Here is a 57392-nt window from a genome sequence, read left to right on the forward strand (position 1 = left end):
AACTGCCAGAAGGCGTAGAGATGGTAATGCCAGGTGACAACATCAACATGGTAGTTAACCTGATTGCGCCAATCGCAATGGACGAAGGTCTGCGTTTCGCAATCCGTGAAGGCGGCCGTACTGTAGGTGCTGGTGTTGTTGCTAAAGTGATCGCATAATTCATTTAATGTGTTCATTTGGAAGGGCATCGACAGATGCCCTTTTTATACGTTGTCTTAGGACTAAGTTTTAGCGGGAGTTTTAAAACATTTGTCTTAAGAAGAACCTATCTCATCAATAGTTGTTCATTAATAATTGTCTAATGGCAAGATAAATCGTCATTTGATTGCTATTCTTAATTATTGGTGAGATAGGCTCTGATACAACGGATGGGCTTAAAGATCATAATGATACGAAAGTCCTACTGAATTATGGCGCCGAGTCAGATACAATTACAATTATCTTTGGGTTCGGTCTGATTTGTTTTGCTCTTGCGAGGCAAGCTGGCTATCTATTTTCATCATAGTTACTTACATAGAGTTACAGGTTGGTTTATGAGTGCGAATAGCGATGCTCAAGAAAGCGGGCGTGGTCTTGATATAGCAAAATGGCTATTGGTAGCAGTGCTGCTGGTGGTTGCTATTGTGGGTAATTATTATTACCGAGAGTATAACCTGCCTCTGCGCGCGATAGCCGTTGTTGCTATTGTTGCCCTTGCAGGAGCAGCTGCATTGTGGACTGTAAAAGGTAAAGCTGCATTAGCATTTGCCCGTGAAGCCCGCATTGAAATGCGGAAAGTCATTTGGCCAACTCGCCAGGAAGCGCTGCATACAACGCTGATTGTTGCGGCTGTGACGGCTGTCATGTCCCTGATTTTGTGGGGATTGGATGGTATTCTGGTGCGTTTAGTTTCATTTATTACAGGCCTGAGGTTTTAAAAAATGTCTGAATCCCCAAAAAAGCGTTGGTATGTCATACAGGCATTTTCTGGGTTTGAAGGTCGTGTCGCTCAATCTCTGCGTGAGCATATCAAATTACAGGATATGGAAGATTCTTTCGGCGAAGTTATGGTGCCGACAGAAGAAGTTGTTGAGATCCGTAGTGGCCAACGCCGTAAAAGCGAACGTAAGTTCTTCCCTGGCTATGTCTTGGTACAGATGGTAATGAACGATGCAACTTGGCATTTGGTTCGTAGTGTACCTCGCGTAATGGGTTTTATCGGCGGCACGTCTGACCGTCCGGCACCAATTAGCGATAAAGAAGTTGATGCAATTATGAATCGTCTTCAGCAAGTTGGTGATAAGCCACGGCCAAAAACGTTGTTCGAACCCGGCGAAATGGTTCGTGTCAGCGATGGCCCGTTTGCAGACTTCAATGGTGTAGTAGAAGAAGTCGATTACGAGAAGAGCCGCTTGAAAGTTTCGGTTTCTATCTTCGGTCGTGCTACACCAGTCGAGCTGGATTTCAGTCAGGTAGAGAAAGTCTGATTTGATGCTTAAATAAGCGGGCTCGCTTGCAAAGGGTGTGAAATTAGCATACAATTTCGCGCCTTTTGTTTTTATCCGGGCATTATTTTTAGATGATGCTTTCTGGATAAACAAGGTAATGTTTTAAGTGGCCTGGTCTTTTGACGGGGCCTAAATCGTCAGGGGAGCCTCATTTTGAGGCGATAAGACCCACATAGAGGAAATATAGATGGCTAAGAAAGTACAAGCCTACGTTAAGCTGCAAGTTGCAGCTGGTATGGCTAACCCAAGCCCACCAGTTGGTCCAGCTCTGGGTCAACAGGGTGTTAACATCATGGAATTCTGTAAAGCGTTCAATGCTAAAACTGAAAGCATTGAAAAAGGCCTGCCAATTCCAGTTGTTATTACTGTTTACGCAGACCGTTCTTTCACTTTCGTTACCAAAACCCCACCAGCGGCTGTTCTGCTGAAGAAAGCAGCAGGCATCAAATCTGGTTCCGGCAAACCGAACAAAGACAAAGTTGGTAAAGTAACCAGCGCTCAAATTCGTGAAATTGCTGAAACTAAAGCTGCGGACATGACTGGTGCTGACGTTGACGCGATGATGCGTTCAATCGAAGGTACTGCTCGTTCCATGGGCCTGGTAGTGGAGGGTTAATCAATGGCTAAACTGACCAAGCGCATGCGCACTATCCGTGAAAAAGTTGATGCAACTAAACAATACGAAATCAACGAAGCTGTTGCTCTGCTGAAAGAACTGGCTACTGCTAAGTTTGTAGAAAGCGTTGACGTAGCTGTTAATCTTGGCATCGATGCGCGTAAATCTGACCAGAACGTTCGTGGCGCAACTGTACTGCCACACGGTACTGGCCGTTCAGTACGCGTTGCTGTATTTACCCAGGGCGCAAACGCTGAAGCGGCTAAAGCTGCTGGCGCTGAACTGGTAGGTATGGAAGATCTGGCTGAGATGATTAAGAAAGGCGAGATGGACTTCGACGTAGTTATCGCATCTCCAGATGCAATGCGCGTTGTTGGCCAACTGGGCCAAATCCTGGGCCCACGTGGTCTGATGCCAAACCCGAAAGTGGGTACTGTAACTCCTAACGTTGCTGAAGCTGTACAAAACGCTAAAGCAGGTCAGGTTCGTTACCGTAACGACAAGAACGGTATCATCCACACTACCATCGGTAAAGTTGACTTTGAAGCTGACAAACTGAGAGAAAACCTGGAAGCTCTGCTGGTTGCGCTGAAAAAAGCCAAGCCATCTTCTGCTAAAGGCGTTTACATCAAGAAAGTTAGCCTGTCCACTACCATGGGTGCAGGTGTTGCGATCGACCAGTCTGCTCTGAACGCTTCAGTTTAATTATTTAAGCTGAGAATAACGCTTTACCTTAGCGTCAGATTTGTCTAAAATCTGACGCTTAAAATTTGCCTGATAGAGTGTGTAATGACACACAGCTTTTGAAAAATAAGGCAATATCGGCAAATAACAAGTTTTCGGTTGGAGCTTGGCCCTAATCCAAGCCCCGTCCAAGACCGCAGGCGTAAGTACGTAGAAATTACTTACTTAATATCCTGCGTAGACGGTGACAGAGCCAAATGAAATTTATTTTCTGGATTCTGCTCACCGTGTTTTAGCGCTCAGGCACATCCTGTGCCTTGAGTGAAGTGAGTTCCGGGTTTTCCCGGTTAATCCAGGAGCAAGAAGCTAATGGCACTAAATCTTCAAGACAAACAAGCGATTGTTGCTGAAGTCAGCGAAGTAGCCAAAGGCGCGCTGTCTGCGGTTGTTGCGGATTCTCGCGGCGTTACCGTAGATAAAATGACTGAACTGCGTAAAGCAGGTCGCGAAGCTGGCGTTTACATGCGTGTTGTTCGTAACACCCTGATGCGTCGTGCTGTTGAAGGTACTGATTACGAGTGCCTGAAAGAAGCGTTTGTTGGTCCAACCTTGATTGCTTTTTCTAACGAACATCCGGGCGCCGCTGCTCGTCTGTTCAAAGATTTCGCGAAAGCGAACCCAGCATTCGAGATTAAAGCAGCAGCCTTTGAAGGTGAGTTTATCCCAGGAAGCAATATCGATCGCCTGGCAACACTCCCAACTTACGAAGAAGCAATCGCACGCCTGATGTCAACCATGAAAGAAGCCGCTGCAGGCAAACTGGTTCGTACATTGGCTGCACTACGCGATCAGAAAGAAGCCGCTTAATTGTCGATTTCCTTCGTTGCTTTTTAACGTATAAACTTTTTCTGAATTTTAGGAACACATTGTTATGTCTATCACTAAAGAACAAATTCTGGACGCAGTTGCAGAAATGTCTGTAATGGACGTTGTTGAACTGATCAGCATGATGGAAGAGAAATTCGGCGTTTCTGCTGCTGCAGCTGTTGCTGTAGTTGGTGGTGCTGCTGAAGCAGTTGAAGAAAAAACTGAATTCGACGTAATCCTGACTGGCGCTGGCGCTAACAAAGTTGCTGTAATCAAAGCAGTACGTGGCGCAACTGGCCTGGGTCTGAAAGAAGCTAAAGACCTGGTTGAAAGCGCACCAGCAGCACTGAAAGAAGGCATCAGCAAAGACGACGCTGAAGCTCTGAAAAAATCTCTGGAAGAAGCAGGTGCTTCTGTTGAGATCAAGTAAGATCAGTTTGAAGTTCGCAGCCTGATTTTTTAAGGCTGGCGGCTGGCGGTTTTTTAATCGCCAGCCTTTTTGCGCTGTAGGGGGTTAGTAGCATTTCACACTGTTTGGCTGCTAATTAACCCAAAATACTTCTTCCTATTGACGACTTAATATACTGCGTTCTCAGCTACGATCCACTCGGGTAGCTCGGTAGTAAGGTAACGCAATGAAATGATTTGAGAGTGATAGTAATGAGTATTACGGAAAATATTCTATTTTCTGTTCGAAAAAAATAGTGTTGCAGAGTGCTGTCCTTAAGGGCGGACAGAGTGGGTCACTTATCAGCGAGCTGAGGAACCCTATGGTTTACTCCTATACCGAGAAAAAACGTATTCGTAAGGATTTTGGTAAACGTCCACAAGTTTTGGATGTTCCATACCTTCTTTCTATCCAACTTGACTCGTTCCAGAAGTTTATCGAGCAAGATCCTGAAGGCCAGAATGGACTGGAAGCGGCCTTCCGTTCTGTGTTCCCAATTCAGAGTTACAGCGGCAATTCTGAGCTGCAATATGTAAGCTACCGTCTTGGCGAACCTGTTTTTGATGTTAAAGAATGTCAGATCCGTGGTGTGACTTTCTCCGCACCGCTGCGCGTTAAACTGCGTCTGGTGATCTATGAGCGCGAAGCGCCAGAAGGCACAGTCAAAGACATCAAAGAACAAGAAGTCTACATGGGTGAAATTCCACTCATGACTGATAACGGTACTTTCGTTATCAACGGTACTGAGCGCGTTATCGTATCTCAGTTGCATCGTAGCCCAGGCGTTTTCTTTGACAGCGATAAGGGTAAAACCCATTCATCCGGTAAGGTACTGTATAACGCACGTATCATCCCTTACCGTGGTTCATGGCTGGACTTCGAATTTGATCCAAAAGATAACCTGTTTGTGCGTATCGACCGCCGCCGTAAACTGCCGGCTTCGATTATTCTGCGCGCGATGGATTATTCTACTGAAGACATCCTGAATCTGTTCTTCAACAAAACCGTTTTCGAAATTCGCGATAACAAATTGCAGATGACGCTGGTTCCAGAACGTCTGCGTGGCGAGACGGCTTCATTTGATATTGAAGCGAACGGCAAGATCTATGTTGAAAAAGGCCGTCGTATTACTGCTCGTCATATCCGCCAGTTAGAAAAAGATCAGGTAGACCGCATTGAGGTGCCTGTCGAATATATCGCGGGTAAAGTTGTAGCAAAAGATTACATCGACCAGAACACAGGTGAAATCATCTGTGCGGCTAACATGGAACTCTCTTTGGATTTACTGGCGCGTCTGAGTCAGTCTGGTCACAAATCTATTGAGACCCTGTTTACCAACGATCTGGATCACGGTGCATACATTTCCGAAACTCTGCGTATTGACCCAACCAACGATCGCCTGAGCGCACTGGTTGAAATCTATCGCATGATGCGTCCGGGTGAACCACCAACACGCGAAGCCGCAGAAAACCTGTTTGAGAACCTGTTCTTCTCTGAAGATCGTTATGATCTGTCTGCGGTTGGTCGTATGAAGTTCAACCGTTCTTTGGATCGCGATGAGATTGAAGGTTCCGGTATCCTGAGCAAAGAAGACATCATTGATGTGATGAAGAAGCTCATTGATATCCGTAACGGTAAAGGTGAAGTCGATGATATCGACCACTTGGGCAACCGTCGTATCCGCTCTGTCGGTGAAATGGCTGAAAACCAGTTCCGCGTAGGTTTGGTTCGTGTAGAGCGCGCCGTGAAAGAACGTCTGTCTCTGGGCGATCTGGACACTCTGATGCCACAGGACATGATCAACGCCAAGCCAATTTCTGCGGCGGTGAAAGAGTTCTTTGGTTCCAGCCAGCTATCCCAGTTCATGGACCAGAACAACCCACTGTCTGAAATTACCCACAAACGCCGTATTTCTGCGTTGGGTCCAGGTGGTTTGACTCGTGAACGTGCAGGCTTTGAAGTTCGAGACGTACATCCGACTCACTACGGTCGTGTATGTCCAATCGAAACGCCTGAAGGTCCAAACATCGGTTTGATTAACTCATTGTCCGTTTATGCGCGTACCAATGAGTATGGTTTCCTTGAAACCCCTTACCGCTTGGTTCGTGATGGTGTAGTGACTGATGAAATCCACTACCTGTCTGCGATCGAAGAAGGTAACTACGTTATTGCACAGGCTAACACCGTATTGGATGAAGAAGGCCACTTCGTTGAAGAATTGGTAACTTGCCGTCATTACGATGAATCCAGCTTGTTCAACCGTGATCAGGTTCAGTACATGGACGTTTCGACACAACAGATCGTGTCCGTCGGTGCTTCCCTGATCCCATTCCTTGAACACGATGACGCCAACCGTGCATTGATGGGTGCGAACATGCAACGTCAGGCGGTTCCAACACTGCGTGCTGACAAGCCGCTGGTCGGAACAGGTATGGAGCGCGCGGTAGCGGTTGACTCCGGTGTAACTTCTGTTGCTAAACGCGGTGGTATGGTTCAGTACGTTGACGCATCTCGTATCGTTATCAAGGTTAACGAAGATGAAATGTACGCGGGTGAAGCGGGCATTGATATCTATAACCTGACCAAATATACCCGTTCTAACCAGAACACCTGTATCAATCAGATGCCATGTGTTTCTCTGGGCGAATTGGTAGAGCGTGGTGACGTACTGGCTGATGGTCCATCCACCGACTTGGGTGAATTGGCGCTGGGTCAGAACATGCGCGTGGCGTTCATGCCATGGAATGGTTATAACTTCGAGGACTCCATCCTCGTATCTGAACGTGTTGTTCAGGAAGACCGTTTCACAACGATTCACATTCAAGAACTGGCTTGTGTGTCCCGTGACACCAAACTGGGGCCTGAAGAGATTACGGCTGACATCCCTAACGTGGGTGAAGCTGCGCTGTCTAAGCTGGACGAATCCGGTATCGTTTATATCGGTGCAGAAGTGAAAGGCGGCGATATTCTGGTTGGTAAAGTGACGCCAAAAGGCGAAACTCAGCTAACTCCAGAAGAAAAACTGCTGCGTGCGATCTTCGGTGAGAAAGCGTCTGATGTTAAAGACTCTTCTCTGCGCGTACCAAACGGCGTTTCCGGTACTGTTATCGACGTACAGGTCTTTACCCGTGATGGCGTAGAAAAAGACAAGCGTGCGTTAGAAATCGAAGAGATGCAGTTGCGTGAGGCGAAGAAAGACCTGACAGAAGAACTGCAAATTTTCGAAGCTGGCTTGTTCGCTCGTATCCATTCTGTACTGGTTGCAGGTGGTATTGAAGCAGAAAAACTCAGCAAACTGCCTCGTGAACGTTGGTTAGAACTGGGTCTGGCTGATGAAGAAAAACAAAATCAGTTGGAGCAGTTGGCAGAACAGTATGACGAACTGAAAGCAGAGTTCGAGAAAAAACTGGATGCTAAACGTCGTAAGATCACACAAGGTGACGATCTGGCACCGGGCGTGCTGAAAATTGTCAAAGTGTATTTGGCAGTGAAACGTCAAATCCAGCCTGGTGACAAGATGGCAGGTCGTCACGGTAACAAGGGTGTTATCTCTAAGATCAACCCGATCGAAGACATGCCTTACGATGAAAACGGCACTCCTGTTGACATCGTACTGAACCCGCTGGGCGTACCATCACGTATGAACATCGGTCAGATTCTGGAAACTCACTTGGGTATGGCGGCGAAAGGCATTGGTGACAAGATCAATGCAATGCTGAAACAACAGCAAGAAGTTGCCAAACTGCGTGAGTTTATCCAGAAAGCTTATGATCTGGGTGATGATACTCGTCAGAAAGTTGACTTGAATACCTTCTCTGACGAAGAAGTGATGCGTCTGGCAGAAAACCTGAGAAAAGGTATGCCAATCGCAACACCAGTCTTTGACGGTGCTAAAGAAACCGAAATCAAAGAGCTGCTGAAATTGGGTGGCTTGCCGACTTCCGGTCAGATCACACTGTTCGACGGCCGTACTGGTGAACAATTCGAGCGTCAAGTAACCGTTGGTTACATGTACATGCTGAAATTGAACCACTTGGTTGATGACAAGATGCACGCCCGTTCTACCGGTTCTTACAGTCTGGTTACTCAGCAGCCGCTGGGTGGTAAGGCACAGTTCGGTGGTCAGCGCTTCGGGGAGATGGAAGTGTGGGCATTGGAAGCATACGGTGCTGCGTACACCCTGCAAGAAATGCTCACCGTTAAATCCGACGATGTTAACGGTCGTACCAAGATGTATAAAAACATCGTGGACGGTAACCACCAGATGGAACCAGGCATGCCGGAATCTTTCAACGTATTGCTGAAAGAAATCCGTTCGTTGGGTATCAACATCGAGCTGGAAGACGAATAAATTGTTTTCCCGCTGGTACTGCCCGGTCGTATGTTGAAGCATAAAAATGTTGAAGCATAAAAATACCGGGCGGTTTACCAGCCAGTGGTTACACTGGTCATAGGGGGGAGTGGCATGGGCCACTCACCTAACAGGTCTAACTCCGACAGGAGCTATTTCGTGAAAGACTTATTGAAGTTTCTGAAAGCGCAAACCAAGACCGAAGAGTTTGATGCGATCAAAATTGCTCTGGCCTCTCCAGATATGATCCGTTCGTGGTCATTCGGGGAAGTAAAAAAGCCAGAAACTATTAACTACCGTACGTTCAAGCCTGAACGTGACGGTCTTTTCTGTGCACGTATTTTCGGGCCGGTAAAAGACTATGAATGCTTGTGTGGTAAGTACAAGCGTTTGAAACACCGTGGTGTGATTTGTGAGAAATGTGGCGTTGAAGTCACCCAGACTAAGGTTCGTCGTGATCGTATGGGTCACATTGAACTGGCATCTCCAACTGCCCACATCTGGTTCCTGAAATCTCTGCCATCCCGCATCGGTTTGTTGCTGGATATGCCTTTGCGCGATATTGAACGCGTACTGTACTTCGAATCCTATGTGGTTGTTGAAGGCGGTATGACCAGCCTTGAGCGCAGCCAGATTCTGACTGAAGAGCAGTACCTGGATGCCTTGGAAGAGTTCGGTGATGAATTTGACGCAAAAATGGGTGCAGAAGCCATCCAGGCTTTGCTGAAAAACATCGATCTGGAAAACGAATGTGAAACCTTGCGCGAAGAGCTGAATGAAACCAACTCTGAAACAAAACGCAAGAAGCTGACCAAGCGTATTAAACTGCTGGAAGCGTTCATTCAGTCTGGCAACAAACCAGAGTGGATGGTTCTGACCGTTCTGCCAGTTCTGCCACCGGATTTGCGTCCACTGGTTCCACTGGATGGCGGCCGTTTCGCAACTTCAGACCTGAACGATTTGTATCGTCGCGTTATTAACCGTAACAACCGTCTGAAACGCCTGCTGGATCTGGCTGCGCCAGACATCATCGTACGTAACGAAAAACGTATGTTGCAGGAAGCGGTTGATGCCTTGCTGGACAACGGTCGTCGCGGTCGTGCGATTACGGGTTCTAATAAGCGTCCTCTGAAATCCCTGGCAGACATGATCAAGGGTAAACAGGGTCGTTTCCGTCAGAACCTGCTGGGTAAACGTGTTGACTACTCAGGCCGTTCTGTAATTACCGTAGGTCCATACCTGCGTTTGCATCAGTGTGGTCTTCCTAAGAAGATGGCACTGGAGCTGTTCAAGCCATTCATCTACGGCAAACTGGAATTGCGTGGTCTGGCGACGACTATCAAAGCCGCCAAGAAAATGGTTGAGCGTGAAGAAGCCGTCGTATGGGATATCCTGGATGAAGTGATTCGTGAGCACCCTGTTCTGCTGAACCGTGCACCGACCCTTCACCGTTTGGGTATTCAGGCATTTGAACCTGTTCTGATCGAAGGTAAAGCGATCCAGTTGCACCCACTCGTGTGTGCGGCTTATAACGCCGACTTCGATGGTGACCAGATGGCTGTTCACGTACCGTTGACACTGGAAGCCCAGTTGGAAGCGCGTGCGCTGATGATGTCTACCAACAACATCCTGTCTCCGGCAAGCGGTGAACCAATCATCGTTCCATCTCAGGACGTTGTATTGGGTCTGTACTACATGACTCGTGACTGTGTTAACGCGAAAGGCGAAGGCATGGTTCTGAGCGGCCCTAAAGAAGCAGAGCGTGTTTACCGCGCAGGTCTGGCTTCTTTGCACGCTCGCGTCAAAGTTCGTATCACTGAAGAAGTGAAAGATGGCGAAGGTAATATCACCGTTAATACAGGGTTGGTTGATACAACTATCGGTCGTGCCATCCTGTGGATGATCGTACCGAGAGGTCTGCCATACTCACTGATTAACCAGGCGCTGGGTAAAAAAGCAATCTCCAGAATGCTGAATACCTGTTACCGCGTACTGGGCCTGAAACCAACGGTTATCTTGGCTGACCAGACCATGTATACCGGCTTTGCTTACGCTGCTCGTTCAGGGGTATCCGTCGGTATCGACGACATGGTTATTCCTGAGAAGAAAGAAGGCATCATCGCGGAAGCGGAAGCGGAAGTGGCTGAAATTCAGGAACAGTTCCAATCAGGTCTGGTAACCGCTGGCGAACGCTATAACAAGGTTATCGATATTTGGGCCGCGGCGAACGAACGTGTTGCCAAGGCGATGATGGAAAACTTGTCTACTGAAACTGTTATTAACCGTAACGGTGAAGAAGAACAGCAAGTTTCTTTCAACAACATCTTTATGATGGCCGACTCTGGTGCGCGTGGTTCTGCTGCTCAGATCCGTCAGTTGGCGGGTATGCGTGGCTTGATGGCAACACCAGATGGCTCCATCATCGAAACCCCGATTACCGCGAACTTCCGTGAAGGTCTGAACGTACTCCAGTACTTCATCTCAACCCACGGTGCTCGTAAAGGTCTTGCGGATACCGCATTGAAGACCGCGAACTCCGGTTACCTGACTCGTCGTCTGGTTGACGTTGCCCAAGACTTGGTTGTGACTGAAGACGACTGTGGTACTCACAACGGTATCCTGATGACTCCGGTTATCGAAGGTGGCGATGTTAAAGAACCACTGCGTGAGCGCGTATTGGGTCGTGTGACGGCTGAAGACGTTCTGAAGCCGGGCACAGCGGACATTCTGGTTGCACGTAATACACTGCTGAATGAAAAATGGTGTGATCTGTTAGAAGAAAACTCCGTTGACAGCGTGAAAGTACGTTCCGTAGTAAGCTGTGAAACTGACTTTGGTGTTTGTGCGAACTGTTACGGTCGCGACCTTGCTCGTGGTCATCGCATCAACAAAGGTGAAGCAGTTGGTGTTATCGCGGCACAGTCAATCGGTGAGCCGGGTACACAGTTGACGATGCGTACGTTCCACATCGGTGGTGCGGCATCTCGTGCGGCAGCAGAATCCAGCATTCAGGTACGTAACAAAGGTCACTTAAAACTGACCAACGCTAAATTCGTGACTAACTCAGCGGGCAAACTGGTTATTACTTCCCGTAATACCGAATTGCGCCTGATCGACGATTTCGGCCGTACTAAAGAAAGCTATAAAGTTCCTTACGGCTCGGTATTGGCTAAAGGTGATGGTGAGACAGTAATCGGCGGCGAAACCGTTGCGAACTGGGATCCACATACCATGCCAGTTGTGAGTGAAGTATCCGGTATCATTCAGTTCTACGACATGGTTGATGGCCAGACCATTACCCGTCAGACGGACGAATTGACCGGCCTGTCTTCACTGGTGGTTCTGGATAGTGCAGAGCGTACTGGTAGCGGTAAAGACCTTCGTCCGGCACTGAAAATCGTTGATGCTCAGGGTAACGATGTTCTGATCTCAGGTACAGATATGCCTGCTCAGTACTTCCTGCCGGGTAAAGCGATTGTTCAGCTGGAAGATGGCATGTCCATCTCTGCGGGTGATACGTTAGCGCGTATTCCTCAAGAATCCGGCGGTACGAAAGATATCACCGGTGGTCTGCCACGCGTTGCGGACCTGTTCGAAGCTCGTCGTCCGAAAGAACCTGCTATTCTGGCAGAAATCAGTGGTATCGTTTCCTTCGGTAAAGAAACTAAAGGTAAACGTCGTCTGGTTATCAGCCCACTGGACGGTGGCGATGCTTACGAAGAGATGATCCCTAAATGGCGTCAGCTCAACGTATTCGAAGGTGAGGTTGTTGAACGCGGTGACGTGATCTCCGATGGTCCAGAATCTCCACATGACATTCTGCGCCTGCGTGGTGTTCACGCGGTTGCTCGTTACATCACTAACGAAGTACAGGAAGTTTACCGTCTGCAAGGCGTTAAGATTAACGATAAACACATCGAAGTTATCGTTCGTCAGATGTTGCGTAAAGTTACCATCGCGAACTCAGGTAGTTCTGAATTCCTCGAAGGCGAACAGGTTGAATACGCGCGCGTTAAGGTCGCGAACCGTAAGCTGGAATTGGATGGTAAAGTACCAGCGACTTTCCACCGTGATCTGTTGGGTATCACCAAGGCATCACTGGCAACAGAATCCTTCATCTCTGCGGCGTCGTTCCAGGAAACAACGCGCGTACTGACTGAAGCAGCCGTTGCAGGTAAACGTGATGAACTGCGTGGCCTGAAAGAGAACGTTATCGTTGGTCGTCTGATCCCTGCTGGTACAGGTTATGCTTACCATCAGGATCGTATCCGCCGTCGTCAAGAAAACGAAGTGGTTGAAGCACCACAAGTTAGCGTTGACGAAGCCACTGCAAACCTTGCTGAATTGTTGAATGCAGGTTTCGGTAGCAGCAGCAATAACGACTAATATCGTGATGCGTAGCTTACATAGGTATAGCTAATCGTGAAATGCCCTCTCTTGGTAGAGGGCATTTTTTATTGGATGGAAAATTAAAATGAGACGAATCGTTCATGTTAGTGCAATGGTTTTCTTGCCACTTTTATTAAGTTTTTCCTATCCTGCTTTCGCGCAGCACCATGACTCGCCTGACTATCACTATATGGAGTCGACCAGAGACAGTGATATTTATGCTTGGGTTGGTGAACACGTTATCAAGGCTGGCGTATTAAAGAAAAGGCAAAGCCTGAAGGTGTTTGAAGAAGAAGGGGAAGATAAAGATTATTATGCGTTTCATTTTGGTAATGGCACCGGCTATATTGCCAAAGCACATTTAAAGAAAATAAAAAAATCGGCGTTTCCCACAGATCCCTTCAATATTCTCCATAAAAAAGTTACCCAAAATTTAGTGGTTTTTAAAGAAGCCAAAATCTATAGCACACCTGAAATTGATCGCGAACCAGTTGGTGTTTTGATGGCGAACCTTCGTTACCCGATTGTAAGTAAGTTACATGATCCTTCACATCATACTTGGTATGAAATTAATCTGGGTGATCGATTAGGTTACATTAGTGATCAGGATGCAGAATTGGATAATGGCATTCCCTTATTAACCTATCATCATATTTTGCAGGATAAAGAGAATAAACGTTTTCTCCATACATCAACAACGACATCTCTGACAGCCTTTCGTAAGCAGATGGCTTATTTGAAACAAGCAGGTTACACCACAATTTCATTATATGAATTGGAAGGTTATATAAATGGCACAATTAATTTGCCAGCAAAAGTGGTTGGTTTGACTTTTGATGATGGCTTGAAGTCTGTGTATCGTTATGCTTACCCAATTTTGAAAGAAAACAAACAGAAAGCGACATTTTTTATTATTTCATCTCGCATTAAACGTTACCCGCAGAAATGGAACCCTAATAGTCTGCAATTTACCAGCCTCTCTGAATTATATACCATGCAGGATGTGTTTGATTTTCAATCCCATACTCACTTTTTGCATCGCTTGGGGAAAAATAAGCAACCCATATTATTCAGCCGGTCATATCGTACTATTTTGTATGATTTCGAACGTTCCAGACGAGCCTTGTCACAGTTTAACCCCCATGTACTTTATCTCTCGTATCCTTTTGGTGGATATAACCCGACAGCGATGAAAGCGGCTGAACAAGCCGGGTTTCATTTGGCGGTTACCACGATACAAGGCAAAGTAAAGCTAGGTGATAACCCATTTTCCCTGAAACGTTTATATATACTAAGGACAGATCCGATTGAAAAAATGGCAAAAATGATTGCTAATAATCCGAAATCAATGCCTTTGCAACCGATTGATAATCGTATGTAAGATGTAAAATATTTATTCGATAAAAAGCTAAGAGCTATTTCACAATGTTATGATTTATTTGGGTTTATTGTGACCTTTTAACCTAATATAAATGTTTTTTTACAAGGAAAGATGCTGATGGATATATTGGCAGATGTATTAGCAACAATACTGGAAATATTTTATAAAACCATAAAATATACTATTAAGTTTATTGCATGGTTATTTAATATTGCAATGAAGGATATTGTTATTTCGTTGCTGTCTATAGGTGTTTTATTCTGTTTGTTATTTTCAGTAATAATACCCAAGATTATGTTTATTATCTTATTATTAGGGCTGGTTATTGGTTTTGTCTATAAGTTTCGCGGAAAAATAAAAAATTTTCTTGATAAGAAAAGGAGTTAAAGAGAATTTTAATTAAATATCATACAGTAACGAGTGATAACAAAAGCCTGTTAAGAAATAATGGCAGGGTTATAGCTTATTGAGTTTGAGAACTAGATATCACTATAACCCTTTCATGAGTTAAATTTATCCTTTATTTTTTATCAACTTAATAAAAGTTTCTCGTGCGGTTGGCGAACCCAGGCGTTCCGCTTCATCCAACAGTTTCAACGCCTTATCAATATCGCCATGATTAATAGCTCTCTTGATGGCATCATTGAAATACTGTTCTGTATCGCTCAGTACAGGTTTAGCTACGGGTGCAGTAGATTGCGGCACAGTCACAGGGGTTGTTCTTACCGGTGATGTGGATATTTCTTGTGTAGAGCCTACAGTAACGGGTTTTGGTGCTGGTGTAGAAAATACCTGACCAATCAGAATATTGCCGGCATCACGTTCTGACTTCACTTTTAACGTTAAAGTTCCTGTTTCCGTATGGCGAGCGATCGGATCCGGAATATCCGGCACTGCGTTACCTACTCCTTGTGCATAGGCTTTAGCAGGATCGACCATTTGTGTAGAGGACTTCAAATCAGCAAGAGTTGTATAAATCAGTAAATAAATTCGCTGTTGTCCCAATGCAGGCGTCAGTTTTAATACACCTTGAAGCCTGTCAACGGACATAATGCCCGGTTGTTGATAGTGAAAATAGTGGCTTGGATAAAAAGCAGCAGGATTCAGTTGTTCATCAAGTACCAGAACATTTGGTGAGTATACCTGATTGTCCTTTATCAGACTGTTTAACGTGATCTCCAATGAGCCTTGATTAGCAGGCAAAGCAAATGCCGCTATCGCCCCGCGGATATCCTCATTATTAAGTTGTTGTGACGTACCACTGAGAATAACGGTTTGTGTGTCATGAGTATTAATAGGTTGCCATTGTAACTTGTGTAAGGCTGACAGAGACAAACTTGGTGCAATAGCGTTGGATGTTTCTATTCCTGAACTTGCTTTATTAGTGATTACAGTATTTGATGCAGCATAACTCCCAACAGGAATCATGCTGTAGAATAACGTACTGAGACAAAGTACGAGTAATTTTGTTTTCATCACCACCAAGCCTCAAACTGAGCACCAAACGTAAATTCATCGCTGTTACCACGGCTGAATCGGTGCGCTGGTGTATCACGATAAGCTACGCCGTCTCTATAACCCCATTTCTCATCCCATTTGGTGTAGGTAGCGAATAAACGAATGGCAGGGCGTGACCAGATACTATCACCGGCTTGCCACTGTTGGGCCAGTGTAATTTTATACTGATTATTGCTCTTGCTGGTTCGTTGGGATTTTACATTGTCATAGCCAACTTCCATCAAGGTACTCATTACTGGTGTCCATTTGTACATCGGGCGGACACCTACCGTGTACCATGTATCGCCATTGTTATTGTCGAGATCAATATCTTGATACATGGCGACGTACATCAGATCCCAGTTTTTTGCAATACTGATAGCACCATGATTCAGAACGCGCAGCATATGCCCGTCATTGTTGACATTAGCGCCTTCAGCACGCCCATTCCTGCTGGAAGTCAGAGCGTCAGTTGCATACTGTAAGACAAATTTGTTGAAACCACCGAGCACACTTTGGGTATGTTCAGCCGTCAGCATTACACCGTCTTTGGATGCCTTGTGATCAAGCTTATATCCCTTGCGTGCATTAGCGCGTCCATAATTAATGCCAAGCTCCAATGTGCCGCCATCATTGACGGGTAATTTAGCGAGTCTTATATCGAAAACATCATTTGAGGTTGAGATTTTTTTCTTTTCACCGGCAACCCAGCCATGTGAGCCACCAGATTCTGTATTGCGGGTTACAGCGAAGGAAAGGTTACCGAAACCAAGATCAATATTCTCCAACCCTGCGCCGGGGCCAGAAATATCCCAGTAATAGAAGTCGATCATATGAACATCATGGCGTTGGTAGAAACGTTTACCTGCCCACAATGTTGAACCGGGCAACCAGTCAATGATATTGGTTGCCTTTACGTTTGCTTCACGGAAAGCAGGATTGGTTGCCTCCCAGTCTTTTTCTTGAGATACGGAGTAAGCTAAGTTGGTATCAAAGTAGAAACTCTTGTCACCTTCTTTCCATAATTCCTGACCTAGCTTAAGTTCCGCATAGGTTTCACATTCATTGCCGAGACGGTACTTACTCTGAGCGCCTGTGACTGGGGCGCATTTTTGATCGCCACCGCTACCTGTCCAGCCAATTCCTGAACGGGCATAACCGTGGAAATCTACCGCAGCAGCCTGCATGGATAACAAACCAGTGAGCATGGCCAATGAGAGAGGCAATATACGCATAATGATTCTCCTGTTATTTTTGATAACCGCGGATCTAGATTCCGGGTTCTTTATGTAAACGTTGGCATGCAGTTCCATCTTCGCGGAAAAGATGGCAACGGTGGGGAGCTAACCCGATAGTGAAGTCCGCTCCTTCTTGCACGAGAACAATATCAGGCTGGCGGTAAACTAAGTTTTGGTGAATGGCAGGTATGCGGATGTGAATTTGGGTTTCGTTGCCCAGTTGTTCCACTATCTGTACTGTCCCCTCTAACGTAACATCAGCAACATCATTAGGCAAAAGGTGTTCGGGGCGAATTCCCAAAGAGACATTACTACCAACAGTGAGCCCTTTACTTTCAACGGGCAACCAAACGAGTTGACCATTAGGCAGGATAATTTGTACCTGATCGACGGCAATAGCTGAGACTTTGACAGGTAGGAAATTCATTTTCGGTGAACCAATAAAGCCTGCAACAAAGCGATTGGCAGGATAGTGATAAATTTCAAGAGGTTTGCCGACCTGAGCAATGTTTCCACCATCCAGCACAACAATTTTATCCGCCAGAGTCATAGCTTCAGTCTGATCATGGGTTACATAAATCATCGTGCGTTGCAGGCGCTTGTGCAGACGTGAAATCTCAATTCTCATCTGTACACGTAAGGCCGCATCCAGATTAGAAAGAGGCTCATCCAGCAGAAAAATATTTGGCTCTGCGACAAGTGTTCTCCCAATAGCGACCCGTTGGCGTTGCCCACCGGATAGGGCCTTAGGGCGACGATCGAGCAAATGAGCAAGCTGGAGGGTTTCTGCAACTTGTTGCACCCGTTTTTGAATATCACTTTTTTTGACTCCAGCCAGCTTCATGCCGAATGACATGTTGTCAGCAACAGAGAGATGGGGATATAGCGCATAAGATTGAAAAACCATGCCGACACTGCGCTTCGCTGGTGGAACATCATTCATCCGTTTTCCCGCCATCAGCAAATCACCGGATGTGATGTCTTCCAAGCCCGCGATCATCCTCAGTAACGTCGATTTTCCACACCCTGATGGGCCGACAAATACGACAAACTCTCCTTCCTGAATATCAAGATTGAGATCTCTGGAGATGACTGTTTCACCATATGATTTAGATACATTGCGGAATGTGACGCTAGACATTTGTTCCCTCCCTCGGATTGGCAAGATTGTGTACAAAATAACAGGTGTAAGAATCCTCCATTCCCGAGTTTTTTATGGGGGAGGAATCAGGATGATGAGATTAATGCGGTTAGGGGATGAAGAAGCCAATTGTCAGATAAGATGTGATTCAAATCGCAAAAAATAATGCCTTATTGGTGTTAACGTTATGATTTTAATTATTTTTGTAACCAAGCTCACACTCATTCTGATTGAGGCGTAGAGCAGGGGAGGATGAGTCTTTTTTCTATTAATTGCACACTGAGAACCATTTTTTAGCCATGTAGCAAAGAAATGAGTAATGAAGAAACTCATCTGAACTGACAAATGATAAAAGGGCGGAATGATGATCAAAAAAAATTTTAAAATGGGTACCCGCACCCTTATGCTGTCTGTTTTAACGACATGGGTATTGTCTGCCCCTGCTTTTGCAAAGTTTGAGGAAGGCAAGCTGGTGATTTGGATCAATGGTGATAAAGGCTACAATGGACTGGCTCAGGTCGGTGAAAAATTTGCAAAGGAAACGGGAATTCCTGTCGTTGTTGAGCACCCTGACAAGCTGGAAGAGAAATATACCCAAATAGCGGCTACAGGAGGCGGGCCGGATATCATTTTTTGGGCACATGATCGTTTCGGCGGTTATGCCCAATCAGGTTTAGTCGCTGAAATTACCCCTGACAGCGCTTTCATCAATAAGCTATTCCCTTTTACTTGGGATGCTGTTCGTTATGATGGAAAACTGATGGGATATCCTGTCGCAGTTGAAGCGCTTTCTCTTATCTACAATAAAGATTTAATCAAATCTCCGCCTAAAACATGGGAAGAAATTCCTGCATTGGATAATGAACTGAAAAAGCAAAATAAAAGCGCAATTATGTTCAATTTGCAGGAACCTTATTTCACCTGGCCACTGATTGCCGCAGATGGTGGTTACGCTTTCAAGGCAGAAAACGGTACTTATAACGTTAAAGATAGCGGAGTGAATAACGCAGGCTCTAAAGCAGGAATGCAGTTTTTGGTCGATTTAGTCAAAAACAAACATCTCAGTGCTGACATTGATTATTCGATTGCTGAAGCCAACTTTAATAAAGGCAAAACAGCAATGACAATCAACGGCCCGTGGGCATGGTCAAATATAGATAAAAACAAGATTAACTATGGCGTTACGTTATTGCCGACGTTCAAAGGAAAACCGTCTAAACCATTTGTGGGTATTTTAACGGCAGGGATTAATGCGGCCAGCCCCAATAAAGAATTGGCGAAGGAGTTTTTGGAGAACTATTTGCTTACGAACGAAGGCTTAACAATGATAGATAAAGATAAGCCGTTGGGAGCCGTGGCTTTGAAATCTTATCAGGAGATCCTTGCGAAAGATCCACGTATTGCTGCCACGATGGAAAATGCTCAGAAAGGCGAAATTATGCCTAATATCTCTCAAATGAGTAGCTTCTGGTACGCCATGCGTAGCGCAATTCTTAACAGTATTAATGGTCGTCAGACAATCGATGCCGCGCTTAATGATGCTGAATCAAGAATGACAAAATAAACAAATAACAGGCTCCTGATTTGAAAGGAGCCTGAGTACCCATTGGATAGACCCTTAATTACGGGAATTGAATTACGGGAACTTTATCTCGAGTAATCGTAACAGGAAGTGCAAGATGTCAGCGACATTAGAAAAAACAGTATGGTGGCAGCATCCTGCCTTGAAATGGTTTGCTGTAGGTTTGTGCCTGCTTTTTACCGGTTATCTGGTTGTATTGATGTATGCGCAGGGAGAATACCTGTTTGCTATGTTGACATTGATATTACTGGGGAGCGGTATTTATGTTTTTGCCAATCGCAAAGCATATGTTTGGCGCTATACCTACCCAGGAATTGCCGGAATAGGGTTGTTTATACTGTTTCCGCTTATTTGCACGATTGCCATTGCTTTCACAAACTATAGCAGTACCAACCAATTGACTTTTGAACGTGCCCAGACTGTCTTGATGAGTCGTCAATATCAGGCGGGGCAATCCTTTAATTTCAAACTCTACCCTGCATCTGATCAGTGGGTTTTGGCGCTGAGCGTTCCAGACAGCACTCAACCACTGGTATCAATGCCTTTTTCTTTTTCTGAGACGGAAGACATTACCTTGCCTCTACGTGAACAAGAAAAAAGTTTTGAAGGTGATGCCGCAACATTACGCACGATTACCCAACATCGCCAAGCCTTGGGCCGATTGGTCGCGGTTCTTCCTGATGGTGGTCAGTTACGGATGAGTTCATTGCGTCAGTTTTCCGCTATACATTCTCTTTATTCCCTTGAAGAAGATGGCGTTACATTGACCAATAAACAAACCGGAGTGCAATACCGGCCGAATATGGAGACAGGGTTTTATCAATCCGTTAATGCTGAAAGTGGTTGGGGACAGGAAACATTAAGCCCGGGGTTTACAGTTTCTATTGGCTGGAAAAATTTCCTGCGGGTGATACAGGATGAAGGGATTCAAAAACCTTTTTTGTCTATTTTTGTCTGGACGGTGATCTTCTCGCTGCTGACGGTAGTATTAACAGTTGCATTAGGAATGATCCTCGCGTGTATTGTGCAGTGGGAAGCCCTTAAAGGACGGGCGATTTATCGTGTACTCCTTATTTTGCCTTATGCCGTTCCTTCTTTTATCTCCATTTTGATTTTTAAGGGATTGTTTAACCAGAGTTTCGGTGAAATTAATCTAGTGCTTAACGGCCTGTTTGGCCTTAAACCAGATTGGTTTACAGATCCAACCTTGGCCCGAACGATGTTGATTATCGTAAATACCTGGTTGGGCTATCCCTATATGATGATTCTTTGCATGGGGCTGCTTAAGGCTATTCCTGATGACCTTTATGAAGCATCAGCCATTGATGGTGCAGGGACATGGCAGAACTTCACCAGAATAACCTTCCCGTTGTTGATTAAGCCGCTGACACCGTTAATGATTGCCAGCTTTGCTTTTAACTTTAATAACTTTGTCCTGATTCAATTGTTAACCAATGGCAGACCTGACCATATTGGTACAACGACTCCTGCGGGTTATACCGATCTTTTGGTGAGTTATACCTACCGCATTGCGTTTGAAGGTGGCGGCGGACAGGATTTTGGTCTGGCAGCAGCGATTGCGACGTTAATTTTCCTGTTAGTGGGGGCATTAGCCATCATCAATTTGAAAACCACCCGCATTAAATTTGATTGAGGAGAGCAAGAATATGGCGATGGTACAACCCAAATCGCAACGTTGGCGGGTATGGGCAACGCATGTGTTTATGCTGGCTTTTATTGCCTTGATTTTATTTCCTCTGTTGATGGTGATTGCTATTTCTTTGCGTCCGGGGAATTTTGCTACTGGTAGCCTGATCCCAGACACCATTTCTTGGGAACACTGGAAACTGGCATTTGGTTATAGTGTGGAATCTCCTGATGGAAGAGTGATACCTCCGCCATTTCCGGTTATGCAGTGGCTTTGGAATTCAGTAAAAGTTGCATCCATTACTGCGATCGGAATTGTTGCACTGTCAACAACCTGTGCTTATGCGTTTGCCCGCATGCGTTTTCGTGGCAAAAGTACTTTGCTGAAAAGTATGCTGATTTTTCAGATGTTCCCTGCGGTGCTCTCATTAGTCGCGTTATATGCTTTGTTTGATCGGCTAGGGGAATATATTCCTTTCCTTGGGCTCAATACCCACGGTGGCGTGATTTTTGCCTATATGGGAGGGATTGCTCTGCATGTATGGACGATCAAAGGTTATTTTGAAACGATAGATCGTTCGCTTGAAGAGTCTGCCATGCTGGATGGGGCGACAACGTGGCAAGTTTTCCGTTTGATATTGTTACCACTTTCTGTACCGATATTAGCTGTTGTGTTTATCCTGTCTTTTATTGGTGTGATTACCGAAGTGCCAGTTGCATCCCTGCTATTACGGGATGTAGATAATTACACGTTGGCAGTGGGCATGCAGCAATATCTTCACCCACAAAACTATCTTTGGGGAGACTTTGCCGCTGCGGCTGTACTTTCAGCTATTCCTATTACAGTAGTTTTCTTGGTTGCTCAACGTTGGTTGGTCGGTGGGTTGACATCGGGAGGCGTGAAAGGCTGAAATAAACCGGCAACGATGGGATAACGATCGTTGCCGGTTTAGTCGGTTATGAAGCTTGTTTTCTGGCTTCCCTTACTGTTTGCAATAATTGCTTGATATGCACATCCGTAAACATAGTTTCCAATGTGACAGTGAGTTTGCGTCGCCAGTTGGGATATTCCTCAGTTGTACCGGGAATATTGACGGGGTTTTCCATATCTAGCCAGTCTTCAGGTTGTAACCCTAATAAGGCGCAATTGCTATGAGCGATATAGTGATGTACGGCGTAATTGATAGAAGCAGACATGGGGTGTTCGGCTTGCCCTTGTAATGCAGTTTGCTGTGATGATGGTGGGTTATCCGTTATAAGCAATGTTTCTGATAAATAGCCGTGTTGATTTAAACTTGCCAATAATGCCTGCTTGCAACGTTTACGTTCAGTATATAACTCAGCAAGAAGTGCTTTATCAGGGTACAAACCAATGTTTTCTCCTAAAGAGAGATCTCCGTTTTGCCAAAATCCACGTAAGGTAGGTAAATCATGAGTGGTAATGGTTGCCATGGCTTGCACAGGATATTCATCAGGAGAACGGTATTCACCTTGCTCGTTGCGTTCAAAGTAAAACACTTTATATGAATAAACGCCCCGATCGCGTAACTTATCTACAATCTCTTCCGGGACAATACCCAAATCTTCACCAATCACCAGACAATGATGACGCTGGCTTTCCAGTGCCAGTATCGCCAGAAGGTCATCGACCGGATAATGGACATAGACGCCTTTATCAGCAGTTTCTCCCTGGGGGATCCACCAGAGTCTGAGTAAAGACATCACATGATCGATACGCAATGCACCGCAATGGCGCATATTGCTACGTAGTAACTCAATGAACGGTTGATAGGACTGAGCTTTTAATACATGGGGATTCATTGGCGGAAGCCCCCAATTTTGCCCCAGTGGTCCCAGAATGTCAGGTGGTGCTCCTACCGATGCCTGAGTACAATAAATGTTGCGGTTACACCATGTTTCAGAGCCTCCTTGTGCTACACCCACAGCGAGATCACGGTAAATGCCAATCGGCATGTGATTGGATTGACTGGTTGTAAAGCACTCAGCAAGTTGAATATCAGCTATCCATTGTAACCAAAGGAAAAACTCGATTTCTTGAGGGTGTGAATGACAAAACTCTTTCACTGCCTCACTGTCGAATTCACGATATTTTTCCGGCCATACCGGCCAGCCCCAGTAAGTATTATTTTCTCCATATAGTTTATGGTGAAGTGCATCATAAGCTGCTTGAGAGTAAAGATTTTTGCCACCTTTGGTTACAAATTGTTGGAAGGCAATTTTCTGGGGATCATTACCGGTTCGGTTTTTAAATTGTGGATAAGCGAGACGTAGGGCAGCCATTTTTAGTGCCATGACAGTCGTGTAATCAACCCACTCTGTCTGACGGGCTTGCTGGAGTTTGAGCTGTGTTTCTGGTGAGTGCCACCACGCTTGAGCTTTGGCACTATCCTTAAAATCCTCTACCTGATGCACTGCAATATAGATGATATTGAGCCAGTGACGGGAGGATGGGCTGTAAGGGCTGGCATTTTCAGGCATGGCAGGATAGATGGCATGAAGAGGATTCAGGCCGACAAAAGCACCTCCACGCAATGCCAATTCTTGCAACATGTATTTCAAATCGCCAAAGTCACCGATTCCCCAGTTATTTTCTGAGCGCAGGGTATAAAGCTGAACGCAAGCGCCCCAAAGTTTTTCTCCATGTATCAGCGCCTGTGGTTCGTAACAACGTTCAGGAGCAACAATAAGTTGCATAGTTTGTTGCTGAGGACTGGCTTCTTGTTCCACTTTTGGTATCAGCGTCAGAGTGTGATATCCCAAAGGGAGGTTGCTTGGTAAAGTGAGTTGATGCTGACAGCGACCATGAAATACTTCCCCTTGTTCAGTGGTTATCTGCCATTGGTAACTGTTTAGCTCTTTTAGCGGCAGAGTTATATCCTGACCTTGAATAATCACTTTAACCTGAGGTGAAGAAGGATCCTGTAAGTAAGAAACCGGTCTATCGACCGGTGTATTTTTACTCATGGCTTCCAATATCCGATGCCGGGTTTCAGCCGGGATCGCCTGTGGTTTTCCATAGGCATTAATATATTCGCTGGTAATGCCGGCTTCAGTTGCTAAATCATCTAGCCATTTGTTTTCCATGCTAAATCCCTATTTGGTTTGCCAGATGCGCTGTTGGTAATCCCGAATAGTTCGATCAGAACTAAATTTGCTCATTCGAGCGGTGTTGAGCACAGCACTGCGTGTCCAACGTTGAGAGTCACGATACAGGGAATCAATTTGCTTATGGGCATGGCAATAGGAGGCAAAATCAGCCAGCACTAAATAAGGGTCACCAGCATCAATCAGGCTACGTAACATGAGATCAAATGCGTGCGTATCTCCGTGGCTGAATTCGCCATTAGCAAGGGAATCTAATATGCCTTTCAGATGATGATCTTGTTGAAGAATATCGTGTGGATTGTAGCCACTATTCCGCAAGGCTTTTGCCTCTTCCACGGTTTTACCGAAGATAAAGATATTGTCGTCCCCGACCTGTTCGGCGATTTCGACATTGGCGCCATCCAGTGTTCCGATGGTAAGTGCACCGTTTAAGGCCAGTTTCATGTTGCCTGTTCCAGAGGCTTCTTTGCCCGCAGTGGAGATTTGCTCTGATACGTCAGCGGCAGGGATCATCAGTTCCGCTACGGAAACGTTGTAGTCAGGGATGAAAGCAATCTTGATGCGATCGCGGACAATCGGATCATGATTGATCTTTTCCGCCGCATGATTAATGGCTGAAATGATGTTTTTCGCCAGATAGTAACCAGGAGCAGCTTTGGCACCGAACAAGAAAACACGGGGGTGGATATCCAAAGCCGGATTTTCCTGAATTTGTCGGTAAAGTGACAGGACATGGAGCAGGTTCAAATGCTGACGCTTGTATTCATGCAGGCGTTTTATCTGCACATCGAAAATGGCATGCGGATCAAGTTTGAGCCCCATGACCTTATTCACATAGTTGGACAAGCGAATTTTATTTTCCTGTTTGATGGTGCGGTAAGCTGCGCAAAATGTGGCGTCATCAGCATAAGGTTCGAGTTGTTTGAGAGCATCAAGATCATTAACCCATTCTTGGTTTAATGTCTGACTGATTAATGAAGAAAGTGCCGGGTTGCACTGTTTTAACCAACGACGAGGAGTTACCCCATTGGTGACGTTGTGGAATTTTGTTGGCCACAATTGATGATATTCAGGGAATAAATCAGACACGATCAAAGATGAATGCAGTGCTGCGACACCATTGACGGCAAAACAGGCGACAACGCAGAGATTAGCCATTCTTACCTGATTATCATGGATAACCGCCAGTTTTTCCCAGACTTGTTGGTTACCAGGCCAGGTTTGCTCCACGGTTTCTTTAAAGCGTCGGTTGATTTCTTGAATGATGCGGTGGTGGCGTGGCAGGAGTTCAATAACCAGTTTTTCATCCCAACGTTCCAAGCCTTCCGGCAGAAGTGTATGGTTAGTATAGGCGAACGTTTGCCCCGTAATTTTCCATGCTGTTTCCCAATCTAACTGGTATTCATCCAGCAGAAGACGCATCATTTCAGGAATAGCGATAGTTGGGTGAGTATCGTTAAGCTGGATAACTTCGTAACGTGCCAGTTCTTCTATTTTACGCCCTGCTTGTTGGTGACGGCGCAGAATATCTGCCACGGCACAGGCACATTGGAAGTATTGTTGCATCAGGCGCAGGCGCTTGCCGGCCTGATGATTATCGTTCGGATAGAGCACCTTGGTTAAGCTGGCGGCTTCAATGCCTTGCTGTTCGGCAAGCAGAAATTGCCCATCATTGAAAAGTGACAGATCAAAGGGACTATCGTATGTTGCCTGCCATAAGCGCAGTGGTTGAGTAATGCCATTGCCATATCCAATGACCGGTAAATCCCACGCTTCGCCAATCAGGGTAAATGCAGGACTCCACGTTTCATGACCGTCGGCAGTTGTCACGATTTCGCCACCAAAACTAACATCAACTTTTAGTTGGGCGTTATGGTGGAACCACGGGTAAGATTCTCGTTCCCAATTATCGGGGGCTTCGATCTGTTGCCCTTGTTCAAAGGATTGGCGGAACAGGCCGTATTGGTAATTCAAGCCATATCCTGTGGCGGGTTGATTGATCGTTGCCATGGAATCCAGAAAACAAGCTGCCAACCGCCCCAACCCGCCGTTACCCAATGCAGGGTCGGTTTCTTCTTCCAGCAAATCCGTTAAAACGATGCCTTCTTCTGCCAGATAAGCCTGTACATCGTTATACCACCCCAGATTCAATAAGTTATTAGCCGTCAGGCGGCCTATCAGAAACTCCATCGAAATATAATTCACATGGCGTTGCTTACTTTGAGACGGATTACTTTGAGATGAATTGCCATGGTTTTTCTGGGAAGAAAGAGGAAGTAATTCAGAAAGTGCGGCACTCACGGCGAGCCACCATTGATGTGGGGTCATCTCTTGCGAGGAGGTAAGACCAAAGCGTTGCCATTGGCGTGTGAGAGCCGCTTGGAATGTGGCTTTATTTAGCTTGGTTTTTTCACCTGATTCGAACTGTTGCATGGCGTCGTCATCCTGTCACTGAATAAGGAAAATGTAGAGATTATTTAGCGGAATATGCTGAATGCTCATGGCATGGGAAACATCATCCCGTGAAAATATTCGCGGGGAGGAGTGCAAGGGCGTAGCCATTTCTTTCGAATCTTTTCGCAATTTCATAGAGAAATAGAAAGGTTGTAGTGAAAGAATGTGACAAGGTGCAATTTAACACAATGAAATCAAACAACTTGTTTGCAAAAGATGGGCGTTTCTCTAAATTTGGTTGGCATTGATGTATGTTAAGGGCGTAAGTCAGCCAATTGCATCAAACGGAATTCTGGTATCAGTTTTATTCATTGCTTGTGTGGGGAGAAAATTAATGCTTATCCCATCGAAACTCAGTCGTCCACTTCGCCTGAATAATATGGTTATGCGGGAGCGTCTGTTAGAAAAGCTCAATGAGGCACAAGATTATCGCTTGGTGTTGATAACCAGTCCGGCAGGGTATGGTAAAACCACCCTTATGTCGCAATGGGCTGCCGGACGGGATAATCTGGGCTGGTATTCTCTCGATGACAGCGACAATCAGCCAGAGCGTTTTGCCAGCTATTTGATAGCGGCTATTCAGCAGGCAACGCAAGGACATTGTGCGAAAAGTGAGGTGTTGGCTCAGAAGCATCAGTATGCCAATTTATCCGCACTGTTTGCTCAACTTTTTATTGAACTCAGTGAATGGCAGCAGCCAATTTTTCTGGTGATTGATGATTACCATCTTATAGAGAATGATCTTATTCACGAAGCAATGCGCTTTTTTCTCCGCCACCAGCCAGAGCATTTGACGCTGATAATTTTATCGCGCCATTTGCCTTCATTGGGCGTGGCAAATTTACGTGTGCGTGAACAGCTATTAGAGATTGATAGTCAGCAACTAGCTTTCGATTATCAGGAAACTCAGCAATTTTTTGCCAAACGGCTGGCGAATCCATTGGATGCTGATAATTGCAAACAGTTGTGCAATGACGTTGCAGGATGGGCGACAGCATTGCAGCTTATTGCGCTTTCTGCCCGCCAATCGGGCAACACGGCTGAAATGTCAGCGAAGCGGCTTTCGGGGATTAATGCCAGCCATCTTGCGGATTATCTCGTGGATGAAGTTTTAAATCGTGTAGATCAATCAACGCGGGATTTTTTGCTGCATAGTTCTATCTTGCGTTCCATGAATGATGGTTTGATTGTTTGCCTGACGGGAGAAGAAAACGGCCAGCAGCGTCTTGAAGATATTGAGCGTCAGGGGCTGTTTATTCAGCGAATGGATGATTCCGGCGAATGGTTCTGTTTTCATCCTTTGTTTGCATCATTTTTGCGCCAGCGCTGCCAATGGGAAATGGCGGCGAAATTGCCTGAATTACACCGAGCGGCAGTGAAAGGATGGTTGATGCAGGGATATCCGGGGGAAGCGATTCACCATGCCCTTGCCGCAGGGGATAGTGTGTTGTTGCGGGATATTTTACTGCAACATGCCTGGGATCTCTTTAACCACAGCAAACTGTCTTTGCTGGAAGAGTGCATGAATGCACTGCCGTATGAACAATTATTGGAAAGCCCGCGTTTGGTACTGTTGCAAGCGTGGTTGGCACAAAGTCAGCACCGCCACTATGAGGTGAATGCGTTATTGAATCAGGCGGAGCAATCGCTTAAGCAGAAACAAATAGTCATTGAACCGGAGTTGCTGGCGGAATTTGATGCTTTGCGCGCTCAAGTGGCAATTAACGACGGGCGGCCAGCCGATGCAAATGCCCTGGCTGAAAAGGCACTGGCAACCCTGCTGCCGGATAATCAATATGGTCGTATTGTGGCTATGTCGGTGAAAGGTGAAGTATTGCATTGCAACGGGCAACTGGTTAGCGCGCTGGCTCTGATGAAGCAAACGGAGCAACTTGCCCGCCTTAGCCATGTTTACCACTATGCTTTATGGGCGTTGCTGCAACAAAGTGAGATTTTACTGGCTCAGGGTTATTTACAGGCTGCTTATGATATCCAAACCCATGCTTTTGATTTAATTCGTGAGCAGCATTTGGAACAATTGCCGATGCATGAATTTCTACTGAGAATTCGCTCGCAGCTTTTGTGGTGTTGGGCACGCATTGATGAATCGGAAGAAGCGGCCCGCCAAGGATTGGAAGTATTATCCAATTTCCAGCCACAGCAGCAATTACAATGCCTGACGCAATTGGCGAAATGTTCTTTGATTCGTGGCGATATTGATAATGCCCGCCGTTATCTATCCCGTTGTGAGAATTTGCTGAGTAATGGTCAGTATCACCGTGATTGGCGGACGAATACTGACAAACTGCGCGTTATTATCTGGCAGAGTGTGGAAGACAGCAATTCGATGACTCAGTGGCTGGTGCAGGCGGAACGGCCTGAAAGTTTCTGTAATCACTTCAATCAAAATCAATGGCGCAATATTGCCCGCGCACAAATTCTGCTTGGGCAGTATGCGGAAGCCGAATCTGTCTTAAAGACACTGAATGAATACGCGAGAGAGTTGGCGCTGGTCAGTGACCTGAACAGAAATCTCCTGCTGTGTAATCTGCTTTATTGGCAGCTTGGACGAAAAGCTGAGGCGCAGGATGTTTTGATGGAAGCTCTGCGTTTGGCTAATCGCACGGGATTCATCAGCCACTTTGTCATTGAAGGGGAACTGATGGCTTTGCAATTACGCCAGCTTATCCAGCTTAATATTTTACCGGAAATGGAGCAGCATCGGGCACAGCGTATCCTGCGGGAAATTAACCGCCAGCACCGACATAAATTTGCTCACTTTGATGAAGCGTTTGTCGAACAATTGATTCACCATCCTGATGTGCCGGAACTGATTCGCAATAGCCCGCTTACCCAGCGTGAATGGCAGGTATTGGGGCTGATTTATTCTGGCTACAGCAACGATCAGATAGCTGCCGAATTGGATGTAGCTACGACGACTATCAAAACCCATATACGTAATTTATATCAGAAAATGGGCATTACTCATCGGCAGGAAGCTATTCATCAGGCTCAGAATTTGATGCAAATGATGGGGTTGGGCGTTTAATGACTATTTCCAGAAGTGATTTACTTCCAGTTTAATATAATAAAAAAATATTAATGAAAAAATATATGATATTTCAAATATTAAATAATTTTTAAAATTACATGATATTTTTTATGACGTTTTTGTGATCGAAATAAAATTTAAATGTGCTTAAGCTGGTCTCATCACAGTAGGTGTTTTTTTATTGTTTAATATTACTAATTAGTGGTGAGTCATTATGGAAAATAAAAACCATCTTGAAGAGATGCTTTCTCGTTTTGTGGGTCATGGCCCTTATTTGGCCATTGATGGTGAAAAATATATTGATGCGGCATCAGGGACGTTTAATTTGCCGCTTGGCTACACAAATCAGAGGATTGCAGAAAAACTCAAGCAGCAGATTGATAGATGTACGCATTTAAGTTCGGCTTATACACGTGAAATGTCACAGTATATTTTGACTAAATTACAGAAACATACCCCGGAGGGAATAGATCGTATCTGGTTACGGGATGTTTCCGGCTCTGGTGCGGTTGAATGTGCTATTCGGATAGCACAAAAAGCTACAAGGCGTTCAGGCATTATTTCGTTCTTTCTTGCTCATCATGGTCAATCTTTAGCAACAGCTCATATTTCGGGTAACGCATTCAGAATCAAAGATTTTCATATTAATATCGATGGTTCGATAAAAATTCCTGCTCCTGCCAGTGTCCTGGCTGAATCACAATCACAATTGGCAGAAGATAAATTTGTCGATTTAGAGCAATTCATTCAATTAGGCTCTAGCGACAATATTGCATGTCTGATTATTGAACCGATTCAGGGGAATGGCGGAAACACAGTTTTCCCTGTGGAATTCTACCGTAAAATCAGGAAAATCTGCCGTCAACATGGCATCATCATTATTGCAGATGAAGTACAAACCGGATTTGGTCGTACAGGAACTTTCTTTGCATCGACAGGTTATGCTAAGGAATTGGAGCCGGATATTATCGTTTTCGCCAAAGGGGCGGGCGGTATTGGTATTCCGACCGGCGGTGTACTGATGCGTCATTCACTGGATGTGTTGGAATCATTTGAACATTCCAGCACTTCTGGTGCCAACCCTCTCTCTTTAGTCGCCCTCAACGAAATCATCGACATTATTGAAGATGACAAAATCCTGGAAAATGTACAACAAAATGAAGCCCATCTGCGTGATGGTTTGTTGAAGTTACAGCATAAATACCCTGAAATCACTGGCGTCAGAGGGGTCGGCTATATGTATGGCTTTGATACCCCGTCCCCGGAATTTGCTGCACAGGCCATCGCAACAGCCAGCCGCCATCATTTGATTCTGCGAGGTTCCCGTTATGGCAAAGGCAAGGTAATCAAAGTACGTCCACCGCTGATTTGTACACAAGAACATTTGAATGAAATCCTGCATAAGATAGACCTGACTTTTTCAGAGTTAAGCTCTGCCACACATGAATATAGGGAGATTGCATAATGTTAGCGCTTAAATACCATCAGGCATGGAACGTCGAGCTTCAACAAGTTAAACCTTTGTCTTGTATTGAACCGGATGATGTTGTTGTTGATATCGCTGTGTGTGGCATTTGTGGTACGGATGTAGGGATCATTACTGGTTCTTACCCTGTCGCCGTATCAGGGACGACATTGGGTCATGAAACCGCCGGTGTGGTAGCTAAAATCGGTAGCGGTGTGACTCAGTTTCAGGTGGGAGATCGTGTTGTCATCAACCCGACCTACTTTTGTGGACATTGCCGGATGTGCCAGATAGGAAATCCCAATCATTGTGAGAGAAAGTTTGGGACAGAAGCCGGTGTTTCCTATGATGGCGCGTTTGCGGGTCAGTATCTGGCAAAAGAAAACTTACTAATTAAGTTGGACGATCACGTCAGTATGGAAGAGGCTTCGCTGACTGAGCCACTAAGTTGCACATTAACCGGTGTGGATAAACTGGGGATCACCCATACGAATATTCGTGCGGTAGTGGCAGGCGCCGGCCCAATGGGGATGTTGTACATTTGGGCGCTGCATGAGCGGGGCGTGAAGGCATTTATGGTTGAGAAAAATGAGAGCCGGAGACAATTTGCCAAAGATAATTTACCGCCAGAATGTCAGTTATATCCCGATTTTGATACGGCACTGATGCAAGAATATGGTGATAAATCGACGTTGATTGATTTGTGCGTGGATACAACGGGGCAATTGACCGAATATATTTTCGCTCATCTGGCTCCCGGAGGAAAACTGCTGAATGTTGCCCTGAAGGATAAACATGCCAGTCTGGATATCATGAAAATTGCGGATAAAAGCCTTTCTGTCATTGGCTCCATTGATTCCCTGAATAATAGCTTTGAGCGTGCCTATGCCATGATCCGTGATGGCGTCATTCCTGTAGGGCGCTTGATTAGTCAGTCCTTTGCTTTCAAAGATTACCAACAGGCTTTTCTTATCGTCGGCTGTGATCTTGCGGCGAAAGCCCAAGTTCCTCTCAATACCCCAAATTGCAAGGTGTTGATTAGGGTATCTGACCTAAAATAATTAACTGTTTTGAGGCACTGCTTCTGATGAAGAGATGGAATGTCATTTTTGATATCGACGGCGTCATTGTTGATAGTGAACAACTGCATTTTGATGTATTGCGTGATGTCGTCGGTGATGTATTGGGTGAACAGGCACCAGAACACGTGAAGGATATCCAGCCGCAGCAGTTGATTGGATTAAGTCTGGCGGAAACACTGGATACGATTGGCCTTCCGGCATCTATGCAGCAAGGCATTACTGAAAGGATTATTTCGCGTTATCAAGAAAAATTGTCTGGACATTATCTGCGTCCGGGGATCACCAATTTGATTGCGGCCCTGCAACAAAATGGCACCCATTTTGGGTTTGTTTCCACTGCACCGCGTGATGTGTGTTTGGCGAATTTAAGGTTGTTGGATCTGGATGAATCACCGGCCCTGATCTCTGGTGATGATGTGGAAAGAACCAAGCCTTTCCCCGATCCTTATCTGGCAATGTTGAAATTGAAAGCGATGGATATTCAGCAAACTTTGGTGATTGAAGATACTGATTTGGGAATAGAAGCGGCAAAACAGGCGGGCATTCCATATATCTATGCCTGGCCTCATGCTTTGTCATTGACAGAACAGTATGAGCAGGCAACCCGTGTTATTGAAGGGTTAGCGGATATTCCCCAATTTTCTGGAATAAATGCGAAATTAATGTAATGCCGTGATGAGCAATATTTAATGCCCTCCACTAAAGCCAGTAGAGGGCATGTTTTAAAGCGTTATTTGAAAATATTGTTTGGGAATATTGCTTAGAAAGCTTGTTTTTTTTAGGAAAAATATCTGGAGGAATTGAATTGTCTGAAGAATATACAGTCTCTTCAATAAAGCAGCCTATTATGGCAACGCGAATTTCGTTTTTTATCGCGGGATTCAGTATTGCGAGTTGGGCCCCCCTGATCCCGTTGGTGAAAGAACGTTTGGGGTTGGATGATGGCTCGATTGGGTTGCTGATACTGCTATTTGGTATTGGCTCTTTTATCATGATGCCGATAGCAGGAATGTTGGCGACTCGTTTTGGCTGCCGAAAGGTTTTTACCTTTTTTGCCTTGTTGGCTATTTTGATATTGCCGGGATTAAGTGTGCTTTCAACGCCACTGACGTTGGCTTGTGCCCTGTTTTTGTTTGGTGCAGGAATTGGGGCGACCGATGTCATCATCAATATTCATGCGGTCAATGTTGAGAAAAGAGTACTCCAGCCAATTATGTCAGGCTTTCATGCGTTATTCAGCTTAGGTGGAATTGCGGGTGCAGGCACTGTCAGCTTATTGCTGTTTATGGGTATTCCTCCATTTCAGGTCACGGTTGTCGTGGCATTATTCGTGATTCTACTGCTATTGCCGGCATGGAATGGGTTGCTGGATAACACTGAAACAGAAGAGACGCCATTTTTTGCCTTACCGCGTGGCATTGTCATCCTGATTGGTTCCCTCTGCTTTGTTGTCTATCTGATGGAAGGCTCTATGCTGGATTGGAGCGGAATCTTGCTCAGTAGCGTACATAACATGAGCAGCCATCAAGCGGGATTCGGTTATACCCTTTTTGCCATTACCATGACATGCGGCCGGTTTCTGGGCGATAAAATCATTGCGGCATGTGGGTATCGGCGTGTATTTTTGGGCAGTGCTATTTTGGCGACTTCGGGTTTTGTTCTGATTTATCTGGCAACGGGTATTGTGCAGTTGGCTATTGCTTTCCTGATGATTGGCGCCGGGTTATCTAATTTAGCCCCGATGTTTTTCACTGCATCGGGGCAACAGAAAGTCATGCCAGATGCGCTGGCTGTTTCTGCGGTTTCGACGATGGGTTATTCGGGCATCCTGCTTGGTCCGGCAATTATCGGAGGTTTGGCACATCAAGTCACATTACATGGTGCTTTTGCCTTTATTGCTTTGCTTTCTCTTTCATTGTTGGCAGGGTATGGTTTGATTAATCCCGCCAAAAAATAACAGGGTAAATATTGATGAATTTGCAGCAATGTCATTGGATAAATGAACCAGCTTCTTGGCGGTGTCAGGAAGATGAACTTCATGTCACGACGGATAATAAAACCGATTTCTGGCGTGATACGTGGTATGGCTTTCAGCGTCATAGCGGTCATGTATTTGGAAGCTATGTTGATGATTTCCAACTTGATGCTGGTTTTACTTTTCAGCTTTGCATCGAAGGGCAGTTTGAGAAGTTATACGATCAGGCGGGCATTATGTTGCTGGTGGATGAACAGCATTGGCTAAAAGCTGGCATTGAGCATTCAGACGGGCAGGCCACGATTGGCAGTGTACTGACGAATGGTGAGTCTGACTGGGCAATGGGGATTTTTCAGGGTAATCCCGACAAGTTTTGGCTACGATTGACTTATGGCGACGGGGCTGTCCGGTTGCAATATTCCACTGATGGCATGACATGGCCCTTATTGAGATTATCTCCTTTTATGGTGAATACGGTGAATAGCCAGCGTATCTTTGTTGGGGCTATGTGTTGTTCACCAGAACGTGAAGGGTTACAAGTGAAATTCTCCGATTTCAAATTGACGTCATCGCTGAAAAAACACCTGCATGATTTAAGTTAGTTTGTAGTAGGGACTATATAGTGAAACCTTATTTTGAAGCTGACCTAAAATTTAAATCAATCAGTTAAATCCCTGAAACGATAGTATCTAAAGCTGCCACGATATCGGAGTGAATTCCAGGCATAACACAAACGATATCTGCAGCTTTTAACTTGCTCTTCGCCACCGTTGTTACTGACTTTGTAATAACAACATACCGATCACCGTTAATCTCAATCACTGGCGTTAATGTTTTGACGCGTGAATTTTTATCTGACAGTAGAGCAATCGGCATTATTACCCGTGAATCATAGTCGTCTAATAGGTCATTCTGAATGTCGATGATGAAAGGGTATTGCTCCTTAGATTTAGAGGATTTGTTACGGTAAACAGTATATTGAGTCATCAAATAACCCCGTATTCATCATCATCAGTAAATAGTCCTGCATCGCGCTCAAATTCATTGAAAGCCTCGATACCAACTTTGTTTTCAGCTTTCCATTGCTGCCTTCTTTTCTCACGAACAACATCAGACAACATTTTGTCTAGTGTCGCGGATAAGTTGATCCCTAAATCACGGGCTTCATCTACCACTTCAGCGGTCAGATAAACATTTGTACTACGTTTACCCGATTGTTTTCGTTCTACGCTTTGTATTTTCATCTGACACCTCATATATGCCCATCATTTATGCGCATAAACCATGGGCATAAGACTATAGCAGATAATGAGCATTATCAAATCATAAAAGAGGAGTTTCGGGAGGAATGGAACAGTAAAAGCTGTGGTCATGCTGCCAATAATTAGATCCCTCAGCAAAAGTAGTATTTTTGTTCGATGAAAGTGCCAATGATTTTGTCGTGCATCTCTTCTGATTTGGAGTACCCCAGTGTTTTTCGGTTCAGTCTTTTTAAACGTGTGCGGAGTGTCAGATTGGTTCTTTCTATACGTTGAGTGTAATACTTCCCAACAATATACCGACAAACGACCATTGTTCATCAATTTCGCATACGATCTGCTCTTTCATTCCCGGATTGCAGGCTTAATAGGTGTACTTCAGTTGAAAAGTTTTACGGCAGGTATAACAGTGATAACGGGGTGACCGCTACTCCCTTCCCTATGTCCTTTAACATCGTCTGTTTTGTGACAATAACGACAAACTATATCAACTTTAGCCATATCTCACCGATAAAAATGGGGGGATTACCCCCCCCCTAGTTAATTGTCACCCCCAAATACAATAACTATCGCCCCAAATAATTGTCCCAATCTTTCCAAACGGGTTGTAAACCTGATTTAACTAAGGCTTCGGCAACCTGAAAAACAGGGCGATTGTCGTGAGGAGCGAATTGCTCCAGCTCGTGATGACCGTCAGCATAGCCGCCGGGCTGAGTTTTGGAGCCGGCACTGATATTGTTGATAGCGAGTGGTACAACGTGATCGCGGAAGTAGGGAGATTCACGGGTTGAAAGAGAAAGTTCTACATCCGGTGCCAGCAGACGGAACGCGCAAATGAGTTGTACCAATTCAGCTTCATTCATCAATGAGGCTGGCTCAATGCCGCCAGCGCAGGGGCGTAGCCGTGGGAAGGAGATGGAATAGCGACTTTTCCAGAACTGTTTTTGCAGGAAAAAGAGGTGTTCCGCTACCATATAGCAGTCGGTCCGCCAATTGTGGGATAGCCCAATTAAGGCACCTAGCCCGATTTTGTCGATACCTGCCCGCCCAAGACGTTCTGGGGTTTCCAATCGCCAGTGGAAATCCTGCTTTTTACCTTTCAGATGGTGTAATTGGTAGCTAGGTTGGTGATAGGTTTCTTGATAGACCATCACGCCATCCAGCCCCAGTGTTTTCAGCTCAGCGTATTCTTCTTGTGACAGTGGCTGGACTTCCATTGAAACTGAACTGAAATGGCGGCGGATCAGAGGAAGGAAGCGGCGAAAATAGTCCATACCCACTTTGTTCTGATGTTCCCCCGTTACCAGCAAGATATGCTCAAATCCCAGTTTTTTCAGTGCAAGGCATTCTTCTTCAATTTCCTGTTGATTGAGTGTCTTGCGCTTAATGTGATTACTCATAGAGAAACCACAATAGGTGCAGTCGTTGGCACACAGATTGGAAAGATAAAGTGGGATGAAAAATCCCACAGTATTGCCAAAACGCTGTCGGGTTAGTTGCTGTGCGCGTTGAGCGAGTGATTCAAGATAAGGCAGAGCCGCCGGGGAAAGCAAAGCCATAAAATCATCCAGCGTTAAGTGATCGCTGGTTAGCGCATGTTCAATGTCTCGCGATGTTTTGCTGTTGATGCGCAGGGTGAGGTCATCCCAATCTAATTGTTGCCAGTGTTGACGAAACGTATTGTGGTGAAATGTACTGTTTGTCATAACGCCCCCAGAAACTCGGTGAGAGGGCTGGAAGCCTCTGCATGGGATTTCTGGCTTGCTACGCCGGCCTGATGTGAAAGTTCACCTGCTTCAATGGCGGTTTTGAACGCCTGAGCCATTTTGACAGGGTTGCGGGCAACAGCGATGGCGGTATTAACCAGCACGGCATCTGCCCCCATTTCGATGGCTGCCAGTGCATGGCTGGGGGCACCGATCCCTGCGTCCACAACAACGGGCACATTGGCTTGTTCGATGATGATTTGCAGAAAGTCACGCGTCAGTAATCCCTTATTTGAGCCGATGGGAGCCCCTAATGGCATGACAGCCGCGCAGCCGACTTCTTCCAACCTCCGACACAGAACCGGATCAGCACCGCAATAAGGCAGAACGACAAATCCTTCTTTCACTAATTGTTCTGCGCCTTTCAGAGTTTCAATCGGATCAGGCAGCAAATATTTTACGTCGGGGTGGATCTCCAGTTTAATCCAGTGAGTTCCTAGCGCTTCCCGCGCAAGGCGAGCGGCAAACATAGCTTCTTCCGCCGTTTTTGCGCCAGAAGTATTGGGGAGTAGTTTAACGCCCAACTGTTGCAGGGGCGCGAGAATACCATCGTCATTCCTATGGAGATCAATGCGCTTCATCGCCATTGTGACTAATTGGCTGCCTGAGGCCCGAATTGCCTCGATCATTAATCCGGCATTGGCAAACTTGCCTGTTCCGGTAAATAGACGGGAGTCGAAAGTGGTATCAGCAATCTTTAACATAATTAGCCTCCAGCAATATTAGCCACCAGCAATGGCCTGAAACAGCAAGATGTTGTCCCCGTCATTCACCTGATGGGTATACCAATCTGAGCGTGGAATGATGGTTTGATTAATAGCCAATGCGGTACCGGACTGAGTGCACTGGATATGTTCCAGCAACTGTTGCACCGTCATGGGGGCACTGAGTGTCATCATCCGATCGTTAACGATAATGTTCATGCGACTTCTTTTCCTGCCCGTTTTTTATCGATATTGACGTTTTCGCTGATAGTCTTTCTGATATCGATTTTTTCGATACTGAGCTGCAAACTGGACATTGTGGTGAGCGAGTCAGTTGTAACGTACTCCAGCTCTGTTGTTTGCCATCAAACAGCCGGAGTTTTCCACTCAAAGGAGAGGGGAGACCTGTCAGCATTTTTATTGCTTCCAATGATTGCAATGTCCCAATGACACCAACGATTGGGCCTAATATCCCCGCGGTTCTGCAATTGCGTTGGGGTTCTTCTTGATCAGGATAGAGACAGGCATAGCATCCATGTTGATAAGGAAATTCGAAAACCATGAGTTGCCCACTGAAACCGATCGCACTGCCACTGATTAGCGGCTTGTTTTCAGCAATACAGGCGGCATTGACGGCATGGCGGGTTGCCATGTTATCACTGCAATCCAGTACCAAATCGACCCGGTTGACAATATTCGCCAGAGACTCACGATCTTGCCGTTCGGTGAGATCAGTGATATTGATCTGCGGGTTCAAATCAGCCAGTTGTTTTGCTGCTGATTGGGCTTTGTTGGCAGGGATATCTGCTGTGCGGTAAATAATTTGGCGTTGCAGGTTCGAGATATGCAGCGTGTCATCATCTGCAAGATAAAGATCCCCTACGCCGGCTGCGGCGAGATAGAGCGCTGCGGGTGAACCTAAGCCACCCAGACCGACAATCAGCACCTTACTGGCTTTTAATTTTTCCTGACCTTCAGGGCCAATATCTTCCAGAAGCAATTGGCGGCTGTAACGCATAACTTCTTGATCGTTTAGCATAAATTCCCCCGCTCCTGCCCTTCAACTAAGTGAAGTAATTTTGCCGTAGTTTGCTGCCAATCTTTCGATTTCGTGATAGCACTGACTAATGCAACGCCACCAACACCTGTTGCAACGACATCCGGTACACGTTCCAGTGAGATACCACCAATGGCGACGGTAGGATATTCCGGTGTGATCTCAACCTGATGTTTTAGCGCGGCAAGACCTTGAGGTGACGACGGCATCTCTTTCGTGGTGGTGGGGAAAATATGCCCTAATGCGATATAGGAGGGGCGCAGGGATTTTGCCCGCGCCAGCTCCTGTTGATCGTGGGTGGAAATCCCCAAACGCAGCCCCGCTTGCCGGATGGCGCTAAGATTGGCGATATCCAGATCTTCTTGCCCTAAATGAACGCCATAGGCCTGGTGTTTGATTGCCAGTTGCCAGTAGTCGTTAATGAACAGCCGGGCATTGTATTGACGGCCGAGTGCAATGGCGGACTGAATATCCTGCTCTACCTGTTCTTCGGGCTTATCTTTGATGCGCAGTTGCAAAGTCCTGACGCCGGCTTCCAGTAATCGTTCAATCCACATCAGAGAATCCACAACGGGATACAGCCCCAACCGATGTGTGGTTGGAGCAAATGATGGTGTGTCATGTGGTGTTTCGTGTAGTATTTCATGTAGTGTTTCATGCTGATTTTTCATTGGCGGTATCCTCAGCACTGTGATACAGCTCGCTGCCACGGGCGCGGAACTCTTCAGACATCTGTTCCATTCCGGCTTCCTGTTCCAGTTTCGCCGCATAATCCCGCACGTCTTGTGTGATTTTCATTGAACAGAATTTTGGCCCACACATGGAGCAGAAATGGGCGACTTTGCCGGACTCCTGCGGTAAGGTTTCATCGCGATAAGCGCGGGCGGTATCAGGATCAAGCGCGAGGTTGAATTGATCTTCCCAACGGAATTCAAACCGCGCTTTCGACATGGCGTTATCGCGGATCTGAGCACCCGGATGGCCTTTGGCAAGATCAGCCGCATGGGCTGCGATTTTGTAAGTAATCAGCCCTTGTTTGACATCTTCTTTATTGGGTAAGCCGAGATGCTCTTTTGGCGTGACATAACACAGCATGGCACAACCAAACCAACCAATCATGGCAGCGCCAATGCCGGAGGTGAAATGGTCATAACCGGGGGCGATATCCGTCGTCAATGGCCCTAATGTGTAGAACGGGGCTTCGTGGCAATGCTCCAGCTCTTCCGTCATATTGCGGCGGATTAATTGCATCGGGATATGCCCCGGCCCTTCTATCATAACCTGAACATCGTACTCCCATGCGATTCTGGTCAGTTCTCCCAGAGTATGCAGTTCGGAAAATTGTGCTTCATCATTGGCATCCTGAATGGAGCCGGGACGCAATCCATCACCCAAAGAGAGGGAAACATCATAGGCGGCACAGATTTCACAAATTTCACGGAAGTGCGTGTAGAGGAAATTTTCCTGATGATGGGAAAGACACCATTTCGCCATAATCGAGCCACCACGGGAAACAATACCTGTCAGGCGCTTGGCAGTCATTGGCACGTAACGCAGTAACACCCCTGCGTGAATGGTGAAGTAATCGACACCTTGTTCGGCTTGTTCCAGCAACGTATCGCGGAACATTTCCCATGTCAGGTTTTCCGCTATGCCATTGACTTTTTCCAGTGCCTGATAAATCGGTACTGTACCAATGGGAACCGGGCTATTGCGTAGTATCCATTCACGGGTTTCATGGATGTAGCGTCCGGTAGAGAGATCCATCACCGTATCTGCGCCCCAGCGGGTAGACCAAATCAGTTTTTCCACCTCTTCTTCAATGGATGAGGTGACAGAAGAGTTACCGATATTTGCATTGACCTTCACCAAAAAATTGCGGCCAATAATCATGGGTTCGGATTCGGGATGGTTAATATTGGCAGGGATGATCGCGCGACCGGCAGCAACTTCCTGACGGACAAATTCTGGCGTGATGTTTTCCGGTAAGTTGGCACCGAAACTTTGTCCTGCATGTTGTTGGCGCAGGACTTCATTGCGAATACGTTCGCGTCCCATATTTTCGCGCAGTGCGATAAATTCCATTTCTGGCGTGATGATGCCTTGGCGCGCATAGTGCAATTGGGTAACACGTTTGCCTTGTCTGGCTTTCAGTGGATGTGGACGATGGTGAAAACGCAGGTGATCCAGCCCGGCGTCGGCGAGACGTTGTTGCGTAAAATCGGAACTGAGAACGGAGACAGGCTCTGTATCATCACGTTCGTCGATCCACGGCTGGCGGATTTTGGGTAATCCCGTCTGCACATCCAGCACGGAAGTAGGATCACCATAAGGGCCGGAAGTGTCATAAACGGGCACAGGTTCGTTTTCCTCAAATTGAGGTTGCTCTTTTGTGCCATCCACCAGCGTGGGGGATAACTGAATTTCACGCATCGGAACCTGAATATCCTGACGGGAACCTTCAAGATAAATGCGCTTTGAGCTAGGAAACGTCACGCCTTGAATGGAACTGATAAATGCCTGCGCTGCATCTCGCTGCGCTTTACGCGGCCTTGCAGGGTGGGCTTTGGGGGAAATATCCGTGGCTGGAATAACGGAACCGGAAATAACGGTATTGTTGGACTTAGACATAGCAAATTCCTGACTGTGTTATCGCCTGTCTCATTGCTGAACAGGCTTAAGTTGAGAAAATTGCTTGTCTGGAGCTCGCAGGGAGTAATGGTTGATGCTGTTTGGTATTTGTACACGTTATTTGTATAGATGTACGCTGATACTAACAGCGGAGTGATTACTCTTGTTCCCTTCGCGGGTACTAGCCCGATCAGGTTCTGCGGATCCCGAATTAACGGTCTCAGCCTGTGTCCATCGTGATATACGTTGAACGCTAGGCACTCCGACAAGAAAAAAACACCCCAGAGTATAAAGGGGATTATGAAAACTACAACCTAAAACTTGTACTCTTTAAGTGAGATTAAAATCCAATGGTAATCCCTGAGTTCAGCCCGGTACCACTTTGAGTGTCATACATCATGGCAACTTTTATTTGAATATGTGGGCTAACGGTAAAAATAGAACCCACAGCTCCCGCGGCTTGCCCACGGTATGAGGCGATACCAAAACCAACTGAGAGTTTATTACTATTTTTTGATGGAATGGCAGTTGCTGCCATTGCAGCAGAAATGCCTGCATTGATTTTTTTTTGTTGTTTATCAGCGTAGCGGTTCAATTGATCAAACCGGGTATCGACATAATAGTTTTTTGCCATTTTTTCAAACACCGTTTGGTAGTGGGTTTTTTGCGTATTGGTGTAGTGTATTGATTGTCTGGTGATACGCTGGAATCGTTTTTTGGCATCATCTTTTGCCGACAACAGAATATCATTGGTATGCTTATTGGCTTGTGTCTGTAAGGCATCGGCTTGTGTTTTGATCTTCTTGGGAAGTGCTGTTATTCCTGCTTCGACATAGGTTCTTGACTGCGTTAAGGTATTGTCACGGCCATTATTTAGCTGTTTGACATTGATGATATGATTATCTTCAGTGCCTGTTTTAACGCCTGTTATCTGGCGTTGACCAATGTTCAGTTCATCTGTGCGTGTTGCTTTTGAATTTTCACCGAATGCGATCCCTCCATTGGTGCTGAATGAACCTGCGCCGAGGGAAATAGTATGATCTCCGTCGGCTTTGCCACCAATAGCAATGATTTCACTGCCAGCGGTGTCTTCGGCATTTAAGGCTACGGCATTTTTTAAGGTAGTGGCAGCGGAAGTACGAATAGTCGTACCAGTAGTTACAGTATTGTTATTGTGCCCAAAGATAATGCTGGAAGTTATTTCAGCCACAGCAGATCCAATCCCTGCATCACCGATTCCCCCTAAGATACTTTTATTTAAAGTTATTTGGGATAGAGATTGGTTTTTGTCATCTTTGAATAATTTATTGCTTTGAATAATAGTATTCTCGTGTCCTTTAATATAAGAGTCGGCTGTGTGATCAAGCGTGTTATTTGAGCCTGATACTTTATTTTTAACCGAGCTGATGAGGATGTTATTATCATTAATAATGGTGTTTCTTTGAGAGTTGGTTAACTGATTTACACTACCGTTGATACTATTTTCTTTAGAGTCAGTTAACTTGTTTTCATTCCCATTGATGCTGTTTCCTTTAGCATCAGAGAGATGGTTTTTATCGCCCTGAACTTCGTTTTCATTGGAGCGTGTTAATGTATTTTCATTACCTTTGATGTTCTTATTATCATTAGAGTTATCTAATGTGTTGTTATCACCGCTGATATTTTTGTTTCTGTTGGAATGGGTTAACGCAGTGTTGTTGCCAGTAATATTATTTTCGTCAGCGTTGGTTAAGTTGTTTTCATGTCCATTGATACTATTCCCTTTAGCATCCGAGAGATAATTTTTATCACCATTAATTTCATTTTCATTGGAATATTCTAATTTATTCTCATTGCCTATTATTTTTTTATTATCATCGGCATTGTCTAATATATTGTTATCACCACGAATATTTTTGTTTCCATTGCCATTGATAGTGTTTCCTTTAGCATCAGAGAGATGGTTTTTATCGCCCTGAACTTCGTTTTCATTGGAGCGTGTTAATGTATTTTCATTACCTTTGATGTTCTTATTATCATTAGAGTTATCTAATGTGTTGTTATTACCGCTGATATTTTTGTTTCTGTTGGAATGGGTTAACATAGTGTTGTTGCCAGTAATATTATTTTCGTCAGCGTTGGTTAAGTTGTTTTCATGTCCATTGATACTATTCCCTTTAGCATCCGAGAGATGATTTTTATCACCATTAATTTCATTTTCATTGGAATATTCTAATTTATTCTCATTACCTATTATTTTTTTATTATCATCGGCATTGTCTAATATATTGTTATCACCACGAATATTTTTGTTTCCATTGCCATTGATAGTATTTCCTTTAGCATCAGAGAGATGGTTTTTATCGCCCTGAACTTCGTTTTCATTGGAGCGTATTAATGTATTTTCATTACCTTTGATGTTCTTATTATCATTAGAGTTATCTAATGTGTTGTTATTACCGCTGATATTTTTGTTTCTGTTGGAATGGGTTAACATAGTGTTGTTGCCAGTAATATTATTTTCGTCAGCGTTGGTTAAGTTGTTTTCATGTCCATTGATACTATTCCCTTTAGCATCCGAGAGATGATTTTTATCACCATTAATTTCATTTTCATTGGAATATTCTAATTTATTCTCATTGCCTATTATTTTTTTATTATCATCGGCATTGTCTAATATATTATTATCACCACGAATATTTTTGTTTCTATTGCCATTGATAGTGTTTCCTTTAGCATCAGAGAGATGGTTTTTATCGCCCTGAACTTCGTTTTCATTGGAGCGTATTAATGTATTTTCATTACCTTTGATGTTCTTATTATCATTGGAATTATCTAATGTGTTGTTATTACCGCTGATATTTTTGTTTCTATTGGAATGGGTTAACGTAGTTAAGTGGCCAGTAATATGGTTTTTGTCAGAGTTGGTTAATTTATTTATACCACCATCAATTTCATTTTCATTAGATTTTTTTAAATTATTCGAATTGTTATAATCAATATTGGTTTTGTAATCGTACTTCAATTTAATCGTGTTATTATTAGAGTCAGTTAATGTGTTCTTTCGGCTGGAAATTGTATTTTTACTGGAGTTTGTTAAATTGTTATGATTAGATCTTATATAGTTATCATGACTATTATCTAATGAATTTTCAAATGAGAAAAAAAACCACCCTGTCTTGTTGTTTTCCGCAGGAAAATAATAAATATCATCTGCTGAACCAAGTGTGTTGTTGTTTGAATTTTTCAGGTTGTCTTCTCGGGATAATAGTTTATTATCCCGAGAGTTTTCTAAAGTAAGAACCTTGTCTGGTGCAGATAAATAAATGTCTGGAAATATATTATTGTGTCCATCTTTCTCAAAACATAATGTGTGTCCCTTGTCGTGAATTACAGGAAGAGTTGTATCACAAGTTTGCCCTGATGCTATAGGTGTTATAATTAAAGTTACTAAATAACGTATTTTCATTAGTTCTCTTTTAACCTGTATTAGTCTGCACCAAATGACAAGCCTGCCGCTACGCCAACACCACCCAATGTATCAATGGCTGCATTAAAATGAGTCACGGTGTTTGTTGATGTATTCCATTCCCCCCCAACGGCTAAAGCTCCCTGACCCCGAAAGGAACTTACTGCTATACCTGCTGATTTTTCATAACCAAATTTTTGCGGAATAGCTGACATAGCCATTGCACCACTAATGCCGGCATTGGCACGGTTATAATTGTGAGTCAGTTTGTTATTAAGCTGATTGTAGCGAGTGTCATTATAATCCTTGATGGATTTTAATGATTCATTAAAGGCGTTAGATACTGTTTTATCAGTGTAATGTGTTGTTTCATTAATGGTGTTTTTTTCACGATCATTGATATATTTTCTGGCGTTACTGACGATTTTTTTTGTGTGGTCGTTGATGTTTTGTTCCGTAGTATTTAAATGCTTATGGAGAGATTCACCTAATTCCCCGATAACTTTATCAGTGTGTTTGTTAGCATTTTCCAGTGTATTTCTGGCTGTTTTGTTTAACTGCCCGAAATTGACAGCATCAGTATTATCTGTTCCATCTTTAACGCCCGTTATTTGCCGATTACCAATGTTCATTTCATCGGCTCGTTCTGCCTTGGAGCCAGAACCAAAAGCGAGCCCTCCATTTTGGGATTCGCCACCGGCAACAGCCACACCATCTCCATTACTGACCGTACCAGAACCAATGATAACCCCTCTATTTGAATTTATTAGTTTACCGTCATGACCAATGACAATCCCTTTAGTTGCATTGCCTAAGTCATTGTTTGCCCCGATGGCAACGGATTGATCCACAACATTCTGATTCGTGTTTGCCGTGACACCAGAATTAAGGTTGATCTCTGCAAACGCTGGCGATATCGATATGACAGTACTAATAACAACAGCTAAAATGGATTTATTCATGATTTAAATATTCTCGATGAAAGCAGGTATAAACTAAATAATGGTTGTTTAATTGATGCGGTAGCGTGGTGTTAACAATATATGAATTACCTATGAATTGATTTAAGAAATGCTTTTTCTATTTAATATATTCTGGGTAATTACTTATATAGTGAAGTGACCGATCGTATTATGTATTTTTTTTGTATAGAAGAGAAAGGGGATTAATTTAAGAATAATCTTATGTTTATATAAAATAATTAATTGATGCGCTTTAGGTTTTTAAAAATACTTTTGAAGTTGTTACTAGTTGTATTTTAACTAATTATTATATGGGGGAAGCTTGGTTTTGCTGTGAAATCATATAAATCGCTTAATTAAATACGGCATTATTAATCGGTTAACAAAATGGCAGGGTGTTTAAAATAATTCCCAATTCAACTGCTTCCAACCCTGTATTTCAGCTTCCGCTTGCAATTTCTTATCTGCGTTGATGGTAAATACCTCGTCAGCAAATAAACACATCGGCAGGTCGGAATTCCGTGAATCTCACCCGTATAGCAACCTTCTTTCATCACCATATCAATACCCATGGCTGTCTGTATGCCAAAGGAGTATGCTTTGTTCGTGTTGATTTTGAACAACATATAATGGAAATAATCACACAACCTATGATGGAACAGAGACAGATGACGCAACAAAAACTGACAGGTACAGAACGGGGCTGGTGGATTGTCAGTCTTGAGAATCAGGTTTGGCTACCACAAGGAGAGTTACCATCAGGAACGGCTAACCAGTGGTTATTGCAAGGCCATATGGCGCAGCCTATCGGTGAGTGGCAGGGGGAAACAGTTTGGCTGATTCGCCATAGAATGACTTCAAATATGTCTTCCCCCCGTTTAATTGCTGATCGGGATGCCAAATTATTTCAGATGGTAGGACGCGGCGTCCAATTGGCTGAGTTTTATCGTTCGCACCGTTATTGCGGTTACTGTGGTCATGATATGCAGCATAGCCAGTACGAATGGGCCTGTTTATGCAGCCATTGCGAAGAGCGCTATTATCCACAAATTGCGCCCAGTATTATCGTGGGTATCCGTCGTGATGACCATATCTTGTTGGCACAACACCAGCGTCACCGTAGTAATGGTATTCATACCGTACTTGCCGGGTTTGTTGAAGTGGGGGAAACGCTGGAAGAAGCTGTCCATCGTGAAGTGATGGAAGAGAGTGGCATTAAGATCCGGAACTTGCGTTATGTTGCTTCCCAACCGTGGCCTTTCCCGAATTCATTAATGACGGGGTTTTTGGCTGATTATGATAGCGGTGAAATCAATCATGACCCCGTTGAATTGGTCAGTGCAGATTGGTTTCGCTACGATAAGCTTCCCCTGATTCCCGGGCCTGATACGATTGCTCGCCGTCTGATTGAGGATACAGTTGCATTATGTCGTCAGCGGTGATGTTAATTGATCAATGAGTTGTGTATAAAAATGAGAGCTACCTCGTGTTTCGTATCAGGATCCGATATCCATACCAAAACGGGTAACTCTCAATCACTTAAGGTTCAGTGGCTGATTAAGGCTGTTTTTGTTCCTCCAGGCCCCGGTTTTTCAGCATAGGTTTAATACTTGGTGGCTTACCGCGCCAGTTGATATACAGCTTTTCCAAGTCTTCACTATTACCACGTGATAACACCTTATCGCGGAAAAGTTGGCCATTCTCTGGTGTCAGGCCTCCGTGTTCGGTAAACCAGGCAAAAGCATCGTCTGCCAGCATTTCGGTCCACAGATAAGCATAATAACCGGCAGCATAACCGTTACCCCAAATGTGTTTGAAGTAGCTGGAACGATAACGCGGCGGTACGTAGCTGATATAGATGTTATCTTGTTGCAGAGACCTGGCTTCAAACTTATCCACGTCCTGCTGTGGCTGATCAGCGGTTAGCATATGCCAGTGCATATCCAACAACGCGGCTGACAGCAGCTCGGTCATGCTATAGCCTTTGTTGAATTTGTCAGCCTTATTGATCTTATCCACTAACGCCTGTGGCATTGCTTCACCGGTTTGGTAATGCTTAGCGTAATGGGCAAACACCTTGGGATCACGCGCCCAATACTCATTAAATTGCGATGGGAATTCCACAAAATCACGGGCGGTATTGGTGCCGGACAGGCTCGGATATTCCTGATCGGCAAACATGCCGTGCAAGGCATGCCCAAACTCATGGAAGATTGTGATCACGTCGTCATACGACAACAGTGCAGGTTGGCCCGGCGCAGGTTTGGTAAAGTTGGCGACGTTGTAAATCACCGGCTTGGTTCCGATGAGCTTTGACTGATCGACAAAATTACTCATCCAGGCTCCGCCACCTTTATTGTCGCGCTTAAAGTAATCGGTATAAAACAACGCCAACGGTTTCCCGTCTTTATCGAAAACTTCATACACGCGGACGTCGGATTGATAAACCGGGATGTCTTTGCGCTCTTTAAAGGTAATGCCATACAGCAGATTGGCGGCATAGAATACGCCATTATTCAGGACGTTATTCAGCTCGAAATACGGCTTAATCTGTGATTCATCCAAATCATATTTTGCTTTGCGTACCTGCTCAGCATAAAACGGCCAATCCCAGGCCTCCAGCTTGAAGCCCCCTTTTTGCTGATCAATCACCGCCTGAATGTCTTTGGCTTCACGCTCAGCGCGTGCTGTTGCCGCAGGTACAATATCACGCAAAAATTTCAACGCGGCTTTAGGCGTTTTTGCCATCTGATTTTGCAGTTTCCACGATGCGTAATCCGGGAAGCCTAGCAGCTTAGCCTGCTCAGCACGGATCTTCGCTAACCGGGCTAAGGTTTGACGCGTGTCATTATCGTCACCTTTCTCGGCCCGGCGCCACGATGCCTCAAATAAAGCTTTACGCGTATCGCGATCTTTCAGGTCTTGCAAACTCGGTTGCTGAGTGGTGTTTTGCAATACCAACAGCCATTGTTTGTCTAGCTTACGCTCACTGGCAGCCTGCGCAGCCGCGGCAATTTCGCCAGCGGACAGTCCGTTCAGTCTGGCTTTATCTTGAATCGCCAGTGCGCCATTTTTGGTTGCCGCCAGCAGTTTGTTGCTAAACTGGGTACTGAGTGTGGCTGCTTCCTGATTTAAAGCCTTTAACTTTACTTTATCCGCATCAGACAAGTTGGCTCCCGCTAACTCGAAACTTTGATAAGTCACCTCCACCAATCGGCGCGATTCCGGATCCAGATTCAACGTCCCGCGCTGCTGGTAAATGGCTTTGATACGGTTGAACAGTTTACTGTTCAGCATAATTTCATCATTCATCGCCGCCAGCTTTGGTGCAATTTCTTCATCCAGTTTTTGCAGCCTGTCAGTGGTATTAGCTGATGTCATCGCCCCAAATACGTTCATCACCCGTGTCAACGTTGCGCCCGATTTTTCCAGCGCGATAAATGTATTTTCAAAGTCAGGCGTGGCAGGGTTATTGGCGATCTTCTCCACCTCCTTCAGTTTCTGTTTAATACCGGCCGCAATCGCGGGTGCATAGTCTGTTTCTTTTATCTTATCAAACGGAGGAGCCTGGAACGGTAGTACACTCGAGTAGAAGAAAGGGTTTTTGTTCTTGTATTGCTGTTGATTAGCTTCACCAGTCACACTCATCTCCTTGACCTGATCACTTGATACGTTCGTGTGATCAGATCCCAGTTTATTTTCTTCGGCCTGCACCTGAGTGCTTAGTGCCAAGCCAATAGCCAGTACTAAAGTGGATAAACGCATCAGTAGAAACTCCTCCATGTAGGTCTAATAGGTTATTTAGAAAATGACTTCATAAGCGCTTTGATACAGTCAATTAACTACAGGCAATTAATTTACAGTCAATTAATTAACGTAAACCAATTCATCCAACGATTAATTGAAGAGCGCGAACAATGAAGGGTTATGGCAATGTGAGAAACGGCATTGCCTTCATGTAACGCATGTGTTACATGAATGTAGCATAATGAGAGCGATGAGCCGGCGTGCATAGTCCTTGTTCCGGGTTTTGTGACTCTGTACATAAATTTTTTCATCTGACGTCGGGATGGGGACTTGACGTCTATTTATTGGTAGCCACGACGGAAGTTCGGCTTCCGACGTGTTATCATGCGGGCGCTTTTTGTTGATAATCAAGGGAGCTTGTCATGAATGCGTTGAAAAACGACCGCTATCTGCGTGCCTTATTACGTCAGCCTGTCGATGTCACACCGGTATGGATGATGCGCCAGGCTGGCCGATATTTACCTGAATATAAAGCGACACGTCAGGAAGCGGGGGATTTCATCTCGTTATGCAAAAATACCGAATTAGCTTGTGAAGTCACACTTCAACCCTTGCGCCGTTTTCCACTGGATGCGGCAATCCTGTTTTCTGATATTTTGACGATTCCCGATGCGATGGGGTTGGGGCTTTATTTTGAAACGGGTGAAGGGCCGCGTTTTCACTCCCCGATTATGAATCATGCTGATGTGGAAAAACTGCCTGTACCTGATCCAGAAATGGAGTTGGGTTATGTGATGGATGCCGTTCGTGCGATCCGCAAGGCGTTGGCAGGGCAAGTTCCGCTCATCGGTTTTTCTGGCAGCCCGTGGACATTGGCAACCTATATGGTTGAAGGCGGAAGCAGTAAAGCGTTCACTAAGATCAAGGCCATGATGTATGCTGAGCCTGCCACATTGCATCTGCTACTGGATAAATTGGCAAACAGCGTTATTCTATATCTGAATGCGCAAATCAGGGCGGGAGCCCAATCTGTCATGATTTTCGATACTTGGGGCGGCGTTTTATCTCATCGCGATTATTTGGAATTCTCCCTACAGTATATGCACAAAATTGTTGATGGACTGATCCGCGAACATGAAGGCCGCCGTGTGCCTGTGACCCTGTTTACCAAAGGGGGAGGACAATGGCTTGAAGCAATGGCGGCAACAGGGTGTGATGCGCTTGGTTTGGATTGGACAACAAATATTTCTGATGCTCGTCGTCGTGTCGGAGATAAGGTTGCCTTGCAGGGCAATATGGACCCATCCATGCTGTATGCGCAACCCGCCCGAATTGAAGAAGAAGTTTCGACAATATTGCAAGATTTTGGTGTAGGCAGTGGGCATGTTTTCAATTTGGGGCATGGCATTCATCAAGATGTTCCACCAGAACATGCCGGTGCATTTGTCGAAGCCGTACACCGACTTTCAGCAAAATATCATCAATAACGATATTAGTAATAACAGTATGATTGATACAAAGGCACTTCGTCAGGAACAGGTAGAAAAATCACGGCAGGTTATCCGTCATGATGTTTTTTCTGCCTCTTTTACGCCAGAGTTCATTGCGGGTGCTGATGTTGGCTTTGAAAAAGATGGCACGGTAACCCGTGCCGCAATCGCGATTTTGCGATATCCCTCGCTAGAATTAGTCGAATACCAAATCGCAAGAATTGATACGGTACTTCCCTATATCCCGGGTTTACTCTCATTTCGTGAATACCCTGCATTGATGGCTGCATGGCAAAAATTAAGCCTGCGGCCTGATTTGCTTATGGTGGATGGTCAGGGTATTGCCCATCCCCGACGTTTTGGGATTGCCAGTCATTTTGGAGTATTGGTCGATGTTCCGACAATTGGTGTGGCAAAAAGCCGTTTGTGTGGTGAACATGCCCCTGTAGGAGGACTTCCGGGAAGTCGCCAGCCATTGATGGATCATGGCGAACAGATTGGGGTTGTATTACAAAGCAAAAAAAGATGTAACCCACTCTATATTTCCATCGGGCATAAGGTCAGTATTGATAGCGCGATTTTTTGGGTTGAGCATTGTTTGAGGGGGTATAGACTGCCTGAACCGACCCGTTGGGCGGATGGGATTGCCTCAAATAGACCATTTTTTAAGCAAACAATGCAGAAAAATCTATAATTGCGGCGGAAATGTGTGGATATTCTTGATTTTCAGGTAAACTTCGACGCAAATTAGGCATCATGAGTAACGACCAATGTTAAGAAACCCGATCCATCTGAGGTTGGAGAAACTCGAAAGTTGGCAACATTTGACTTTTATGGCTAGTCTATGTGAGCGAATGTATCCAAATTATCAGGTGTTTTGTCGCCAGAGTGGGTTTGCTGACCCTGCACAATATCGCCGCATTTTGGATTTAGTGTGGGAAATCTTGGTCGTCAAAGATGCAAAAGTGAATTTTGATAGTCAGCTGGAAAAATTGGAAGCCATTATTCCATCATCAGAAAATTATGATATTTATGGTGTGTATCCAGCGATTGACGCGTGCATTGCATTGGGTGAAGTAATTCATTCTCGTCTGAGTGGCTCGACGTTAGAACATGCAATAGCCGTCAGTGAGATATCCATCCGCACTGTTGCCATGCTGGAAATGACGCAGGCCGGTAGGGAAATGACCGAGGATGAGTTAAAAGTATTACCTGCCATTGAAGAAGAATGGGATATTCAATGGGAGATTTTCCGTTTATTGGCAAATTGCGAAGAACGGGACATTGAATTAATTAAAGGATTAAAGGCTGATCTCCGTGAAGCGGGGGTCAGCAACATCGGCATAAATTTAGAGCAGTAACACATAAAACGTGACTTAATGCTTGATTTGCCGTATTTAAAGGCTTCACATTTGCCCTCACTCTGTTCTACATTGGGGGGCGAAAAGAAGTGGCTATCGGTGCGTGTATGCAGGGGTGCTGTCAAATCGGCATATCCGTCGCACTCGATGCTTTGCAAACGATAAACACACTGTAAGGATAATCTATGAATAAGACCGAATTAGTTGATGCAATTGCAGCAGGTGCAGATCTGACTAAAACTCAGGCTAAAGCAGCTCTGGAATCAACTTTGAATGCAATCACTGAATCCCTGAAAAATGGTGATGCAGTGCAGCTGGTAGGCTTTGGTACTTTCAAAGTTAACCACCGTGCGGAACGTACTGGCCGTAACCCACAAACTGGTAAAGAAATTAAAATTGCAGCAGCAAACGTACCTGCTTTCTCCGCTGGTAAGGCATTGAAAGACGCAGTTAAGTAATTGCATTGCGAAATAAAATAAGAGGGGGGAATTCAAAGCCCCTTTTGTTGATTCTACAGGGGCTGTTTGCATTAGGGTTTATCTCTTTGCTCAGCGCCTGTTCGATTCAATCAAACACTTCTCTTTTCAATGCCAGTGGTTTTACAACCGACAGCGGTGCTATCCGTTTATGGCGTCTGAATGATCAAAGCAGTAAACCTCAGGTTATCATGAGCGTTTACAGTCCTTATCGTAATAACAATACTGTCGTTACTTTTTATGAATATCGTCATGGCAACTTGTGGCAGATTCGTCGCAATGTGCTTGATAACCCTCCGATTGCAGAAACATTGCGTATCGATCAAAATAACTCGGCCATTTTTAATCTGCGGCAATCAGAAAAACATAATGAACCACTTTCCGCCGATGATATTGCTCGCCTGCGGTTTGATGCCAAACAGATAGAGGAAACCAGTGATGCCTTAATTGCAGGAGATATTAAGCTATTACAGGGGCATTGGCAGTATGGCAGAGTTACCACCTGTGCCGGAAAACAATTATTCGTTGAGTTTGAGCCTCATGATCAGAGATGGATTGAAGAAAGGCAAAACAACAGCTCTGGCCCATTGACTATTGCGTGGCTGGATTCGCCGGCAGGAAAACAGTTGTTATTGGTGGCTAATGATGATTTTTGTCGTTGGGAACCGACGGAAGATAAGTTGTAACGCTGTGACTTCCGCCGGTTTAATTGGTTTATTTCAAACGGGCAATGGCTCGGTAGCCAATATCTTTACGGTAAAAACATCCTTCCCAATTAATTTGCTCTGCTCTCAGATAAGCTTTTTTCTGTGCGTCTGCGATATCGTTACCTAACGCGGTAACACATAAAACACGCCCACCCGCAGTGATAACATTTTCATCTTTAAATACGGTGCCTGCATGAAAGACTTTTTCATCGGCACTTGTTTCCTGAACTAACCCGCTGATAACGTCACCTTTGGCATAATTGGCCGGATAACCTCCCGCCGCCAGCACGACACCCAACGCAGGACGAGGGTCCCATGTGGATGCTTTCCCATTTAATTGGCCTTTCGCTCCGGCAAGACACAGTTCGACTAAATCAGAAGTCAAACGCATCATAATAGGCTGGGTTTCAGGATCACCAAAGCGACAGTTAAATTCAATTACTTTGGGTTCTCCTTGTTTATCAATTATCAACCCGGCATAGAGGAAACCAACGTAGGTATGGCCTTCGGCAGCCATTCCTTTAACTGTAGGGTAAATGATTTTTTCCATAATGCGCTGGTGGAGCTCATCCGTTACCACAGGAGCAGGCGAATAAGCGCCCATGCCGCCGGTATTTGGCCCGGTATCACCGTCACCGACACGTTTGTGATCCTGACTGGTCGCCATAGGAACCACGTTATTGCCATCTACCATGACAATAAAGCTGGCTTCTTCGCCATCCAGAAATTCCTCTATAACGATACGATGCCCTGCATCACCAAATACATTACCTGCCAACATATCTTTAACCGCGCTTTGCGCTTCTTCCATCGTCATGGCGACGACGACACCTTTACCCGCGGCCAGACCATCCGCTTTAATAACAATAGGTGTACCCATCTTTTCTAAATAGGCCAGCGCAGACTCAACTTCTGTAAAGTTTTGATAGGCGGCCGTGGGGATATGATGACGATGGAGAAAATCTTTGGTGAAAGCTTTGGAACCTTCCAGTTGAGCGGCTGCTTTTGTAGGGCCGAAAATTGTTAGCCCAGCCTGTTGGAAAGCATCAACCACGCCGATAACGAGTGGAGCCTCAGGCCCCACGATGGTCAGATCAATATGATGATTCTGGGCAAACGCAAGCAGCCCATCAATATCTGTTGCCGCAATGTCTACATTTTCCAGATTCGTTTCCAGCGCAGTGCCCGCGTTACCCGGTGCAACATAGACCTTATTCGCCAAAGGTGACTGTGCCGCTTTCCAAGCGAGTGCATGTTCTCTTCCGCCACTGCCAATAATCAAAATGTTCATCTGAGCCCTCTATATATAAGGTGAAAATTATTAATGGCGGAAATGACGCATGCCAGTGAAAATCATCGCGATACCATGTTCGTCGGCAGCAGCAATGACTTCATCGTCACGGATAGAACCTCCGGGTTGAATAACACAGCTCACTCCAACCGCCGCTGCGGCATCAATACCATCACGGAATGGGAAAAAGGCATCTGAAGCCATAACGCAGCCCTGAATTTCCAATCCTTCATCGGCTGCTTTAATTCCTGCGATTTTGGCTGAGTAAACACGGCTCATCTGCCCGGCACCAATGCCAATTGTCATATTGTTCTTGGCATAAACGATAGCATTGGATTTGACGAACTTCGCCACTTTCCAACAAAACAGGGCATCCTGTATCTCTTGTTCTGTGGGTTGGCGTTTGGATACGACACACAGATCATCTTTTGCGACCATGCCCAGATCGCGATCCTGAACCAATAAACCACCGTTGACACGTTTGAAATCCAAACCTGCAACGGGTGAATGCCATTCGCCACACGCCAAAACGCGAACATTGGGTTTGGTTGCGAGTATCGGCAGGGCTGCTTGATTAATAGAAGGAGCAATAATGACTTCAACAAACTGGCTCTCAATGATGGCTTGAGCTGTGACCGCATCCAATTCACGGTTAAACGCAATGATGCCGCCAAACGCAGAAGTAGGGTCGGTTTTGAAGGCATTGTCATAGGCGGCATGAATATCAACACCAATCGCAACACCACAAGGGTTGGCATGTTTGACAATCACACAGGCAGGCTCGGCAAAAGTTTTCACACATTCCAGAGCCGCATCGGTATCTGCAATATTATTATAGGAAAGTGCCTTGCCTTGTAATTGAGTCGCCGTGGCAATCGAAGCTTCAGTGGTTTTTTCTTCTATATAGAAAGCTGCATCCTGATGGCTGTTTTCGCCATAACGCATATCCTGCTTTTTAATGAAGTTCAGATTCAATGTGCGAGGGAAGCGCCCTGATGGTTGATTTGTTTCTCCATAATAAGGAGGAACCAGTTTGCCAAAGTAATTGGCGATCATACTGTCATAAGCGGCTGTATGCTCAAATGCCTTGATGGCTAAATCAAAACGAGTGGCTTGTCTCAGCGAGTTTTGGTGGTTATCCATTTCCTCGATAATTTTGTCGTAATCCTGGCTGTTAACAACAATCGCTACATCCTTGTGGTTCTTAGCGGCAGACCGAACCATGGTTGGACCACCGATATCGATATTTTCTACAGCATCTTCCAGAGAGCAATTTGGTTTCGCGACGGTTTGTGCGAAGGGATAAAGATTAACGACGACCATATCAATCGGAGAAATTTGATGTTGCGCCATCACTTCATCATCTTGCCCGCGTCGGCCCAGAATGCCGCCATGAACTTTGGGATGAAGTGTTTTAACCCGTCCATCCATCATTTCGGGGAAACCTGTATAGTCCGAAACTTCAGTGACATTTAGCCCGGCTTCGGCCAGCAGACGAGCAGTACCCCCTGTTGAAAGCAGTTCGACACCGCGACTGGATAAGGCTTTGGCAAATTCAATAACCCCCGCTTTGTCAGAAACACTCAGCAGGGCACGACGGATTGGACGAAGCTGTTGCATTGGTGTGATCCCTTGAATTTCGTAAAACAAGAATGTGCTATTGAGAAAAAACCACTGACTTCATAGAAAAAATGGCTTCTGCAATAACATTTCAAAACAATTTGAAAAAATCATGTGGCGATTTTTACTTCGCAGATTGTAGCGCAAACGTTTGCGCGATGCCCGACAAATTTTACCAAAATACCCAACTGTGGATAAGTTTGTGTGTAAATGGGTATAAAATGGTGTTTTGCTGTGTAATGCAGCAAACGATAATGTTTTTCGAAAAAAACTATTGTCAGCGCCGTAAAACTCCCTATAATGCGCCACCACTGACCGACGCTGAGCTGAAACAAGCCGCTGAGGAAAGTCGGAGGGCAGCGAAAATAAACGCTTGACTCCGGAGGCGAAA

At 45.1% G+C, this 57392-nt stretch carries 44 protein-coding genes, 3 pseudogenes and 1 riboswitch; of the genes and pseudogenes, 26 read left to right on the plus strand and 21 right to left on the minus strand.

Annotated elements, in window-relative coordinates; translation table 11 throughout:
• The 11 genes and pseudogenes from tuf to Xenpb_RS13040 form a co-directional block, all read left to right on the plus strand.
• Positions 1-158 (plus strand): annotated as a pseudogene (tuf, locus tag Xenpb_RS12990) (elongation factor Tu); the annotation flags it as partial.
• Between the two features lie 375 nt (positions 159-533).
• Complete coding sequence (secE, locus tag Xenpb_RS12995) at positions 534-917, plus strand: preprotein translocase subunit SecE (RefSeq protein ID WP_099114155.1); 384 nt, start codon at positions 534-536, stop codon at positions 915-917.
• A gap of 3 nt (positions 918-920) precedes the next feature.
• Positions 921-1466, plus strand: coding sequence for a transcription termination/antitermination protein NusG (gene nusG, locus Xenpb_RS13000; protein ID WP_099114156.1), 546 nt, complete (start codon positions 921-923; stop codon positions 1464-1466).
• Between the two features lie 208 nt (positions 1467-1674).
• Positions 1675-2103: a 50S ribosomal protein L11 gene (rplK, locus tag Xenpb_RS13005; protein ID WP_047684958.1), complete on the plus strand. Its 429-nt coding sequence runs from the start codon at positions 1675-1677 to the stop codon at positions 2101-2103.
• A 3-nt stretch (positions 2104-2106) separates the two neighbouring features.
• Positions 2107-2808 (plus strand): 50S ribosomal protein L1, encoded by a 702-nt coding sequence (gene rplA, locus Xenpb_RS13010; RefSeq protein ID WP_187654707.1) that lies wholly within the window; start codon positions 2107-2109, stop codon positions 2806-2808.
• Between the two features lie 348 nt (positions 2809-3156).
• Positions 3157-3654: a 50S ribosomal protein L10 gene (rplJ, locus tag Xenpb_RS13015; RefSeq protein WP_187654708.1), complete on the plus strand. Its 498-nt coding sequence runs from the start codon at positions 3157-3159 to the stop codon at positions 3652-3654.
• A gap of 64 nt (positions 3655-3718) precedes the next feature.
• On the plus strand, positions 3719-4084 hold the full coding sequence (rplL, locus tag Xenpb_RS13020) for a 50S ribosomal protein L7/L12 (protein WP_045972989.1): 366 nt from the start codon (positions 3719-3721) through the stop codon (positions 4082-4084).
• A 340-nt stretch (positions 4085-4424) separates the two neighbouring features.
• On the plus strand, positions 4425-8453 hold the full coding sequence (gene rpoB / locus Xenpb_RS13025) for a DNA-directed RNA polymerase subunit beta (protein WP_187654709.1): 4029 nt from the start codon (positions 4425-4427) through the stop codon (positions 8451-8453).
• Positions 8454-8612: 159 nt separating this feature from the next.
• Entirely contained in the window at positions 8613-12839 is a 4227-nt protein-coding gene (gene rpoC, locus Xenpb_RS13030; protein ID WP_187654710.1) for a DNA-directed RNA polymerase subunit beta', read from the plus strand.
• 193 nt (positions 12840-13032) lie between these two features.
• Positions 13033-14223, plus strand: coding sequence for a polysaccharide deacetylase family protein (locus tag Xenpb_RS13035; RefSeq protein ID WP_255523140.1), 1191 nt, complete (start codon positions 13033-13035; stop codon positions 14221-14223).
• 117 nt (positions 14224-14340) lie between these two features.
• A complete protein-coding gene (locus Xenpb_RS13040; protein ID WP_187654712.1) occupies positions 14341-14610 on the plus strand; it encodes a hypothetical protein in 270 nt (89 codons plus the stop codon).
• Between the two features lie 126 nt (positions 14611-14736).
• Here Xenpb_RS13040 and malM read toward each other — a convergent pair whose 3' ends face one another.
• Genes malM through malK form a run of 3 tightly spaced genes read right to left on the minus strand, consistent with a single transcriptional unit; the run spans position 14737 to position 18099 of the window.
• The gene (gene malM / locus Xenpb_RS13045) at positions 14737-15699 is read right to left on the minus strand and encodes a maltose operon protein MalM (protein WP_187654713.1); all 963 of its coding nucleotides are present in this window, start codon (positions 15697-15699) and stop codon (positions 14737-14739) included.
• Complete coding sequence (locus tag Xenpb_RS13050; RefSeq protein WP_187654714.1) at positions 15699-16955, minus strand: maltoporin; 1257 nt, start codon at positions 16953-16955, stop codon at positions 15699-15701. Before Xenpb_RS13050 ends, malM begins: the two co-directional genes overlap by 1 nt.
• Before the next feature lie 34 nt (positions 16956-16989).
• Positions 16990-18099, minus strand: a complete 1110-nt coding sequence (gene malK / locus Xenpb_RS13055) for a maltose/maltodextrin ABC transporter ATP-binding protein MalK (protein ID WP_187654715.1) — start codon at positions 18097-18099, stop codon at positions 16990-16992.
• A 364-nt stretch (positions 18100-18463) separates the two neighbouring features.
• Here malK and malE point away from each other — a divergent pair, with 364 nt between their 5' ends.
• The 3 genes from malE to malG all read left to right on the plus strand — a co-directional run bounded on the left by malE (position 18464) and on the right by malG (position 22239).
• Positions 18464-19663: a maltose/maltodextrin ABC transporter substrate-binding protein MalE gene (malE, locus tag Xenpb_RS13060; RefSeq protein ID WP_187654747.1), complete on the plus strand. Its 1200-nt coding sequence runs from the start codon at positions 18464-18466 to the stop codon at positions 19661-19663.
• Between the two features lie 115 nt (positions 19664-19778).
• On the plus strand, positions 19779-21335 hold the full coding sequence (gene malF, locus Xenpb_RS13065; RefSeq protein WP_187654716.1) for a maltose ABC transporter permease MalF: 1557 nt from the start codon (positions 19779-19781) through the stop codon (positions 21333-21335).
• Positions 21336-21348: 13 nt separating this feature from the next.
• Positions 21349-22239, plus strand: a complete 891-nt coding sequence (gene malG / locus Xenpb_RS13070; RefSeq protein ID WP_187654717.1) for a maltose ABC transporter permease MalG — start codon at positions 21349-21351, stop codon at positions 22237-22239.
• 46 nt (positions 22240-22285) lie between these two features.
• On the opposite strand, the gene malQ is transcribed toward malG, so the two are convergent.
• Positions 22286-24433 (minus strand): 4-alpha-glucanotransferase, encoded by a 2148-nt coding sequence (malQ, locus tag Xenpb_RS13075; protein WP_187654718.1) that lies wholly within the window; start codon positions 24431-24433, stop codon positions 22286-22288.
• Positions 24434-24442: 9 nt separating this feature from the next.
• On the minus strand, positions 24443-26887 hold the full coding sequence (gene malP / locus Xenpb_RS13080; RefSeq protein ID WP_187654719.1) for a maltodextrin phosphorylase: 2445 nt from the start codon (positions 26885-26887) through the stop codon (positions 24443-24445).
• A 355-nt stretch (positions 26888-27242) separates the two neighbouring features.
• Between malP and malT the strand changes: the two genes are divergently transcribed.
• From malT to Xenpb_RS13110, 6 genes are all read left to right on the plus strand, one after another.
• The gene (malT, locus tag Xenpb_RS13085) at positions 27243-29957 is read left to right on the plus strand and encodes an HTH-type transcriptional regulator MalT (protein ID WP_187654720.1); all 2715 of its coding nucleotides are present in this window, start codon (positions 27243-27245) and stop codon (positions 29955-29957) included.
• A 217-nt stretch (positions 29958-30174) separates the two neighbouring features.
• Entirely contained in the window at positions 30175-31425 is a 1251-nt protein-coding gene (locus Xenpb_RS13090) for an aspartate aminotransferase family protein (protein WP_187654721.1), read from the plus strand.
• On the plus strand, positions 31425-32486 hold the full coding sequence (locus tag Xenpb_RS13095; protein WP_187654722.1) for a zinc-binding dehydrogenase: 1062 nt from the start codon (positions 31425-31427) through the stop codon (positions 32484-32486). The genes Xenpb_RS13090 and Xenpb_RS13095 overlap by 1 nt, the downstream gene beginning before the upstream one ends.
• 26 nt (positions 32487-32512) lie before the next feature.
• On the plus strand, positions 32513-33175 hold the full coding sequence (locus tag Xenpb_RS13100) for an HAD family phosphatase (protein WP_187654723.1): 663 nt from the start codon (positions 32513-32515) through the stop codon (positions 33173-33175).
• Between the two features lie 179 nt (positions 33176-33354).
• The gene (locus tag Xenpb_RS13105; RefSeq protein WP_187654724.1) at positions 33355-34464 is read left to right on the plus strand and encodes an MFS transporter; all 1110 of its coding nucleotides are present in this window, start codon (positions 33355-33357) and stop codon (positions 34462-34464) included.
• 14 nt (positions 34465-34478) lie between these two features.
• Positions 34479-35084, plus strand: coding sequence for a DUF1349 domain-containing protein (locus Xenpb_RS13110; protein WP_187654725.1), 606 nt, complete (start codon positions 34479-34481; stop codon positions 35082-35084).
• Positions 35085-35148: 64 nt separating this feature from the next.
• On the opposite strand, the gene Xenpb_RS13115 is transcribed toward Xenpb_RS13110, so the two are convergent.
• The 11 genes and pseudogenes from Xenpb_RS13115 to Xenpb_RS13165 form a co-directional block, all read right to left on the minus strand.
• Positions 35149-35469 (minus strand): CcdB family protein, encoded by a 321-nt coding sequence (locus tag Xenpb_RS13115; protein ID WP_187654726.1) that lies wholly within the window; start codon positions 35467-35469, stop codon positions 35149-35151.
• Positions 35469-35726 carry a type II toxin-antitoxin system CcdA family antitoxin gene (locus Xenpb_RS13120; RefSeq protein WP_255523139.1) on the minus strand — a complete coding sequence of 86 codons (258 nt, stop codon included), beginning with the start codon at positions 35724-35726 and terminating at the stop codon, positions 35469-35471. The genes Xenpb_RS13115 and Xenpb_RS13120 overlap by 1 nt, the downstream gene beginning before the upstream one ends.
• Before the next feature lie 149 nt (positions 35727-35875).
• Positions 35876-36242, minus strand: a pseudogene (locus Xenpb_RS13125) (IS1 family transposase).
• A 65-nt stretch (positions 36243-36307) separates the two neighbouring features.
• Positions 36308-37447: a 2-iminoacetate synthase ThiH gene (gene thiH / locus Xenpb_RS13130; RefSeq protein ID WP_187654728.1), complete on the minus strand. Its 1140-nt coding sequence runs from the start codon at positions 37445-37447 to the stop codon at positions 36308-36310.
• Positions 37444-38211 carry a thiazole synthase gene (locus tag Xenpb_RS13135; RefSeq protein WP_187654729.1) on the minus strand — a complete coding sequence of 256 codons (768 nt, stop codon included), beginning with the start codon at positions 38209-38211 and terminating at the stop codon, positions 37444-37446. Before Xenpb_RS13135 ends, thiH begins: the two co-directional genes overlap by 4 nt.
• An 18-nt stretch (positions 38212-38229) precedes the next feature.
• Complete coding sequence (thiS, locus tag Xenpb_RS13140; RefSeq protein WP_187654730.1) at positions 38230-38430, minus strand: sulfur carrier protein ThiS; 201 nt, start codon at positions 38428-38430, stop codon at positions 38230-38232.
• Entirely contained in the window at positions 38414-39250 is an 837-nt protein-coding gene (locus Xenpb_RS13145) for a HesA/MoeB/ThiF family protein (RefSeq protein WP_187654731.1), read from the minus strand. The genes thiS and Xenpb_RS13145 overlap by 17 nt, the downstream gene beginning before the upstream one ends.
• Positions 39244-39939 (minus strand): thiamine phosphate synthase, encoded by a 696-nt coding sequence (gene thiE, locus Xenpb_RS13150; RefSeq protein ID WP_187654732.1) that lies wholly within the window; start codon positions 39937-39939, stop codon positions 39244-39246. Before thiE ends, Xenpb_RS13145 begins: the two co-directional genes overlap by 7 nt.
• Positions 39923-41899 (minus strand): phosphomethylpyrimidine synthase ThiC, encoded by a 1977-nt coding sequence (gene thiC / locus Xenpb_RS13155; protein WP_187654733.1) that lies wholly within the window; start codon positions 41897-41899, stop codon positions 39923-39925. Before thiC ends, thiE begins: the two co-directional genes overlap by 17 nt.
• A 150-nt stretch (positions 41900-42049) precedes the next feature.
• Positions 42050-42174: riboswitch (TPP riboswitch) on the minus strand.
• 65 nt (positions 42175-42239) lie between these two features.
• The gene (locus Xenpb_RS13160) at positions 42240-45347 is read right to left on the minus strand and encodes a YadA C-terminal domain-containing protein (protein ID WP_187654734.1); all 3108 of its coding nucleotides are present in this window, start codon (positions 45345-45347) and stop codon (positions 42240-42242) included.
• Positions 45348-45367: 20 nt separating this feature from the next.
• Positions 45368-46309 (minus strand): hemagglutinin, encoded by a 942-nt coding sequence (locus tag Xenpb_RS13165; RefSeq protein ID WP_187654735.1) that lies wholly within the window; start codon positions 46307-46309, stop codon positions 45368-45370.
• A gap of 668 nt (positions 46310-46977) precedes the next feature.
• Here Xenpb_RS13165 and nudC point away from each other — a divergent pair.
• A complete protein-coding gene (gene nudC, locus Xenpb_RS13170; RefSeq protein ID WP_187654748.1) occupies positions 46978-47751 on the plus strand; it encodes an NAD(+) diphosphatase in 774 nt (257 codons plus the stop codon).
• Positions 47752-47866: 115 nt separating this feature from the next.
• Here the strand turns inward: nudC and dcp are convergent, their stop codons facing one another.
• Positions 47867-50074: a peptidyl-dipeptidase Dcp gene (dcp, locus tag Xenpb_RS13175; RefSeq protein WP_187654736.1), complete on the minus strand. Its 2208-nt coding sequence runs from the start codon at positions 50072-50074 to the stop codon at positions 47867-47869.
• Positions 50075-50181: 107 nt separating this feature from the next.
• Positions 50182-50401 (minus strand): annotated as a pseudogene (locus Xenpb_RS20490) (hypothetical protein); the annotation flags it as partial.
• A 77-nt stretch (positions 50402-50478) separates the two neighbouring features.
• Between Xenpb_RS20490 and hemE the strand changes: the two are divergent.
• The 5 genes from hemE (at position 50479) to Xenpb_RS13200 (ending at position 54069) form a co-directional block, all read left to right on the plus strand.
• Positions 50479-51543, plus strand: a complete 1065-nt coding sequence (gene hemE, locus Xenpb_RS13180; RefSeq protein ID WP_187654737.1) for a uroporphyrinogen decarboxylase — start codon at positions 50479-50481, stop codon at positions 51541-51543.
• A 19-nt stretch (positions 51544-51562) separates the two neighbouring features.
• Complete coding sequence (gene nfi, locus Xenpb_RS13185; RefSeq protein WP_187654738.1) at positions 51563-52240, plus strand: deoxyribonuclease V; 678 nt, start codon at positions 51563-51565, stop codon at positions 52238-52240.
• Between the two features lie 76 nt (positions 52241-52316).
• Positions 52317-52907, plus strand: a complete 591-nt coding sequence (locus Xenpb_RS13190) for a YjaG family protein (protein WP_099114193.1) — start codon at positions 52317-52319, stop codon at positions 52905-52907.
• Positions 52908-53092: 185 nt separating this feature from the next.
• Positions 53093-53365 (plus strand): nucleoid-associated protein HU-alpha, encoded by a 273-nt coding sequence (gene hupA, locus Xenpb_RS13195; protein ID WP_010848914.1) that lies wholly within the window; start codon positions 53093-53095, stop codon positions 53363-53365.
• A gap of 50 nt (positions 53366-53415) precedes the next feature.
• Positions 53416-54069, plus strand: coding sequence for a DUF1481 domain-containing protein (locus Xenpb_RS13200; RefSeq protein ID WP_368666825.1), 654 nt, complete (start codon positions 53416-53418; stop codon positions 54067-54069).
• A gap of 28 nt (positions 54070-54097) precedes the next feature.
• Here Xenpb_RS13200 and purD read toward each other — a convergent pair whose 3' ends face one another.
• The 3 genes from purD to Xenpb_RS19690 form a co-directional block, all read right to left on the minus strand.
• Positions 54098-55381, minus strand: coding sequence for a phosphoribosylamine--glycine ligase (purD, locus tag Xenpb_RS13205; protein WP_187654739.1), 1284 nt, complete (start codon positions 55379-55381; stop codon positions 54098-54100).
• A 30-nt stretch (positions 55382-55411) separates the two neighbouring features.
• Entirely contained in the window at positions 55412-57001 is a 1590-nt protein-coding gene (gene purH / locus Xenpb_RS13210; protein WP_187654740.1) for a bifunctional phosphoribosylaminoimidazolecarboxamide formyltransferase/IMP cyclohydrolase, read from the minus strand.
• Positions 57002-57061: 60 nt separating this feature from the next.
• Positions 57062-57392: hypothetical protein (locus Xenpb_RS19690; protein ID WP_222942972.1), on the minus strand; the 331-nt coding region annotated here is incomplete at its 5' end.

This window comes from Xenorhabdus sp. PB62.4, assembly GCF_014467285.1.
In the GTDB taxonomy this organism is placed as follows: Bacteria; Pseudomonadota; Gammaproteobacteria; order Enterobacterales; family Enterobacteriaceae; genus Xenorhabdus.

Coding starts and splice junctions, on each gene's coding strand:
- Xenpb_RS13165 (WP_187654735.1), bottom strand. CDS start 46,309: ATGAATAAATCCATTTTAGCTGTTGTTATTAGTACTGTCATATCGATA.
- malT (WP_187654720.1), top strand. CDS start 27,243: ATGCTTATCCCATCGAAACTCAGTCGTCCACTTCGCCTGAATAATATG.
- hupA (WP_010848914.1), top strand. CDS start 53,093: ATGAATAAGACCGAATTAGTTGATGCAATTGCAGCAGGTGCAGATCTG.
- rpoB (WP_187654709.1), top strand. CDS start 4,425: ATGGTTTACTCCTATACCGAGAAAAAACGTATTCGTAAGGATTTTGGT.
- nusG (WP_099114156.1), top strand. CDS start 921: ATGTCTGAATCCCCAAAAAAGCGTTGGTATGTCATACAGGCATTTTCT.
- Xenpb_RS13135 (WP_187654729.1), bottom strand. CDS start 38,211: ATGTTAAAGATTGCTGATACCACTTTCGACTCCCGTCTATTTACCGGA.
- Xenpb_RS13105 (WP_187654724.1), top strand. CDS start 33,355: ATGGCAACGCGAATTTCGTTTTTTATCGCGGGATTCAGTATTGCGAGT.
- purD (WP_187654739.1), bottom strand. CDS start 55,381: ATGAACATTTTGATTATTGGCAGTGGCGGAAGAGAACATGCACTCGCT.
- nudC (WP_187654748.1), top strand. CDS start 46,978: ATGACGCAACAAAAACTGACAGGTACAGAACGGGGCTGGTGGATTGTC.
- Xenpb_RS13090 (WP_187654721.1), top strand. CDS start 30,175: ATGGAAAATAAAAACCATCTTGAAGAGATGCTTTCTCGTTTTGTGGGT.
- Xenpb_RS13040 (WP_187654712.1), top strand. CDS start 14,341: ATGGATATATTGGCAGATGTATTAGCAACAATACTGGAAATATTTTAT.
- Xenpb_RS13050 (WP_187654714.1), bottom strand. CDS start 16,955: ATGCGTATATTGCCTCTCTCATTGGCCATGCTCACTGGTTTGTTATCC.
- rplL (WP_045972989.1), top strand. CDS start 3,719: ATGTCTATCACTAAAGAACAAATTCTGGACGCAGTTGCAGAAATGTCT.
- secE (WP_099114155.1), top strand. CDS start 534: ATGAGTGCGAATAGCGATGCTCAAGAAAGCGGGCGTGGTCTTGATATA.
- Xenpb_RS13110 (WP_187654725.1), top strand. CDS start 34,479: ATGAATTTGCAGCAATGTCATTGGATAAATGAACCAGCTTCTTGGCGG.
- malM (WP_187654713.1), bottom strand. CDS start 15,699: ATGAAAACAAAATTACTCGTACTTTGTCTCAGTACGTTATTCTACAGC.
- dcp (WP_187654736.1), bottom strand. CDS start 50,074: ATGCGTTTATCCACTTTAGTACTGGCTATTGGCTTGGCACTAAGCACT.
- malF (WP_187654716.1), top strand. CDS start 19,779: ATGTCAGCGACATTAGAAAAAACAGTATGGTGGCAGCATCCTGCCTTG.
- Xenpb_RS13145 (WP_187654731.1), bottom strand. CDS start 39,250: ATGCTAAACGATCAAGAAGTTATGCGTTACAGCCGCCAATTGCTTCTG.
- malP (WP_187654719.1), bottom strand. CDS start 26,887: ATGCAACAGTTCGAATCAGGTGAAAAAACCAAGCTAAATAAAGCCACA.
- malG (WP_187654717.1), top strand. CDS start 21,349: ATGGCGATGGTACAACCCAAATCGCAACGTTGGCGGGTATGGGCAACG.
- malE (WP_187654747.1), top strand. CDS start 18,464: ATGATCAAAAAAAATTTTAAAATGGGTACCCGCACCCTTATGCTGTCT.
- hemE (WP_187654737.1), top strand. CDS start 50,479: ATGAATGCGTTGAAAAACGACCGCTATCTGCGTGCCTTATTACGTCAG.
- thiH (WP_187654728.1), bottom strand. CDS start 37,447: ATGACAAACAGTACATTTCACCACAATACGTTTCGTCAACACTGGCAA.
- rplK (WP_047684958.1), top strand. CDS start 1,675: ATGGCTAAGAAAGTACAAGCCTACGTTAAGCTGCAAGTTGCAGCTGGT.
- nfi (WP_187654738.1), top strand. CDS start 51,563: ATGATTGATACAAAGGCACTTCGTCAGGAACAGGTAGAAAAATCACGG.
- Xenpb_RS13095 (WP_187654722.1), top strand. CDS start 31,425: ATGTTAGCGCTTAAATACCATCAGGCATGGAACGTCGAGCTTCAACAA.
- purH (WP_187654740.1), bottom strand. CDS start 57,001: ATGCAACAGCTTCGTCCAATCCGTCGTGCCCTGCTGAGTGTTTCTGAC.
- malK (WP_187654715.1), bottom strand. CDS start 18,099: ATGTCTAGCGTCACATTCCGCAATGTATCTAAATCATATGGTGAAACA.
- Xenpb_RS13115 (WP_187654726.1), bottom strand. CDS start 35,469: ATGACTCAATATACTGTTTACCGTAACAAATCCTCTAAATCTAAGGAG.
- malQ (WP_187654718.1), bottom strand. CDS start 24,433: ATGGAAAACAAATGGCTAGATGATTTAGCAACTGAAGCCGGCATTACC.
- Xenpb_RS13160 (WP_187654734.1), bottom strand. CDS start 45,347: ATGAAAATACGTTATTTAGTAACTTTAATTATAACACCTATAGCATCA.
- Xenpb_RS13100 (WP_187654723.1), top strand. CDS start 32,513: ATGAAGAGATGGAATGTCATTTTTGATATCGACGGCGTCATTGTTGAT.
- thiC (WP_187654733.1), bottom strand. CDS start 41,899: ATGTCTAAGTCCAACAATACCGTTATTTCCGGTTCCGTTATTCCAGCC.
- rplA (WP_187654707.1), top strand. CDS start 2,107: ATGGCTAAACTGACCAAGCGCATGCGCACTATCCGTGAAAAAGTTGAT.
- thiS (WP_187654730.1), bottom strand. CDS start 38,430: ATGAACATTATCGTTAACGATCGGATGATGACACTCAGTGCCCCCATG.
- thiE (WP_187654732.1), bottom strand. CDS start 39,939: ATGAAAAATCAGCATGAAACACTACATGAAATACTACACGAAACACCA.
- Xenpb_RS13035 (WP_255523140.1), top strand. CDS start 13,033: ATGGAGTCGACCAGAGACAGTGATATTTATGCTTGGGTTGGTGAACAC.
- Xenpb_RS13190 (WP_099114193.1), top strand. CDS start 52,317: ATGTTAAGAAACCCGATCCATCTGAGGTTGGAGAAACTCGAAAGTTGG.
- rplJ (WP_187654708.1), top strand. CDS start 3,157: ATGGCACTAAATCTTCAAGACAAACAAGCGATTGTTGCTGAAGTCAGC.
- Xenpb_RS13120 (WP_255523139.1), bottom strand. CDS start 35,726: ATGAAAATACAAAGCGTAGAACGAAAACAATCGGGTAAACGTAGTACA.